At 74.4% G+C, this 56747-nt stretch carries 53 protein-coding genes; 38 read left to right on the top strand and 15 right to left on the bottom strand.

The features are described 5' to 3' along the window. Window positions 1-458: 458 nt before the first annotated feature. The 9 genes from ACFVSN_RS40230 to ACFVSN_RS40190 all read left to right on the top strand — a co-directional run bounded on the left by ACFVSN_RS40230 (window position 459) and on the right by ACFVSN_RS40190 (window position 9952). Window positions 459-1607: a PP2C family protein-serine/threonine phosphatase gene (locus ACFVSN_RS40230; protein ID WP_387958370.1), complete on the top strand. Its 1149-nt coding sequence runs from the start codon at window positions 459-461 to the stop codon at window positions 1605-1607. A 360-nt stretch (window positions 1608-1967) separates the two neighbouring features. Next, the gene (locus tag ACFVSN_RS40225; RefSeq protein WP_387958368.1) at window positions 1968-4178 is read left to right on the top strand and encodes a SpoIIE family protein phosphatase; all 2211 of its coding nucleotides are present in this window, start codon (window positions 1968-1970) and stop codon (window positions 4176-4178) included. Window positions 4179-4423: 245 nt separating this feature from the next. After that, entirely contained in the window at window positions 4424-5758 is a 1335-nt protein-coding gene (locus ACFVSN_RS40220; protein WP_380436923.1) for a sensor histidine kinase, read from the top strand. Continuing rightward, entirely contained in the window at window positions 5742-6155 is a 414-nt protein-coding gene (locus ACFVSN_RS40215) for a roadblock/LC7 domain-containing protein (RefSeq protein ID WP_363648005.1), read from the top strand. The genes ACFVSN_RS40220 and ACFVSN_RS40215 overlap by 17 nt, the downstream gene beginning before the upstream one ends. Then, the gene (locus ACFVSN_RS40210) at window positions 6152-6499 is read left to right on the top strand and encodes a DUF742 domain-containing protein (protein ID WP_380436874.1); all 348 of its coding nucleotides are present in this window, start codon (window positions 6152-6154) and stop codon (window positions 6497-6499) included. Before ACFVSN_RS40215 ends, ACFVSN_RS40210 begins: the two co-directional genes overlap by 4 nt. Before the next feature lie 4 nt (window positions 6500-6503). After that, window positions 6504-7121 carry an ATP/GTP-binding protein gene (locus ACFVSN_RS40205; protein WP_380436872.1) on the top strand — a complete coding sequence of 206 codons (618 nt, stop codon included), beginning with the start codon at window positions 6504-6506 and terminating at the stop codon, window positions 7119-7121. Further along, entirely contained in the window at window positions 7118-8572 is a 1455-nt protein-coding gene (locus ACFVSN_RS40200; protein WP_387958366.1) for a cytochrome P450, read from the top strand. The genes ACFVSN_RS40205 and ACFVSN_RS40200 overlap by 4 nt, the downstream gene beginning before the upstream one ends. After that, a complete protein-coding gene (locus ACFVSN_RS40195; protein WP_380436868.1) occupies window positions 8536-9651 on the top strand; it encodes a cytochrome P450 in 1116 nt (371 codons plus the stop codon). Before ACFVSN_RS40200 ends, ACFVSN_RS40195 begins: the two co-directional genes overlap by 37 nt. A 43-nt stretch (window positions 9652-9694) precedes the next feature. Beyond that, entirely contained in the window at window positions 9695-9952 is a 258-nt protein-coding gene (locus ACFVSN_RS40190) for a hypothetical protein (protein WP_387958364.1), read from the top strand. A 46-nt stretch (window positions 9953-9998) separates the two neighbouring features. Here ACFVSN_RS40190 and ACFVSN_RS40185 read toward each other — a convergent pair whose 3' ends face one another. Then, complete coding sequence (locus ACFVSN_RS40185) at window positions 9999-10808, bottom strand: isocitrate lyase/phosphoenolpyruvate mutase family protein (protein ID WP_387958362.1); 810 nt, start codon at window positions 10806-10808, stop codon at window positions 9999-10001. Window positions 10809-10819: 11 nt separating this feature from the next. Continuing rightward, entirely contained in the window at window positions 10820-11326 is a 507-nt protein-coding gene (locus ACFVSN_RS40180; RefSeq protein ID WP_380436862.1) for a carboxymuconolactone decarboxylase family protein, read from the bottom strand. 148 nt (window positions 11327-11474) lie between these two features. Here ACFVSN_RS40180 and ACFVSN_RS40175 point away from each other — a divergent pair, with 148 nt between their 5' ends. From ACFVSN_RS40175 to ACFVSN_RS40165, 3 genes are all read left to right on the top strand, one after another. Then, complete coding sequence (locus tag ACFVSN_RS40175; RefSeq protein WP_387958360.1) at window positions 11475-12257, top strand: NRDE family protein; 783 nt, start codon at window positions 11475-11477, stop codon at window positions 12255-12257. Window positions 12258-12373: 116 nt separating this feature from the next. Further along, a complete protein-coding gene (locus ACFVSN_RS40170) occupies window positions 12374-12565 on the top strand; it encodes a hypothetical protein (protein ID WP_380436858.1) in 192 nt (63 codons plus the stop codon). A gap of 163 nt (window positions 12566-12728) precedes the next feature. Next, entirely contained in the window at window positions 12729-13649 is a 921-nt protein-coding gene (locus tag ACFVSN_RS40165) for an undecaprenyl-diphosphate phosphatase (protein ID WP_380436856.1), read from the top strand. 4 nt (window positions 13650-13653) lie between these two features. Here ACFVSN_RS40165 and ACFVSN_RS40160 read toward each other — a convergent pair whose 3' ends face one another. Continuing rightward, window positions 13654-14343, bottom strand: coding sequence for an alpha/beta fold hydrolase (locus tag ACFVSN_RS40160; RefSeq protein WP_380505579.1), 690 nt, complete (start codon window positions 14341-14343; stop codon window positions 13654-13656). Between the two features lie 110 nt (window positions 14344-14453). On the opposite strand from ACFVSN_RS40160, the gene ACFVSN_RS40155 reads away from it, so the two are divergent. Beyond that, entirely contained in the window at window positions 14454-14978 is a 525-nt protein-coding gene (locus ACFVSN_RS40155) for an STM3941 family protein (RefSeq protein ID WP_380494018.1), read from the top strand. Window positions 14979-14986: 8 nt separating this feature from the next. Continuing rightward, entirely contained in the window at window positions 14987-16411 is a 1425-nt protein-coding gene (locus ACFVSN_RS40150) for a PLP-dependent aminotransferase family protein (RefSeq protein WP_387589932.1), read from the top strand. Window positions 16412-16570: 159 nt separating this feature from the next. Here ACFVSN_RS40150 and ACFVSN_RS40145 read toward each other — a convergent pair whose 3' ends face one another. From ACFVSN_RS40145 to ACFVSN_RS40095, 11 genes are all read right to left on the bottom strand, one after another. After that, on the bottom strand, window positions 16571-16744 hold the full coding sequence (locus ACFVSN_RS40145; RefSeq protein WP_329927495.1) for a DUF6126 family protein: 174 nt from the start codon (window positions 16742-16744) through the stop codon (window positions 16571-16573). 10 nt (window positions 16745-16754) lie between these two features. Further along, entirely contained in the window at window positions 16755-17390 is a 636-nt protein-coding gene (locus tag ACFVSN_RS40140; protein WP_380436848.1) for a helix-turn-helix domain-containing protein, read from the bottom strand. A 70-nt stretch (window positions 17391-17460) separates the two neighbouring features. Further along, window positions 17461-19173 (bottom strand): pyruvate dehydrogenase, encoded by a 1713-nt coding sequence (locus ACFVSN_RS40135; protein WP_380505626.1) that lies wholly within the window; start codon window positions 19171-19173, stop codon window positions 17461-17463. A 144-nt stretch (window positions 19174-19317) separates the two neighbouring features. After that, window positions 19318-21729, bottom strand: coding sequence for a glycoside hydrolase family 65 protein (locus ACFVSN_RS40130; RefSeq protein ID WP_380436846.1), 2412 nt, complete (start codon window positions 21727-21729; stop codon window positions 19318-19320). Beyond that, window positions 21726-22472, bottom strand: a complete 747-nt coding sequence (locus ACFVSN_RS40125; RefSeq protein WP_380436844.1) for an HAD family hydrolase — start codon at window positions 22470-22472, stop codon at window positions 21726-21728. The genes ACFVSN_RS40130 and ACFVSN_RS40125 overlap by 4 nt, the downstream gene beginning before the upstream one ends. A gap of 202 nt (window positions 22473-22674) precedes the next feature. Continuing rightward, window positions 22675-23124 (bottom strand): SRPBCC domain-containing protein, encoded by a 450-nt coding sequence (locus tag ACFVSN_RS40120; protein WP_380436842.1) that lies wholly within the window; start codon window positions 23122-23124, stop codon window positions 22675-22677. Between the two features lie 99 nt (window positions 23125-23223). After that, complete coding sequence (locus ACFVSN_RS40115) at window positions 23224-24945, bottom strand: LCP family protein (RefSeq protein ID WP_380436840.1); 1722 nt, start codon at window positions 24943-24945, stop codon at window positions 23224-23226. 246 nt (window positions 24946-25191) lie between these two features. Continuing rightward, window positions 25192-25650: a nuclear transport factor 2 family protein gene (locus ACFVSN_RS40110; RefSeq protein WP_387589923.1), complete on the bottom strand. Its 459-nt coding sequence runs from the start codon at window positions 25648-25650 to the stop codon at window positions 25192-25194. A gap of 5 nt (window positions 25651-25655) precedes the next feature. Continuing rightward, a complete protein-coding gene (locus ACFVSN_RS40105; RefSeq protein WP_380436836.1) occupies window positions 25656-26615 on the bottom strand; it encodes an NAD-dependent epimerase/dehydratase family protein in 960 nt (319 codons plus the stop codon). 20 nt (window positions 26616-26635) lie between these two features. Next, window positions 26636-29422, bottom strand: coding sequence for an AMP-binding protein (locus tag ACFVSN_RS40100; RefSeq protein ID WP_387958357.1), 2787 nt, complete (start codon window positions 29420-29422; stop codon window positions 26636-26638). 318 nt (window positions 29423-29740) lie between these two features. Further along, entirely contained in the window at window positions 29741-29923 is a 183-nt protein-coding gene (locus ACFVSN_RS40095; RefSeq protein ID WP_387589918.1) for a hypothetical protein, read from the bottom strand. 191 nt (window positions 29924-30114) lie between these two features. On the opposite strand from ACFVSN_RS40095, the gene ACFVSN_RS40090 reads away from it, so the two are divergent. The 23 genes from ACFVSN_RS40090 (at window position 30115) to ACFVSN_RS39980 (ending at window position 49059) form a co-directional block, all read left to right on the top strand. Beyond that, window positions 30115-30894, top strand: coding sequence for a DNA-binding response regulator (locus tag ACFVSN_RS40090; protein ID WP_380436830.1), 780 nt, complete (start codon window positions 30115-30117; stop codon window positions 30892-30894). 132 nt (window positions 30895-31026) lie between these two features. Further along, window positions 31027-31818: a LuxR family transcriptional regulator gene (locus tag ACFVSN_RS40085; RefSeq protein ID WP_387589915.1), complete on the top strand. Its 792-nt coding sequence runs from the start codon at window positions 31027-31029 to the stop codon at window positions 31816-31818. A gap of 252 nt (window positions 31819-32070) precedes the next feature. Next, the gene (locus tag ACFVSN_RS40080; RefSeq protein WP_380436826.1) at window positions 32071-32994 is read left to right on the top strand and encodes an ACP S-malonyltransferase; all 924 of its coding nucleotides are present in this window, start codon (window positions 32071-32073) and stop codon (window positions 32992-32994) included. A gap of 63 nt (window positions 32995-33057) precedes the next feature. Then, a complete protein-coding gene (locus ACFVSN_RS40075) occupies window positions 33058-33816 on the top strand; it encodes a thioesterase II family protein (RefSeq protein WP_387589911.1) in 759 nt (252 codons plus the stop codon). A 178-nt stretch (window positions 33817-33994) separates the two neighbouring features. Then, a complete protein-coding gene (locus ACFVSN_RS40070) occupies window positions 33995-34249 on the top strand; it encodes an acyl carrier protein (RefSeq protein ID WP_380436822.1) in 255 nt (84 codons plus the stop codon). 35 nt (window positions 34250-34284) lie between these two features. After that, window positions 34285-35550, top strand: a complete 1266-nt coding sequence (locus ACFVSN_RS40065; RefSeq protein WP_387589907.1) for a beta-ketoacyl-[acyl-carrier-protein] synthase family protein — start codon at window positions 34285-34287, stop codon at window positions 35548-35550. Continuing rightward, window positions 35547-36698, top strand: coding sequence for a beta-ketoacyl-[acyl-carrier-protein] synthase family protein (locus ACFVSN_RS40060; RefSeq protein ID WP_387589904.1), 1152 nt, complete (start codon window positions 35547-35549; stop codon window positions 36696-36698). The genes ACFVSN_RS40065 and ACFVSN_RS40060 overlap by 4 nt, the downstream gene beginning before the upstream one ends. Continuing rightward, window positions 36695-37558 (top strand): beta-ketoacyl synthase N-terminal-like domain-containing protein, encoded by an 864-nt coding sequence (locus tag ACFVSN_RS40055; protein ID WP_387958355.1) that lies wholly within the window; start codon window positions 36695-36697, stop codon window positions 37556-37558. The genes ACFVSN_RS40060 and ACFVSN_RS40055 overlap by 4 nt, the downstream gene beginning before the upstream one ends. Then, window positions 37555-38418: an alpha/beta fold hydrolase gene (locus ACFVSN_RS40050; RefSeq protein ID WP_380505602.1), complete on the top strand. Its 864-nt coding sequence runs from the start codon at window positions 37555-37557 to the stop codon at window positions 38416-38418. The genes ACFVSN_RS40055 and ACFVSN_RS40050 overlap by 4 nt, the downstream gene beginning before the upstream one ends. Continuing rightward, on the top strand, window positions 38415-39383 hold the full coding sequence (locus ACFVSN_RS40045; protein ID WP_380436812.1) for a hypothetical protein: 969 nt from the start codon (window positions 38415-38417) through the stop codon (window positions 39381-39383). Before ACFVSN_RS40050 ends, ACFVSN_RS40045 begins: the two co-directional genes overlap by 4 nt. Continuing rightward, a complete protein-coding gene (locus ACFVSN_RS40040) occupies window positions 39380-39754 on the top strand; it encodes a hypothetical protein (protein ID WP_387589897.1) in 375 nt (124 codons plus the stop codon). The genes ACFVSN_RS40045 and ACFVSN_RS40040 overlap by 4 nt, the downstream gene beginning before the upstream one ends. Before the next feature lies 1 nt (window position 39755). Next, a complete protein-coding gene (locus tag ACFVSN_RS40035; RefSeq protein ID WP_380436808.1) occupies window positions 39756-40163 on the top strand; it encodes a hypothetical protein in 408 nt (135 codons plus the stop codon). Further along, window positions 40163-40570: a hypothetical protein gene (locus ACFVSN_RS40030; protein WP_380436806.1), complete on the top strand. Its 408-nt coding sequence runs from the start codon at window positions 40163-40165 to the stop codon at window positions 40568-40570. Before ACFVSN_RS40035 ends, ACFVSN_RS40030 begins: the two co-directional genes overlap by 1 nt. 47 nt (window positions 40571-40617) lie before the next feature. Further along, window positions 40618-41727 (top strand): beta-ketoacyl synthase N-terminal-like domain-containing protein, encoded by a 1110-nt coding sequence (locus ACFVSN_RS40025; protein WP_380436804.1) that lies wholly within the window; start codon window positions 40618-40620, stop codon window positions 41725-41727. A gap of 61 nt (window positions 41728-41788) precedes the next feature. Next, window positions 41789-42037, top strand: coding sequence for an acyl carrier protein (locus tag ACFVSN_RS40020; RefSeq protein ID WP_359971072.1), 249 nt, complete (start codon window positions 41789-41791; stop codon window positions 42035-42037). After that, window positions 42037-42429, top strand: coding sequence for a 3-hydroxyacyl-ACP dehydratase FabZ family protein (locus ACFVSN_RS40015; protein ID WP_380436801.1), 393 nt, complete (start codon window positions 42037-42039; stop codon window positions 42427-42429). Before ACFVSN_RS40020 ends, ACFVSN_RS40015 begins: the two co-directional genes overlap by 1 nt. Window positions 42430-42497: 68 nt before the next feature. After that, a complete protein-coding gene (locus ACFVSN_RS40010) occupies window positions 42498-42929 on the top strand; it encodes a 3-hydroxyacyl-ACP dehydratase FabZ family protein (RefSeq protein ID WP_380494066.1) in 432 nt (143 codons plus the stop codon). Window positions 42930-42944: 15 nt separating this feature from the next. After that, window positions 42945-43691, top strand: a complete 747-nt coding sequence (gene fabG, locus ACFVSN_RS40005) for a 3-oxoacyl-[acyl-carrier-protein] reductase (protein ID WP_387958353.1) — start codon at window positions 42945-42947, stop codon at window positions 43689-43691. A 52-nt stretch (window positions 43692-43743) separates the two neighbouring features. Continuing rightward, window positions 43744-44367: a 2-hydroxychromene-2-carboxylate isomerase gene (locus tag ACFVSN_RS40000; RefSeq protein WP_387958351.1), complete on the top strand. Its 624-nt coding sequence runs from the start codon at window positions 43744-43746 to the stop codon at window positions 44365-44367. A 28-nt stretch (window positions 44368-44395) separates the two neighbouring features. Continuing rightward, window positions 44396-44611 (top strand): MbtH family protein, encoded by a 216-nt coding sequence (locus ACFVSN_RS39995; RefSeq protein WP_380436795.1) that lies wholly within the window; start codon window positions 44396-44398, stop codon window positions 44609-44611. 165 nt (window positions 44612-44776) lie between these two features. Beyond that, the gene (locus ACFVSN_RS39990; protein ID WP_387958349.1) at window positions 44777-45487 is read left to right on the top strand and encodes a thioesterase II family protein; all 711 of its coding nucleotides are present in this window, start codon (window positions 44777-44779) and stop codon (window positions 45485-45487) included. Next, entirely contained in the window at window positions 45484-46326 is an 843-nt protein-coding gene (locus tag ACFVSN_RS39985; protein ID WP_380436791.1) for a mycofactocin-coupled SDR family oxidoreductase, read from the top strand. The genes ACFVSN_RS39990 and ACFVSN_RS39985 overlap by 4 nt, the downstream gene beginning before the upstream one ends. 54 nt (window positions 46327-46380) lie before the next feature. Then, window positions 46381-49059 (top strand): amino acid adenylation domain-containing protein, encoded by a 2679-nt coding sequence (locus ACFVSN_RS39980; RefSeq protein ID WP_387958348.1) that lies wholly within the window; start codon window positions 46381-46383, stop codon window positions 49057-49059. 60 nt (window positions 49060-49119) lie between these two features. Here ACFVSN_RS39980 and ACFVSN_RS39975 read toward each other — a convergent pair whose 3' ends face one another. Continuing rightward, window positions 49120-49677 (bottom strand): hypothetical protein, encoded by a 558-nt coding sequence (locus ACFVSN_RS39975; protein ID WP_380436787.1) that lies wholly within the window; start codon window positions 49675-49677, stop codon window positions 49120-49122. Window positions 49678-49812: 135 nt separating this feature from the next. Between ACFVSN_RS39975 and ACFVSN_RS39970 the strand changes: the two genes are divergently transcribed. After that, window positions 49813-56747: amino acid adenylation domain-containing protein (locus tag ACFVSN_RS39970; RefSeq protein WP_387958347.1), on the top strand; the 6935-nt coding region annotated here is incomplete at its 3' end.

Here is a 56747-nt window from a genome sequence, read left to right as displayed (position 1 = left end):
GCTCCGGGGCGGTGCGGCGGCGGGATGAGGGCAACGCGGGAAGTCGGCGGGGGCGACTTCCCGTGCGGGGGAGGGAGATTGGCGAGGGCGCGAGAGGACCTGGGAGCGGGCTATGGCGGTCCGGAAGGCGCGGGAAGTCGGCGGGGGCGACTTCCCGTGCGGGGGAGGGACGTTGGCGAGGGCGCGGGACGGCCTGGGGGCGGGCTGCGGCGGTCCGGAAGGCGCGGGAAGTCGGCCGGGGGCGACTTCCCATGCGGGGGAGGAAGGTTGGCGAGGGCGCGGGAGGGCCTGGGGGCGGGCTGCGGCGGTCCGGAAGGCGCGGGAAGTCGGCAGGATCGACTTCCCGTGCGGGGGGCTCGGGGGTGGGGCGGAGGGAACGTTTCTGCTGGGGGCTAGTGTGGCGGGGCTGACTGGGGGGTCATGACCGGGGACCGCCCACCCGTTTGGTGGAGGTCCTGTTGCCCGCGCTGGTCGGGAGGGTGCGGCGGTGGTACGGGCGGCTGTTGGACGGGGACGCTCGGGCCGGGCGGGACGCGCTCGTCGTGCTGCTGGTGCTCACGGTGGTGCTCGGGCTGCTGCCGCTCGCGTTGCCGTACAGCTGGCCCCCGTCGGCGCTCGTGCTGCCGCTCGTGGTCGGCGGGCTCGTGCTGCCGCGCGGGCGGTTGCTGGTGCTCGTGTGCGCGGCCCTCGCGGGCAGTGCGCTCGGGGCCGCCCTGCAGGACCCGCACTGCGTACGGCTCGGGGTGACCCTCGTCCTCGCCGCCACCGGGGCGACGGTGCTGGTCGCGAACCGCTTCCGGCACCGGCTCGGGCTGCGCGGCACCCAGGGCGACTCCATCCTCCTGGAACTCGCCGAGCACACCAGGACCCTCGCCCGGCTCCCCGACCGCCTCCTCGACTGGCACTTCGACAGCGCCCTCGCCCCCGCCGGCGGCACCTCCTTCTCCGGGGACTTCCTCCTCTGCACCCACCGCCCCGAGGACGACCTGCTGGAGCTCCTGCTCGTGGACGTGTCCGGGAAGGGCAGCCGGGCCGCCGCGCGGTCCACGCACCTGTCGGGCGCCTTCGGGATGCTGCTGGGGCGGGTGCCGCCGGAGGCGTTCCTGCCGGCGGCCAACGACCACCTCGTCCGGATGGGTTGGGACGACCACTTCGCGACGGCGGTCCACCTCGCGCTGCGTCCGGCCACCGGCGACTACCGCCTCTTCAACGCCGGCCACCCGCCGGCCGCGTGCTTCCGCCGGGCGGACGGCGGCGGCTGGGACCTCGCCGCGCACGGCGGCCCGGCGCTGGGCCTGATCCCCGGCGCCCCCTACCCGGCGTCGACCGGGAGGCTGGCGCACGGGGACTCGCTGCTGCTGTTCAGCGACGGCCTGGTGGAGGTGCCGGGCCGGGACCTGGACGAGGGTGTGCTCCGGCTGCTGGCCGCTGCGGAGCCGGAGCTGCGGACCCACCGCACGCAGCAGGAGCTCACGCGCGGCGCGGCGGAACAGCTCGTACGGACCGTGGCACGGGATGTCGCGGACGACCGGACCCTGGTGCTGGTGCGTCGGCTGGGGCCCGCTGGTGTACCCGCCCCCGACCTCCCCGGACGCGGAAAACGCTGAAGGGAGGGGAGGGAGGGGGAACGGAGCGGAGGGGAAGCAGGGAAGGACGCGGAGGCACGAAGGCCGAAGCGGCGCACGGCGTGGGAAGTGTGGGCTGCCGGCTGCTCGGGGCGTGAGCGATCGAACAAGGCTCGCCGGGGTGCCCGTGCGCCGCTGAGCGGACGCGGGGGAGGGAGAAGCACCGCCCCTCGCGGGCAGGCGTCGTGCCGGGGGAAGGCGCGCGGGGGCGGGGGCTGCGCCGGCTCGGAGTGCGCGCGGGTCGGGTGGGGGTGGGAACCGGCGGTGGGGGTGAGGGCGTGGCAGGCAGGGTGGGGGGTCGCCGGGGGCTCGTGGGGTGGGGAAATGGGGTATGAAGAATCAATGGCTCCCGTCGAGGATGAGAACCGCGCGGTGCGCAGTGCGATGCGCTGCGTGCGGTTATTGCTGGGCTGCACGACGGCGGCCGAGATGCTGGCCACCGTCCTCGCCGACGGGCCCAGTTGGATCACCGGGGAGGGTTCCGCGCTGTACCTGCTGGACTCCGCCGGGATGCTGCGGCTGACGGCCTCGCACGGGCTGCCCGGGTGGGCGCACGAACGGTACGGGACCATCGATCCGGGCAGCGACCTGCCGGCCGCGGCGGCGCTGCGGCTGCGGCGGCCGTACCTGTTGTCGCCCGAGCACACGAGTGCCGACTACCCGAACGAGGACGCCGGACTCGGCACCGGGATGGTCGCGGTGATCACCCTGCCGATGATCGTGGACGAGCGGCCGATCGGGGTGCTGGCGCTGGCGCTGGCCCACCGGGGCACGGTGCCGCTGCGCGACCTGGACGTGCTGGAGACGATCGGCGACGCGTGCGCGCACCGGCTGGCGCACCTGCTCGATCACGCGGACGGCCGACTGCCGCAGAGCGCCCAGGCTCCGGCGGGGCCGGCCGGGGCACCGGGCCGCCCGATGCTGTCGCTCGCCGCGCGGGCCGCGCGGCACGGGGCGTTCGAGCGGGACCTGGTGACCGGCGAGACCGCGTGGGACGCCGAGGCGTTCCGGGTGACGGGCCAGCCGGTGGCGCCGGACGGCTCGGCGCCGGAGCTGGAGCGGATCGTCCACCCGGAGGACCTCCCGGACGTGCGGGCGGCGATGGCGGAGGCGCTGGCCGTCGGGGGGCCGTACCGGATCGAGTACCGGGTGCTGCGCCGGGGCGGCGGGGTGGTGCGGGTCGAGGAGTCCGGCGAGGTGATGCTGGACGTCCACGACCGGCCGGTGCGCGTCGCGGGGCTGCTCGCGGAGCACGGCGACGCGCTCGGCGGGGAACGCCCGGGGCAGCAGGAGCCGCAGGACGGACCGGCGCGGCAGGACAAGGCCGGGGCGGCGCGGACGGCGCTGCTGCTGACGCTGACCCGGGCGCTGTCGCGGGCGGTGACCGTGCGGGACGTCACCGCCGCCGTGACGGACGTGGCCCGGCCGTCGTTCGGGGCCGCGAGCATCGTGCTGGACCTGGTGGACGAGGGCCGGCTGCTGCCGGTCACGCACACGGTCTACGGGGGCGCGCGCCGCTCGGAACCGACCCGGCTGGCGGACCTGTCCGAGGACGTGATGCAGTCCTCGCTCACCCGCTCCGCCCCGCTGTTCAGCGAACCCGGGCGAGGCGCGCCCGGAGGCATGAGCGGCGGCCCGGCCGGGAGCCCGGCGGCCTGGGCGGTGCTGCCGCTGGTCGCGTCCGGACGGCAGGTGGGCTCGTGCCTGATCACCTTCGCCACCGAGCGGAACTTCGGCCGCGAGGACCGCACCCTGTACTCGGCGTTCGCCGGCATCCTGGCGCAGTCGCTGGAGCGGGCCCGGCTGTACGACACCCACCACCACCGCGCCGGCGAGCTGCAGCGCGCGATGCTGCCGCGCACGCTGCCCCGCCTGCCGGGCATCGCGAGCGCCGCCCGCTACCTGCCGAGCACCGAGGGGATGCAGATCGGCGGCGACTGGTACGACCTGTTGAAGCTGCCGGACGGCCGGATCGGTCTGGTGATCGGCGACGTGCAGGGGCACAACGCCGAGGCGACCGCGGTGATGGGCCAACTGCGCAGCGGCCTGCGGGCGTACGCGACGGACGGGCACGATCCGGCGGCCACCCTGGCGCGGACCAGCCGGCTGCTGGCCGAGCTGGACACCGAGCTGTTCGCGACCTGCCTCTACCTGACCCTGGACCCGGCGGACGGCCGGCTGACCGCGGCCCGGGCCGGCCATCCGGCGCCGGTGCGGATCGCCGGCGCGAGGGCGGTCGAGCTGGATCTGCCGGGCGGCCCGCCGCTGGGGGTGGACCCGGGGCAGCCCTACGACCTGACGACCGGCCGGCTCGCGGAGGGCGAGACGCTGCTGGTGTACACGGACGGGCTGGTGGAGGACCGCGAGGAGGACTACGACGAGTCGGTGCAGCGGATGCTGGACGGGCTGGAGCTGTGGGCCCGGCAGACCGGTCCGGGCCGGATCGGTCCGGCGTCCGCGCTGGAGCGGCTGGCGGACCTGCTGACCCTGAACGTGACGGAGCGCCGCTCCCGGCCGGACGACGTGGCCCTGCTGCTCCTGCACCGGATGTGATCCCGTCCGCAACACCGTGCACACGTTCCCCACACATCCCGGGGCGCGACTCGGCCATCCCGCACGTGTCCGAAGTGTCCGAGTAGGGAGGAACCGCGGGGGAAGTGTGGTCGCCCGACGGCCCGGTCGGGGGCGAACGAGGTTGGATTGGCGCCGAATTGACTGGATATTGACGAGATCCGGTCACTTGGCGAGATCCGTTCACACCTTCGTAGGATCATCGCCCTAGAATTCGCCGCGTGACGATGACTCAGTGGTGCGCAACGGCAGCCGGCGTGCTCGCGGCGCTCGCCCTCGTGACCGCCGCCCGCTACCACGCGGTCTCCGTCACCCACCGGCGCCGGGCCGAGCGGCTGCGCCGCGACGTCGCCCGGCTCCAGGAGCAGCTGGCCGCCGAACTCTCCCGCCGGGGCGAGGAACTGGCCGTCGTCCAGCAGGAGCAGGAGCACACCGCCTCCACCCAGCGGGCCTTCCTCAGCGTGGCCCGCCGGATCCTCGTCATGGCCCACGACCAGCAGGCCCTGCTCGACGAGATGGAGCGCACCCACGACGACCCGGCGCTGCTGGAGGGCCTGCTCAAGGCCGACCACGCGGCGGCCCAACAGGCCCGGCTGGCCCAGACCCTGGCCGTGCTCTGCGGGGCGCGGGCCGGACGGCACTGGCCCGAACCCGTCTCGCTGGAGGACGTCGTCCGCGGCGCCCAGTCGCGCATCCTGCCGTTCCAGCGGGTCGTGGTGCGCAGCCGGATCGAGACCGCCGTGGTCGGCGCCGCCGCCGAGGCGCTGATCCACGCCGTCGCGGAGCTGCTGGACAACGCGACCCGCTACTCCCCGCCCAGCACCCAGGTGTTCGTCACGCTGATGCCGGTGCACAACGGCGCCGTCATCGAGATCGACGACGGTGGCGTCGGCATGCCGGAACAGGCCGTCGCCAAGGCGGGCGCCGCGCTGGCCGGCGGCAGCACGCTGGAGGTGTCCCGGCTGGGCGAGGTGCCGCAGCTGGGCCTGGCGGCGGTGGGCCGGCTCGCCGAGCAGTACGGCTTCCGGGTCACGCTCAGCTCGGCGCCCTCCCCGTACGGGGGCGTGCGCGTGGTCGTGCTGCTGCCGAACGCGCTGCTCACCGAACCGCTTCCGCCGACCGTCCCCGGCCTCGGGCCGGACGACCGGGTGTTCGGCGCCGGCCCCTACCACTCCCCCGTGGTGGGCGGGCACCCCCTGCTGGACACCCCACCGCTCGCACCCCCCTTGGCCGCCGGGCCTCCCCCCTCCGCCGGTCTCCCCGCCGGCGGTCCCCCCTTCGCCGGTCTCCCCGCCGGCGACCCGGCCCCGCCGCCGCTGCCCCGCCGGAGCCACCGGCGCGACCGTGCCGGCACGACCGCGCAGCACGCCGCTCCCCCGCCTCCGCCGCCCGCGCCGCCGTACCGCTCGGCCCGGGACGCGCAGGCGTTCATGGCGATGTTCCAGGCCGGCACCGCCAGCGGCCGCTCGGCCGCCCGGGCCCAGGCCCACGACGACCCGTTCCGTCCCGCGTCCCCCCGACTTCCCCAGCGCTCCGGAGAGTTCCATGACCACCACCCCTGATCTCGGCTGGCTCCTCGCCGACATCGTCGCCGTGCCCGAGGTCCAGCACGCCGTCGTCGTCTCCAACGACGGCCTGGAGATCGGCCGCACCCCGGGCATCGTGCGCGAGGACGCCGAGCGGCTCGCCGCCGCCTGCTCCGGCCTGCAGTCGCTGGCGCGCGGGGTCGCGGTGGGCTTCGGCGGGCCCGCCAGCGCCACCCGGCAGATCATCATCGAGTACGGGGGCGGGTACCTGTTCATCGTCGCCGCCGGGGCCGGCGCGCACCTGGCCGTGGTAACCGGCGAGGCGGTCGACGCCGGGCTGGTCGCCTACCAGATGCAGGTCCTGGTCGAGCGGATCGGCACCCACCTCACCAGCCCGCCGCGGGTCGACCACGCGGCGGGGGGCCCGCGGTGAACGGGCCGGTCCGCCCGTACGTCATCACCGGCGGCCGCAGCCGCTCCACCCGGCCCGAGCTGGCGGTCGAGAGTCTGGTCAGCGCCTTACCGGACCTGCCCGAACTCCCCGACCACGCTCCGCTGAACCGGGAGCACCGGCGCATCCTCGGCCTCTGCCGCAGCCTGCTGTCCATCGCCGAGGTGGCGGCCCACCTGGTGCTGCCGCTCGGCGTCGTCAAGGTGCTGGTCGGCGACCTGTGGGACCTCGGCGCCGTGCAGGTGCTCCCGCCCGTCCCGCAGGCCGAACGCCTGCCCACAACACTCCTGGAAGAGGTGCTCGTTGGCCTCCGCCAACTCCGCTGAAGCCGTGCCCGCCGAAGCCGTGCCCGCCGAGGTGCCCGCCGACCCGCAGTACCTGCCGTCCTCCGTCCAAGGGGCGGTGAAGATCCTGGTCACCGGCCCGTTCGGGGTCGGCAAGACGACGCTGGTCGGCTCGCTCAGCGAGATCACCCCGCTGCGCACCGAGGAGACGATGACGGCCGCGAGCAGCGGCGTCGACGACCTCGCGGGGCGCGGCGACAAGACGACGACCACGGTCGCGCTGGACTTCGGCCGGATCACGCTCAACCCGCGGCTCGCGCTGTACCTGTTCGGCACGCCCGGGCAGCAGCGGTTCTGGCCGCTGTGGGAGGACCTGTCGCGCGGCGCGCTCGGCGCCATCGCGATGGTCGACCTGCGCCGGCCGGACGAGAGCTTCGAGGTGCTCGGCCGGCTGGAGGAGCAGCGGATCCCGTTCGCGGTGGCCGTCAACGTCTTCCCGGACACGCCGACCTACCCGGAGGAGGAGCTGCGCTCGGCGCTCGACGTGCTGCCCGAGGTGCCGATCCTCTACTGCGACGCGCGCGACCGGCGGCAGTCCTACGACCTGCTGATCGACTTCGTGGACCACCTGCACCGGACGTCCGTGCTGGAGCTCCAAGGATGAACGCGCCCGAACCGCCGACCACGTCCGGGTGCCCCGTCGGCCACGGCGGCGGCCCGCCCGCCGGCGGCCCGCTGACGCCGCTGTACGGCGCCGCCGTCGCCGAGGACCCGCACGGCCTGTACGCCCGGCTGCGCGCCCGCTACGGACCGGTCGCGCCGATCGAGCTGGAGCCGGGGGTCGAGGCCTGGCTCGTCCTCGGCTACCCCGAGCTGCTCGAACTCACCCGCAACGAGACGCTGTTCTCCAAGGACTCGCGCCGCTGGCGGGTGCCCGCCGAGGGCCGGCTGGCGGCCGACTCCCGGCTGCTGCCGATGACCGCGTGGCGCCCCACCCTGCTCAACCTGGACGGCGCCGAGCACCAGCGGCTGCGCGCCGCCGTCGCGGACACGCTCGCCCAGATCGACCACCACCAGCTGCGCGGCACCACCGAGGCCGCCGCCAACGGACTCATCGACAGCTGGGGCCCGGACGGCACCGCCGACCTGGTCGCGCAGTACGCCCGCGCGCTGCCCCTGCTGGTCTTCACCCAGCTGGTCGGCCTGCCCGCCGCGGCCGGCCCCCGGCTGATCGAGCTGATCAGCCACTTCGTCGACAGCGGCGCCGAATCGGTGCGCGCCAACGCCGAGTTCCAGGCCATCCTGGTCGACCTGGTGCGCCGCCGCCGGGCCGCCCCGAGCGCCGACCTCACCTCCTGGCTGCTCGCCCACCCGGCCGGCCTGACCGACGAGGAGGCGGTGCACCACCTGGTGGTGCTGCTGGTCGCGGGCAACGAGACCAGCATCAACTGGACCGGCAACACGCTGCGGCTGCTGCTCACCGACCGCCGCTTCCGGGCCACCCTCACCGGCGGCCGGCTCACCGTCTCCGACGCGCTGGAGGAGGTGCTCTGGCGCGACCCGCCGACGCAGAACTTCCCCGGCCGCTGGGCCACCACCGACACCGTGCTCGGCGGCCAGTACATCAGCGCCGGCGACATGCTCGTGCTCGGCCTGGCCGCCGCCAACGCCGACCCGGCCGCCCAGGGCGTCGCCGCCGCCGCGCACGGCTCGCTCGGCGGCAACCGCGCCCACCTGGCCTGGGGCGCCGGCCAGCACGTCTGCCCGGCGCAGCACCCGGCCAGGATCATCGTCGAGACCGCCGTCGAGACCCTGCTGCACCGGCTGCCGGACCTCCAGCTCGCCGTCCCGCCGGTCGAACTGGCCTGGCGTCCCTCCCCGTGGTCGCGGGCACTGCTCAGCCTGCCGGTGCTCTACAGCGCCTTCACCCCGCCCCGACCGCCCGCCCCCGAGAGGCCCGCATGGACACCGCCGACGCTCCCCGAGGAACCGGCCCCCGGCCCGTCCGACTCGACCCCTTCGGACGGGACCAGCACAGCGAGAACGCCCGGCTCAGGGACGCCGGCCCGGCGGTCCTGGTGGAGCTCCCTGGCGGGGTGGTGGTCTGGGCGATAACCCACCACGACACGCTCCAGGCGCTGCTCGCCGATCCGCGCGTCGGCAAGAACGCCCGGCTGTGGACGGACTTCCGGGAGGGCCGGCTGCCCGAGGGCTGGCCGCTGCTCAACTTCGTCACCGTGCCCGGGATGGTCACCGCCGACGGCGACGACCACCGGCGGCTGCGCGGGCTCGTCAGCCAGGCCTTCACGCCGCGCCGGATCGCCGACCTGGCGCCCGCGATCGAGGCGCGGGCCGTCGCCCTGCTCGACGCCGTCGCCGAGCTGGAGGGCCCGTTCGACCTGCGCGCGCACTTCGCGTACCCGCTGCCCATGCAGGTGATCGGCGAACTGCTCGGCCTCGCCGTCGAGCAGCAGGACGACCTGCACGAGCTGTCCGACACGCTCGTCTCCAGCTCGGCCACCCCGGCCGCCGCCGTCGCCGCGCAACGGGACCTCAACGCGCTGCTCGCGTCCGTCGTCGCGGCCAAGCGGGCCGAGCCCGGCGACGACCTGACCACCGACCTGATCGCCGCGCGCGAGGCCGGCGACGGGCTGAGCGAGGCCGAACTCGTCGGCACGCTGCTGCTGATGCTGGTCGCCGGGCACGAGACCACGCTCAACCTGATCACCAACGCCGTCCGCGCCCTGCTGGCCCACCCCGAGCAGCTGCGGCTGGTGCTGGACGGCGAGCAGCCGTGGTCGGCGGTGGTCGAGGAGACGCTGCGGTACGACTCCCCGGTCGGGCAGTTCCCGCTGCGGTACGCGATCGAGGACATCGAGGTCGGGGACGTGGTGATCCGGCGCGGGGAGGCGATGCTCGCCTCGTACGCGGCGGCCGGGCGCGACTCCGGGCACCACGAGGACGCCGACGCCTTCGACCTCACCCGCCGGCCCAACCGGCACCTGTCGCTCGGGCACGGGCCGCACTTCTGCCTCGGCTCCGGGCTGGCCCGGCTGGAGGCGGAGACGGCGCTGCGCCACCTGTTCGAGCGCTTCCCCGGCCTCGCCCTCGCGGAGGACGCGGAGGGCGCGGAGCCGGAGCCGATCGCCTCGTTCGTCAGCAACAGCGTGCGGACCCTGAGGGTGACGGTCTGAGCCGTCCGGTTACCCGAGGGCGGCCCGGGTCGTTCGGCAGGGCATGAAGAAACTCGCCACCCTGGCCGCCCTCACCATGGCGGGCCTCGCGCTCGCCGCGCCCGCCGCCTCCGCCACCAGCCAGACCGCCGCCTCCCCGGACGCCACCGGCGGTCTCACCGACGGCCTCACCGTCTCCCCCGCCGACCTCGCCATCCACACCGCCGGCCAGCTGCCGGTGGTCGGTCACACCGCCCAGGAGGTGGAGAAGATCAGGACCAACCAGATGACCCACCCCGGGCTCAGCGGGCAGATCGGCTGACCGACCCCCGTGCGGTCAGCCCGTCCGCCGTCGCCGGCAACGGCGTTCAGCCCTGGAAGAGCCCGTTGAGCTCCGGGTAGGTCAGCCCGCCGTCGAGGGCGGTGTACGTGCCGCTCGCGTACACCTCCTCGGCGGCCCGGCGGACCGCCGCGAACGCCACCTTGGCGAGGCCGGGACCGAGGCTCACCCGCGCGACGCCGAGCTTCGCCAGCTCCGGGACGGACGGCGAGCCGGGCGCGGCCAGGACGTTGAGGGGGGCGGGGACCGCCCGGACCAGCGCGGCGATCGTCTGCGGGTCCGCCACGCCGGGGGCGAAGACGCCGTCCGCACCTGCCTCGACGTAGGCCCGCAACCGGCGCACCGCCTCGTCCAGCCGGCCCTCCGGCTCACCGAGCCGGTGCAGGAAGACGTCGGTCCGCGCGTTCACGAAGAGCGGCACGCCGGCCGCGTCCGCCGCCGCCCGGGCCGCCGCGATCCGCTCGGCCGCCTCGTCGAGCGGACGGCCCTCGTCCTCCAGGTTCACGCCGACGGCGCCGGTGCCGAGCAGCGCGGTCACCGTCTCGCCGACCCCGGCGGCGGTCCGCGCGTAGCCGCTCTCCAGGTCGGCGGTGACCGGCTGCTCCACCGCGCGGACGACCAGCGCGGTCTGCGCCAGCACCAGGTCGCGGTCGGCGCCGCCGCCGTCCGGGCTGCCGAGCGTCCAGGAGACGCTCGCGCTGGCCGTCGCGACGGCCCGGGCGCCGGCGTCGGCGACCAGGCGGGCGCTCACCGCGTCCCAGGCGTTGGCGAGCACCAGCGGCTCGCCGGCGCGGTGCAACTCGTGCAGGAGCCGGGCCTTGTCCTGCTGGCTCGTCACGGCGGTTCCCCTCACTTCGCGGCCGGGCTGAGGCGCGAGGTCACGCCGATCCGGTTCCAGGCGTTGATGGTCGCGATCAGGGCGATCAGCTGGGCGAGTTCGGCCTCCTCGAAGTGGGCGGCGGCCTCGTCGTAGACGGCGTCCGGCACGTGCCCCCGGGTCAGCAGGGTGACGGACTCGGTGAGCGCCAGGGCGGCGCGCTCCTTCGCGGTGAACCACGGGGTCTCGCGCCAGGCCGGGAGCGAGATCAGGCGGTGGTCCTGCTCGCCGCCCTGCACGGCGTCGGTGGCGTGCATGTCGATGCAGAAGGCGCAGCCGTTGATCATCGAGGCGTGGACCTTGACCAGCTCGGCGAGCCGGGGGTCGAGGCCGGTCCGGGAGGCGCGGTCCACGGCGATCATCGCGGAGTAGTACTCAGGGGCGAGCCGGTGCATCGCGAGGCGCTGAGCGGGCGCGGGGACCGGCGCGTCCGCGCCCTCTGCGGTCCCGTGCGCCGCGGTCTCGTTCGTCGTCGTCATGATCACCAGCCTAGGGACGGAGTGGCCCTACCGCCTGGTGCATTCACGTGCGGCGTTCCTGGGCCACTTTCCGGGCCCCCACCACTGTTCCGATAGGCGAACTGGCGTGCGAGGATCGCTGAACAGAGCGAAACCGGGGGACAGGATCGTGTGTACGGCGTTCGTCAGCATCGAGCCGGGGTCGGCGGTGCCCGTCCTGCTCCTCTCCGTCCGGGACGAGTACCTCGGGCGCCGCTGGCTCCCGCCGGCCCACCACTGGCCGGAGCACCCGGAGCTGGTCGGCGGGCTCGACCTCGCCGCCGGCGGCACCTGGCTCGCCGCCGACCCCGGGCGGCGCACTGCCGCCTGCCTGCTCAACGGCTTCGGGCCGCTCGCCCCCGCCGAGACGCGGCTCTCCCGCGGCCGGCTGCCGCTCACCGCCGTGCGCGAGGGCGGCGTCGGCCACCTCGACCTCACCCCGTACGACCCGTTCCACCTCGTGCTGGCCGGTCCCGACGGCGCCCGGGTGGCCAGTTGGGGCGACGGGCGGCTGGTCGAGCACCACCTGCCCACCGGCCTGAGCGTCGTGCTCAACGACGGCCTGGAGGGCCGCGCCCACAGCCGGACCACCTCCGAGCGGATCCGCGCCGTGATGGCCGCCCGCGCCGCGCACTTCCGGGCCCGCTTCGAGGCCGAGCCCCGGCCCGAGCCGGACGGCGCCGGGACCGTCGAGGACGCGTGGGGCGCCTGGCTGCCGGTCGTCTCCGGGGACGGGCTCGCGCCGGACGACGACGCGGCGCTCGTCCAGCGGCGCGACTTCGGCGACGGGCGGATCTGGGGCTCGTCCTCGATCTCGCTGCTCGCCCTCGGACCGGACCGGCTGCGCTACGACTTCGGGCCGGCGCCGGTGGCCGCCGGGGAGGCGGCGTGGCGGCGGGTGGCGCTCGGCTGACCCGGGCCGGTTCGGGGGCGTCGGCGGATTCGGGGCCCGTCGGCGAACGAACGCTTGAACCTGCCGCAGCGGGAGGTTGCATCGTGGTGCCTCGTCGACCACGAGGGAGGACCACGATGAACCGCCCCCGCCCCGCGGACGTGCTGCCCGCCGCCCTGCTGGTGGCCGGCACCGCGCTCGTCGCCGCGGGCGCCGCGCTGGCGCTCAGCCACGCGGCCGAGCGCGCCGTGTCGTCCGGGGTGCTGCTCGCCGTGTGGGTGCACGTGCTGCTCACCCACGCGCCGGCCGCGCACCCGGCCGCCGCCTGAGCGGGCGCCCGAACGCCGGGTGCCCGAACGCCGGTCGCCCGGCCCGGGTTTCGGCGAGACGTCCACTCGGTGAATTTCCGGCCTCAGACCTGCCGGGCGTCTACATCCCCGTAGTAGCTTCGCCGGGGCTCCCCCTGATCAGACCTCCGAGCGAAGGTGCGCGATGTCCACCCTGACCTACCCGGAAGCGATAGGCGTCGGCCTGCTGCAGGGTGTGACGGAACTCTTCCCGGTCTCCAGCCTGGGCCACAGCATCCTGCTGCCGGCGATCATCGGCGGGAAGATCCAGCACGACCTGGACATGACCGCCGAGGGCTCCCCGTACCTCTCCGTGCTGGTCGGCCTCCACCTGGCCACCGCGCTCGCGCTGGTGGTCTTCTTCTACAAGGACTGGCTCCGGATCATCAGCGGCCTGATCAGCTCGATCCGTCACCGCCGCGTGGAGACCCGCAACGAGAAGCTGGCCTGGCTGCTCATCGTCTCCACCATCCCGGTCGGCATCGCCGGCCTCGCCTTCGAGAAGGCCCTGCGCAACGCCCTCGGCAAGCCGATCCCGGCCGCCGTCTTCCTCGCCCTCAACGGGCTCGTGCTGCTCGGCGCCGAACGCCTCAAGCGCGGCGGCACCGGCCGTCGGCGGGCCGGCCACGCCGCCCCGGTGGCCGACGAACCCGGGCTGGACCCGGCGATCGCCTCCGACCACCGGCTCGCCCGGCTCGGCTACAAGCAGGGCGTCTGGATCGGCGCCGCCCAGATCCTCGCGCTCTTCCCCGGCATCAGCCGCTCCGGCGTCACCATGAGCGCCGGCATCCTGCGCGGGCTGCACCACGAGGACGCCGCCCGGTTCTCCTTCCTGCTCGCCACGCCGGTGATCATCGCCGCCTCGGCGCTCAAGGTGCCCGAGCTGTTCAAGCCGGAGAACTCCGCCGTCCTCGGCCCGGTCGTGGCGGGCAGCATCGCCGCCTTCGTCGCCGGGTACGTGTCGGTGCGCTTCCTCACCAAGTACTTCGAGACCCGCAGCCTGACGCCGTTCGCGATCTACTGCTTCGTGGCCGGCGTCGGCAGCGCGGTCTACCTCTCGCTCTAGCGGCTCACAACTCCTGGAGGACGGCCGCGAGTTCGTGCGGCTGGGAGAACATCGGCCAGTGGCCGGTGTCCAGTTCGACCAGCCGCCACCGCTCGCCCGCCAGCAGCTCGGCGGCCCGGCCGAACGGCTCGGGCCAGTCCAGCAGGCACTTGACGTACGTCACCGGCAGCTCGGGCAACGCGTCGCCCAGCACGGCCGGTTCGGTCAGCGAGGCGCCCGGGTGCGGCGTCGAACCGGCGACGATCCGGGCGACCTGCTCGTCGGTGAGGCCCTGGCCGGCGAAGTCCCCGGCCGCGAGCGGCGGCCACCAGCCGCCGTTCCGCGCGATCGCCACCGCCACCTCCTGGCCGTTCCCGGCCACCGAGACGAACGACTCGCCGTCCCGCGGCACGTCGGCGTCCACGAACACCACCCGGGCCAGCCGCTCGCCGATCCGCTCGGCGGCCTGGCCCACCGGGATGCCCGAGTAGCTGTGCCCGACCAGGACGACGTCGCGCAGGTCGAGCCGCTCCACCTCGGCCACGATGTCCCGCACGTGGACCTCCTGCCCCGCCGGAGCCACCCCGTGCCTCTCCGCGAGCCCGGACAGCGTCAGCGGGTACGCGCCGTGCCCCGCCGCGCGCAGCTCCGCCGCCACCTCGTCCCACGCCCACGCGCCGAGCCACGCGCCTGCCACGAGTACATAGTTCGCCATGGGCGGCACGGTAGCGCGGGGATGTGACACCACGCAGGCGGAGCCCGCCGACGGACGACAGGCCCACCCGGGTCCGACCGGTCTCCGGCCGGGCGCTACCGTGACCGGCCGTGATCAACGAAAACCCGCCTCCGACCGTCTACGCGCTGTCGAGACGCAAGGCGCTCCTCCTCCTGCTCGCCTCGCTCGGCTTCACCGTCGGCGGCGCGCTGCTGCTCTGGCACCACGCCACCGTCAAGGGCCTCGTCGGCGGTGCCCTGGCCGTGCCGTTCTTCGGGTTCTGCTCCTTCGCGCTCGCCCGCCGGCTCGTCCGCAACCGGCCCGAACTGGTGCTGGACGCCGACGGCCTGGAGCACGTCCAGCTCGGCCGCATCGCCTGGAGCGAGATCGCCGCCGTGGGGATCCGCAGCATGACCGTCCGCGGCAGCACCCAGCGGATGATCGCGGTCGTGCTGCACGACCCGGCGGCCTACCTGGCCCGCGCGCCCCGGCTCGTCCGGGCGAGCGCCGGCCTCAACCGCTCCCTCGGGTACGGACCCGCGAACATCGCCGCCAACACCATCCCCGTCCCGCTCGAAGAGGTCCTCGCGGCGATGCACCGCCACCACCCGCGGCTCGGCGCCGACGCGGGATAATCCCGTCGATGAGCACTTCGTGGAGCGCGTTCGGCGGCGACCTGCACCTCGACCTCACCGGGCGGCGCGCCGCCGGGACCGGGCTGCGGGCCGCCCTGGAGGACGCGCTGCGCGAGGCCGTCCAGGACGGGCGGCTCGCCCCCGGCACCCGGCTGCCGTCCTCACGCGCGCTCGGGGAGGACCTCGGGATCGCCCGCAACACCGTCGTGGAGGCGTACGGGCAGCTCACCGGCGAGGGCTGGCTCACCTCCCGGCAGGGCTCCGGCACCACCGTCGCGGAGCGCGCGGCACCCCGGCCGCCGGCGCCCAGGGCCACCCCGCCGGTGCGGGAACGCCCGGCCGCGCGCCACGACCTGATGTCCGGCCGGCCCGACCTGTCGCTCTTCCCGCGCACCGCCTGGCTCGCCGCCGCCCGCCGGGCGCTGGCCACCGCCCCGCACGAGGTCCTCGGGTACGGCTCGCCGCTCGGGCGCCCCGAGCTGCGGGAGGCGCTGACCCACTACCTGGCGCGCGTGCGCGGGGTCCGCACCGACCCGGACCGCCTGCTGGTGTGCAGCGGCGTGACGCAGGGCCTGGGGCTGCTCTGCGCGGCCCTGCGGGACCGCGGGGCCGGCGCCCTCGCCGTCGAGGAGTACGGCCTGCCGCCGCAGCTCGCCGTCGCCCGGGCGGCCGGCCTCGCGACCGTACCGCTCCCGCTCGACGACGCGGGCGCCCGGGTGGAGCTGCTCGACGACCGGGTCGGGGGCGTCCTGCTCACCCCCGCCCACCAGTTCCCCACCGGCGCGCCGCTGGCCGCCGACCGGCGGGCGGCGGCGGTGCGGTGGGCGCGCGAGCACGACGGCTACGTCGTCGAGGACGACTACGACGGCGAGTTCCGCTACGACCGGCAGCCGCTCGGCGCGATGCAGGCGCTCGACCCCGAGCGCGTGGTGTACGCCGGGACGGCCGCCAAGAGCCTCGCCCCGGGCCTGCGGCTCGCGTGGCTCGCCCTGCCGGACGCGCTCGTCGAACCGGTGGCCCGGCTGAAGCAGCTCGCCGACATCATGTCGCCGGTGCTCGACCAGCTGACGCTCGCCGAACTGATCGCCTCCGGGACGTACGACCGGCACGTGCGGCGCTGCCGGCTGCACTACCGGCGGCGCCGCGACCGGCTCGTGGCCGCCCTCGCCGAGCACGCCCCGCACGTCCGCGTCACCGGCATCGCGGCGGGACTGCACGCGGTGCTGCGACTGCCGGCGGACGGACCGTCGGAGGCCGAGCTCCTGGCGCGGGCGGCGGCCGCCGGGGTGTCGCTCAACGGGCTCTCGTGGCACCGGGCGGACGGGGGCGTCGCGAGCGGGCCGCCGTCGCTGGTGATCGGGTACGGGACTCCTGCGGAGCACGCGTTTCCGGCTGCGCTGTCGGCGCTGTGCACGTTGCTGCGCGGCAGGTGAGTGCAGGGTGCTGCGCGGCGGCTGGGTGCGGCTCCGTGCCTTCCGTTTCGCGCAGTTCCCCGCGCCCCTTTCGGGGCCCAGGGAACGAGAGAGAGGGGATTGAGGAGGATGGCTAGGGGACAGGGACGCGGGGATCGGAGCGGCTGTCCCACGTCTCAACTACTTGTTGCGGCCGCCCAGTTCGAACAGCAGCATGATGAAGCCGGCGAAGGCGTGGATGCCCGCGGTGTAGATGACCAGGCGGACGGCGACGCGGCGGTTGGCCCACTTGCCGGCGTCGATGGTCTTGGGGGCCTCGGGGGTCGAGGTGTGGGTGGTCGGGTCAGCGGCCATGGTTGCCTCCTCAGTGCGGTGCGGCAGGGCCGCCGCCGAGGCAGAGTTCGCCGCCGGGGCTCTGCAGCAGGGTGTGGACGAAGAGCAGCTCGACCCCGTGCGCCGACTCGGCGGCGATGCAGTGCGGGGTGAGCGAGTCGAAGTGGGCGGAGTCGCCGACGGCCAGGTGGTGGACGCGGTCGCCGAGCGTCAGCCGCAGGGCGCCCTGGAGGACGTACAGCCACTCCTCGCCCGGGTGGACCCGGACGACGGCGTCCTGCACGCCCGGCGGCACGTGGACCCGCAGGGCCTGCATGGCCCGGCCGGGGGCGCCGGCCCGCCGGTAGCCCCAGCCGCCGGCCCGGCCGGGCTCGATGACGCCGCCGCGGACCACCGGGTCGGGTTCGGTCATCGCCTCGCCCAGCAGCCCGGAGACGGACGTGCCGTAGGCGCGGGCGAGGCCGAGCAGGACGGGCAGCGACGGCTGGCGCCGGCCGGTCTCCAGCCGGGACAGATAGGCTGGGGACAGTCCGACCCGGGCGGCCGCCACCTCCAGCGTGAGGCGGCTGCTGTGCCGGTGCTCGCGGAGCCTGGCGGCGAGGCCGGCGACCTCCTGGTCGTCGAGCTGCTCGCCTGCGGCGGGGGCGCCGGTGGGGCTGGTGGTCATGTGACCAGTGGACACCTCGCGTGCCGCACGGGCAAGAAATTTGCCCCTCAGGCAAATCCGCGCGGAGGGCTCAGGGCCGCGGGATGTTGCGCAGGTTGCTCCGGGCCAGGTCGATCATGCGTCCCACCCCGCCGGAGAGCACCGTGCGGCCCGCCGCCAGGGCGAAGCCCTTCAGCTGGGCGGCCGTGATGTGCGGCGGGATGGACAGCGCGTTCGGGTCGGTGACCACGTCGACCAGCGCGGGCCCGGGCCGGTCCAGTGCCTCGGCCAGCACCTCCCGCACCCGGGCCGGCTCGGTCACCCGTTTCGCCGGGATGCCCATCGCCCGCGCGATCCCGGCGTAGTCCACGTCGCCGTTGTCGATCTGCCACTCGGGGTAGCCGGAGACGAGCATCTCCAGCTTGATCATGCCGAGCGCGCCGTTGTTGAAGACCACGGTCTTCACCGGCAGCCGGTGCTTGGCCACCGTGAGCAGCTCGCCGAGCAGCATGCCGATCCCGCCGTCGCCCGCCATCGCGATCACCTGCCGCCCGGGGCAGGCGAGTTGGGCGCCGATCGCGTGCGGCAGGGCGTTGGCCATCGAGCCGTGCAGGAAGGAGCCGATCACCCGGCGGCGGCCGTTCGGCTGGAGGTAGCGGGCGGCCCAGACGTTGTTCATGCCGGTGTCCACGGTGAACACCGCGTCGTGGGCGGCCACGTCGTCGAGCACCGAGGCGACGTACTCGGGGTGGATCGGCAGGTGCGACTCGATGTCCCGGGTGTAGGCGCCGACGACGTCCTCCAGCGCCTTGCAGTGCTTGCGCAGCATCTCGTCCAGGAACGACCGGTCCGGCTTCGGCTCCAGCAGCGGCAGGACGGCCCGCAGGGTCGCGGCGACGTCCCCGTGGACGGCCAGCTCCAGGACCGTCCGGCGGCCCAGCCGGGTGGCGTCGTGGTCGACCTGGACGGTGCGGGCCTGCGGGAGGAACGAGTCGTACGGGAAGTCGGTGCCGAGCAGCACCACCAGGTCCGCGCCGTGCAGGGCCTCGTGGCAGGCGCCGTAGCCGAGCAGGCCGCTCATCCCGACGTCGTACGGGTTGTCGTGCTGGATCCACTCCTTGCCGCGCAGCGAGTGGCCCACCGGCGCGTTCAGGGCCTCCGCCACGGCCAGCACCTCGGCGTGCGCGTCCCGGACGCCGGCGCCGCAGAACAGGGCCACCCGGCGGGCCGGGTTGAGCAGTTCGGCGAGCGCCCGCACCTGCGCCCAGGGCGGGGCGGCGACGGCCTGCTCGGTCAGGAAGTGGCCGCTGCCGGTCGGGCCGGCGGCGGGCAGCGCGGCGACGTCCCCGGGGAAGGCGAGGACGGAGACGCCGCGGGCGCCGAGCGCGTGCTGGATCGCGATCCGCAGCAGGCGGGGCAGCTGGGCGGGGGTCGAGAGCATCTCGCACCAGCTGCTGCAGTCGGTGAACACCCGCTCGGGGTGGGTCTCCTGGAAGAACCCGGTGCCGATCTGCCCGGACGGGATGTGGGAGGCCAGCGCGAGGACGGGCAGGCCGCTGCGCTGGGCGTCGTACAGGCCCTGCACGAGGTGGGTGTTGCCGGGGCCGCAGGAGCCGGCGCAGACCGCGAGCCGGCCGCTGAGCTCGGCCTCGGCGGCCGCGGCGAACGCACCGGCCTCCTCGTTGCGGACGTGCACCCAGCCGATGCCCTCCGCGCGGCGGATGGCGTCGACGACCGGGTTGAGGCTGTCGCCGACGACGCCGTAGACCCGCTCCACGCCGGCCTGCCGGAGCACCTCCACCATCTGTTCGGCCACGCTCGCCACGGGGTCTCCTCGATCGGCTGCCGGATGACGCGGGACACCTGCACCCTCCGGGGAGGGGGGTGCAGGTGCACGGCGGGGAGGCCGAACGGGTGAACGGGCGGAGGCCCGGAAGTCGGGCCGCCGCTACTCCGCCGCCAGGTGGTCGGGGTTCTGGCCGCCGACCTTGCCCGCCGCGAGACCGGCCTGGGGCTGGCGGCGGGCGGGTTCGCGGCCGGGGGGCTGGGCGCAGCGCTCCTGGGCGGGCGGGGCGGTGGTCGGGAGGGTGACCGGCTCCCCGGCCTTCAGCTGGACCGTGTCGCCGTCGTGCCGCAGGTGGATCACCTCGCCCCGGCGCAGCGTGTAGGTCGTCCCGTCGTGGGTGATCTCGACGCCGAGCAGCATGCCGCGGACCATCAGCGAGAAGCCGAGCTTGGTGAGCCCGGCGGGCAGCCGGGGCCGGAAGGAGAGCGTCTCGCCGTGGTCGCGCAGGCCGCCGAGGCCGGCCACGAGGGCGATGCAGGCCCCCGCGAGGGAGGCCATGTGGAGGCCGTCGCGGGTGTTGCCGCCGAGGTCGTGGAGGTCCATGAGGGCGGCTTCGGCGGTGTAGTCGTACGCGAGGTCGAGCTGGCCGACCTCGGCGGCGATGACCGCCTGGGTGCAGGCGGAGAGGGAGGAGTCGCGGACGGTGAGGCGCTCGTAGTAGGCGAAGTTGCGGGCCTTCTGCTCGTCGGTGAAGGCGTCGCCGCGGACCTGCATGGCGAGCACGAGGTCGGCCTGTTTGACGACCTGCTTCCGGTAGAGGTCGAAGTACGGGTAGTGCAGCAGCAGCGGGTACTTCTCGGGCGGGGTGCGCTCGAAGTCCCAGACCTGGTGGTGGGTGAAGCCGTCGGCCTGGGGGTGGACGCCGAGGCTCTCGTCGTAGGGGACGTACATCGCGGCGGCGGCGTCGCGCCAGGCGGCGGTCTCCTCGGTGTCGACGCCGAGGTCGGCGGCCTCGCGGGGGTGGCGGCCGGCGGCCTCGGCGGCGGCGCGCAGGTTCGTCTGCGCCATGAGGTTGGTGTAGACGTTGTTGTCGGCGACGGCGCTGTACTCGTCGGGGCCGGTGACGCCCTCGATGCGGAACTTGCCGGCGGCGTCGTGGTGGCCGAGCGAGCGCCACATCCGGGCGGTCTCGACGAGGAGTGCGAGCCCGTACTCGCGCTCGAACTCGACGTCGGCGGTGGCCCGGACGTAGCGGGCGACGGCGGCGGCGATGTCGGCGCCGATGTGGAAGGCGGCGGTGCCGGCCGGCCAGTAGCCGGAGCACTCCTCGCCGCGGATCGTCCGCCAGGGGAACACCGCTCCGGCCAGGCCGAGTTGGGCCGCTCGCTCGCGGGCGAGCGGGAGGGTGGTGTGCCGCCAGCGCAGGGCCTGGTTGACGGCGGCGGGCAGGCAGTAGGTGAGGACCGGCAGGACGAAGGTCTCGGTGTCCCAGAAGCTGTGGCCGTCGTAGCCGGGGCCGGTCAGCCCCTTGGCGGGGATGGCGCGCTCCTCGCTGCGGGCGCCGGCCTGGAGGACGTGGAAGACGGCGAACCGGACGGCCTGCTGGAGTTCGACGTCGCCCTCGATCTCGATGTCGCTGGTCTTCCAGAACTCCCGCAGGTAGTCGGCCTGTTCGGCGACGAGGCCGTCCCAGCCGGTGTACCGGGCGGCGGTCAGCGCGGCCTCGACCTGGTCGCGGACGGCGGGCAGCGAGCGGGTCGCGGACCAGCCGTAGGACATGAACTTGACCAGCCGCAGGCGCTGTCCGGGGGCGAGGACGGTGGTGACGCTGATCCGGCACTGGTCGGCGCCGGCCTCGGCCACGGTGTCGAGCCGCTCCGGGCCCTCGATGACGTGGTCCATGCCGGCCGCGACCCGGATGCCGCTGTAGCGGGTGCGGTGCACCAGGACGGCCTTCGTCCCGTCGGCGTGGTGGGCCTCGGGCTGGAGGGGCGCCTCCAGGACGGCGGCGGCGCGCGGGTCGCCCTCGGGGCCGCCGGGGAGCTGCTCGTTGGCGACGAGCTCGGACTGGAGCACGATCCGCACCGGGCCGTCGACCGCCTCGACGGAGTACTCGACGGCGGCGATGGCGCGCTGGGTGAGCGAGACGAGCCTGGTCGAGCGGACCCGGATCGTGCGGCCGGCCGGGGAGGTCCACTCGGCCTCGCGGTGCAGCAGGCCGTCGCGGAAGTCCAGCCAGCGCCGGTGGCCGAGGAGTTCGCCGTAGCGCAGGTCGAAGGGCTCGTCGTCGACGAGCAGCCGGATGATCTTGCCGTTGGTCACGTTGATGACGCTCTGGCTGGACTCCGGGTAGCCGTAGCCGCCCTCGCCGTAGGGCAGCGGGCGGAGTTCGAAGACGCCGTTGAGGTAGGTGCCGGGCAGGCCGTGCGGCTCGCCCTCGTCGAGGTTGGCGCGCAGGCCGATGTGGCCGTTGGAGAGCGCGAACACGGACTCGGCACGGGCCAGCGCGGCCGGGTCGAGGCCGTGTTCGGAAACCTGCCACGGGTCGACGACGAAGGTGTCGGACGCGGTCATGCCCGCTCCCCCAGCAGTTCGGAGAGGTCGTCGACGACCACGGTGGCGCCGTCCCGGCGCAGTTCGGCGGCCTGGCCGGTGCGGTTGACGCCGACCACCGCGCCGAAGCCGCCGGCCCGGCCGGAGGCGACGCCGGCGAGGGCGTCCTCGAAGACGGCCGCGTGCGCGGGTTCGACGCCGAGGACCTTGGCCGCGTGCAGGTAGGTGTCGGGGGCCGGCTTTCCGGGCAGGCCCTCGCGCTTGGCGACGATCCCGTCCACGACCACGTCGAACAGGTCCTCGATGCCCGCGGCCCTGAGCACGTCCCGGCAGTTCGCGCTGGAGGAGACCACGGCGCTGGGCAGCCCGAGCGCGCGCAGCCGTCGCACGTAGGCCACCGAGCCGTCGTACGGCTGGACGCCCTGCTCGCGGATCATGCGCAGGACGGTGTCGTTCTTGGCGAGGCTGATCCCGTGCACGGTGGGGGCGTTCGGCGGATCGTCGTCGGTGCCCTCGGGCAGGTCGAAGCCCCGGCTTCGCAGGAAGGCGCGGGTGCCGTCGAGGCGTGGGCGGCCGTCGACGTAGGTGTCGTAGTCGGTGACGGCGTCGAAGGGGACGAACTGCCCGCCGGTGCGGGCTGCTTCGGCGCGCAGGAAGGTGTCGAAGGTGTCCTTCCAGGCCGCGGCGTGCACCACGGCGGTCTGGGTGAGCACCCCGTCGAGGTCGAAGAGGAAGGCGCGGATGTCGTCCGGTAGGCCCAGCATGGGTGCAGTCTTACCCGGGATGGCCCGTGATGCCGGGGAAGCCGCCGATTTCCCGGCGGCGCGTCGCGGGACGGGTGGCGGCATCGGGGGCCTCCCGTGGGCTCGGGGGGCGGGGCGGGGGCGGGTTCGGGGTACAGGACAACGATCGGCCCGCGGCGGCGATCCCGCCACCGGGCGGGGGCTCGGCGGGCTCGGGCGGGGCTCAGGCGGGGTCGTGGCGCCGGGCGGTGACGAAGTAGGGCTGGACCTTGCCGCTCTGCGCGTAGTCCTTGAGCCGGACGACCAGTTCCGCCCAGGTGCCGGCCACCATCGGGACGCCGTCCTCGCTGCCGGGCTGCCAGCCGCCGTGGCGGAACAGCAGCCGGGTGCGGTCGGGGGCGTCGGGCTGTTCGGCGAGGTCCCAGGTGATCCAGGTGCCGGCCCAGTGCGGCGGGAAGGCGCCGGTGTTCGCCCACACGACGCGGTCGAGGTCGGCGCGCTCGCGGCGCAGCCGGAAGGGCTCGGGGACGTCGGGGAAGTCGAAGAGCAGGATGTCGTCGTCGCGGTCGACGGCGGTGGTCCACCAGCTGGTGAGGCCGTCGTGGGTGTTGAGGGCGGCGAGGACGACGTCCCGGGGGGCGGCGATGTCGATCTGCAGGGCGATCTCGGGCATGGGATCCGCCTTTCGTGGCCCGCGGTCCCCCTCAGCCACCATGGCACGACCCCGGGACGGACGCGCCCCGGAGTCGTGCGATGCGGTGTACGGGTGCGGTCAGCCGCCGCTGCCGTAGGTGGTGTTCGCGCAGATGTCGTCGTCCGCGGAGCGGGCGTCGTTGGTGACGGTGGTGGGCAGCGGGGCCGGGGTGCCCGGGGTGCCGGCCGCGGGCGTGCCGCCGGGGGCGGCGGCGCCGTTGGCGGCGGCGAAGTCCTGGCCGACGATCACCGAGATGCCCCGCGAGCTGCTGGGCTCCAGGCTGGCGCCGGGGAACAGCGCGGCGACCTTCTCGGCGTTCGCCTTCTGGCTGGCGCTGTACTCGATCGTGGTGGTCTTGTACTTCGTGCTGGCCGCCTGGCCCGCCGTGGTGGCGGAGAACTTGGCGGCCTTGAGCTGCTCGGTCGCCTTGCCGGCCAGGCCGTTGGCGATCGTGCCGTTGTAGACGGCCACCTTCACGGACTCGTTGGAGGCGTCGCCGGCCGGGGCGGTCGAGGTCGGTGCGGCGGGCTGCGGCGAGCTCGGGGCGGCGGGGGCGCCGTCCTGCTGGCCGGTGGCGTTCTGGCCGTCGATGGTGTGGTCGGCCTTGAGGGTGTCCCAGAGCTTCTGGACGTCCGGCTGAACCAGGTCGATGTTGGCGTCCTGGGTGCGGTAGCGCCAGGGGGCCGTCACGAACTTGAGGTTGTGCATGTCGATGTTCTTCAGCGACAGGCCGAAGGACAGCAGCTTGTCGGCGGAGCTCAGCCCGGGGTCGACGGTCAGCGACTTGGTGGCGGCGTCGGCCAGCGGCAGCAGGTTGGTGGGGCTCAGCCCCTCCGACTTGATCTTGTTGGCGAGCGAGCTCATGAAGGCCTGCTGGCGCTTCATCCGGCCGATGTCGGAGCCGTCGCCGATGCCGTGCCGCAGCCGGACGTAGTCGAGCGCCTTCTGCCCGTCGACGGTCTGCTTGCCCTGCGGGAGGACGAGCTCGCCCTTCTTGTGCAGGTTGGGGTTGATGTCGCCCTCGTAGATGGCCTTGGGCAGGCACACGTCGACGCCGCCGACGGCCTTGGTCATCGAGGAGAAGCCGTTGAAGTCGACGACCATGGTGTGGTCGACCCGGATGCCGGTGAGCTTCTCGATCGTGTTCTGGGTACAGGCGGGGTTGCCGGCGTCGCTGCCGCCGACCGAGAACGCCGCGTTGAACAGGTCGTTCCCGGCCTTGGTCCACTTGCCGTTGGGCAGCTTGCAGGACGGGATCTGGACGATCGCGTTGCGCGGGATCGAGATGCCGACGGCGTGCTTGTGGTCGGCGTAGACGTGCAGCAGGATCGTCGTGTCCGAGCGGGCGCCGCCGTCCTCGCCGCCGCCGAGGTCGGAGTTGGAGCCGCCGCGGCTGTCGGAGCCGATGAGCAGCACGTTGACCGGCTTGTTGCCGTCCGCGTCGGCCTGGGCCTCCGGCGGGCGGTCGGTGGCTATCGCGTCCGCGTCGAAGGACTTGATGTTGGCGTTCAGCTTGAAGTAGATCGCGCCGCCGGTGCCGGCGAGCAGTACCAGGACGCCCGCCGCCGACCAGGCGACGATCTTCTTCACGTTCTTCTTCGGCTTCCGGCTGTTGCGGGCCGCCGCGCGGCCGCCGCCGCCCGCGGACGGGGCGCCCTTGCCGCCCTTGCCCTGTGCGGCCCGGCGGGCCTCGGCCCGTCCGCCGGCGCGCGGCTGCGGGACGGCGCTGTCGCCGTCCGTGGTGGCCGCGTCGGGCGCGTCCTCGCCACGAGCCGGGCTCTCGCCCCGTTTGCCTGCCATCCGCGTACCTTTCACCGCCGGAAGCGCTGCCCGTGATGATCGGGCACACCGTACTCTGGGAGACGGTCGGGACCGCACCCGGGTTGCACAATACGAAGGCCATATAAGAACTACGGCCATCACCGGAGAATACAAGCCGGTCGATCGCGCACCGTGTGACCAAGGTCTCCGGCACAGGCGGCGCAGCGCGGGCGGGAGCCCGGCCCGCCGTGCGCGAACCGGGATCCCGGGAGGTGGGGCGGTGTCTCAGCTCTCGATCACGCGGCGGAACAGCACGGTGTCGAATACGTCCTCCATGCGCACCGCGCGGCCCCCGCGCAGGGTCCAGGAGTGGATGAACGGCAGCGTCACGGTCGTGCCGCGCTTCGACGTGACCTCGCGCACACCGAAGACCACGACGCGGTCCCCGGCGGCCACGAACTCCTGTGGTCGCAGGCGCATTCCGCCGAGCACCGAGGGGACCTTCGCGAGGAACTCGCGCACGCCCGCGTGGCCGTGCTTGGTGCCGCCGAGGCCGTACTCGGCCATGCCGTCGGGGTGCACCCACTCGACGCGCGGGTCGAGGGTGTCCAGCAGCGCGGCGACGTCGCGGTCGTGGAAGGCCCGGTAGGCGCGCTCGATCAGGGCGCGGCTGCCGGTGGCGGCGGCATCGGCGGTGAGAGCGATGTCGGTCGGAACGGTGTCGGTGAGAACGGTGTCGGTCATGTCGGTCAGCGTCCCTTCGTCATGCTCTCGCCGCCCACGCGGCGGCCGTCCAGGTACTGCGGGTACATCACGCGCAGGGTGCGTTCGATGCCGTCGCGCCAGTCGACGGTGCACGGGCCGGTCAGCTTCCGGCGCAGCGTGGGATCGAACCGGTACGTCTCGCGGGTCACCTCGCTCGGGACGAGGTCCGCCGTCACACCGGTGAGCCGCTCGATGTGGCGGATGCAGTCGGTGACGCCGACGGACTGGTCGCCGCCCCAGTTGACGACGGTGGCCGGGGTGGCGGCGGCCGCCCAGAGGCGGGGCACCTGCGCCACCAGGTCGTCGGTGTGCAGGAGGGAGCACCAGTTCTGGCCCTCCAGCGGCACCTGGATCGGCTGTCCGGCCAGCATCGCCTTGAAGTACAGCATCGGCACGCCGCCGTAACTGCCGGGCCCGTAGGCGATGTTGAGCCGGGCGATGGTGGTGGGCAGGTCGAGCACCCGGGCGAAGGCGCGCACCGCGCCCTCGGTGGCGAGCTTGCCCATCGGGTAGGCGGGCAGCCAGTCGGCGGAGCCGTCCACCGGGTCGTCCTCGGTGTAGGCGTGGTCGAGGGTCCGGCGCTTGTAGAGCGCGCCGGTGGAGACGAACAGGAACGCCTCGGCGGTGCGGCAGTGCTCCATCAGGCGGCCGGTGGCGACGGCGTTGATCTCGGCGGTGGCGTTGAAGTCGCCGTCCTCGCCGCGGTGGACGGCGGAGTGCAGGACGTGGGTGAAGTCCCGCGGCAGTCCGGCGAGCGCCCGCTCGGAGCCGTCGGCCATGTCCCAGTGCCGGGTGCGGATGCCCCGGTCGGCCAGTGCCCGTTCGACGCCCGGCGTGCCGAACCGGCCGATGCACCAGACCTCGGCGTGTTCGGCGAGCGCCTCGGCGACCGGACGGGCGACCTGCCCGGTGCCGCCGGTGATCAGGATCTTCTTCCCCCGCATGGTGCTGCTGTGCTCCTTCGTCATCGGTGCGCGGCCCGCCGGCGGGCCAGTTCGTCGGCCCCGGCGAGCGCGTGGTCCAGTTCGCGGCGCAGGACCGCCTGGAAGGCGGCCACGTGGCGCGGGCCCATCAGGGTGTAGTGCTCGCCCGGCACCTCCACGTACCGGTTCTCCTCGCGGGCGTGCTCGTCCCAGCGCCGCAGCTCGTTGTCGAGCCACTCCTGGCGGGTGCCGCGCAGCGGGAGCGCGTGGAACACCGTCATCGAGCGGACGGCGCCGCTCGGCCGGTACTCCCGGCCCAGGCCGGTGAGGGTGTCGGCGATCTCCGCCCAGGCCGCGAACCGGTCGGCGTCCAGGTCGAGTTCGGCCAGCCGGTGCGGCGGGGCGAGGGCGACCAGCCGGGCGGCCTGCTCCTCGCACGGCAGGTGCCGCAGCGCGTCGGGGAGGTCGACGGACTGCTTCTTGTCGATCAGTTCCAGGAAGAGCGCCAGGTGGGCGGCCGTCTCGGCGTACCCCAGCTCCTCCATGCGGTACTTGATGTGCGGCGGCAGGTTGAAGCTGCCGACGAAGTCGACCCGCTCGCCCCGCGCCTCCAGGACCTTGGCGATCTCGAAGGCGACGGCGGCGCCGTAGGAGTACCCGGCCACCGCGTACGGGCCCTCGGGCTGCTCGGCGCGGATCGCGTCCACGTAGGCGTCGACCATCTCCTCGAAGGAGACGAAGGGCTTCTCGCCGTCGTTGAAGCCGCGGGCGCGCAGCGCGTGGAACGGGCGGTCGCCGACGAAGTACCGGGCGAGGTTGACGAAGACCAGCACCTCGCCGACGCCGGGGTGGACGCAGAACAGCGGGGTCTTGTCGCCGCCGGTCTGCATCGGCACCAGCGGGTCGTACGGCCGGGCGGCGCCCGGGGCGGCGGCGGGCTCGGCGAGGCGGGCGGCCAGGGCGCGGACGGTCGGCGCGGTGAGCACCGTGATGACCTCCAGGCCGGTGACGCCGAGCCGCTCGGCCACGCTGGCGCGCAGCCGCAGGATGTCGAGCGAGGTGCCGCCGAGGTCGAAGAAGCCCGCGGTGGCGCTGATCGCGGCCGGGTCGCAGTCGAACAGCTCGGCGTAGATCGCGGCGAGGGCGAGCTCGACCGGGCCCTCGGGCGCGGTGTACCCGCCGAGCATGCGCGTCGTCAGGTCAAAGACGGCGGACTGCTGCCCGGCGTACGCCCCCTCCTCCAGGCGGCGGCGCATCAGGGCGCGCTGGATCTTGCCGAGGCTGGTCTTGGGGAACGCCTCGGCGGGAAGGGGCAGGACCAGGGCCGGCCGGAAGCCCCAGTGCGTGACGACGGTCGCGCGGACGGCGGTGAGCACCCGGTGCAGGGCGGTCTCGTCGCCCTCCGGCAGGTCGGGGTGGAAGGCGATCACCAGCTGCTCGGTGTCGCTGCCCGCCGGGCGGGTCGGGAAGGCGGCGACGTAGGAGCGGGCGACGCCGTCGAGCTGTTCGAGGGCGGCCTCGACGTCGTGGCTGAAGTACGTGACGCCGTTGACGATGACGCTGTCCTTGCTGCGTCCGACGAGGGTGAGCCGGCCGCCGTCGATCCGGCCGAGGTCGCCGCTGCGGAACCAGCCGTCGGCGGTGAAGGCCCCGGCGGTGGCCGCCGGGTCGCGGAAGTAGCCGCCGGTGATCATCGGGCCGGTCAGCTGGAGCTCGCCGACCGCGCCCTCGGGCAGCGGGCGGTCGTCCGGGCCGGCGATGCGGACGGACAGGCCGGGGACGGGGGTGCCCAGGTTGGCGAACTCGGCGCCGCGGTCGGTGGCCGGGAAGCCGTGGCGGGAGTAGACGCTGCCGGCGCAGGTCTCGGTCATGCCGAAGGCGGGCCACAGGGCGTCCCCGGCCAGGCCGTACGGCGCGAGCCTCTCCAGAAACGTTTCTCCGGTGCTGACCAGGACGGCCTCGCCGCCGCTGATGATCTGCCGGACCCGGCTCAGGTCGAGCCGCTCGTCCCCGGCGTCCAGCCGGTCGGCGGCGGCGGAGACCAGGCCGAGGAGGAAGTTCGGCGCGAAGGTCATCGTCACGCCGTGCCGGGACAGCAGCCGCGGGAACTCCAGCGGGTCGGCGAGCACCGCGGCGGGGGCGACGTGCAGCTGGCGGGCGCCGACGGACAGCGGCAGCAGGTGGCACTCCAGCAGCGCGGCGACGTGGTCGAAGGAGACCCAGTTCAGCGTGACGTCGGCGGCGTCCAGCCGGTGCGCGGCGTTCTTGGCCGCCATCGAGGCCAGCAGGTTGGCGTGGCTGAGCATGACGGCCTTGGAGTTGCTGGTGGACCCGGAGGTCAGCATCAGCACGGCGGTGTCCCCGGGGGCGGCGCGGTGCAACTCCGCGGCGGGCTCGCCGGACAACTCCTCCAGGACGGCGAGCGGGCGGTCCCGGTCGGGCGGGAGGGCGGCGGCCAGGCCGGCGGTGGTGACCGTCAGCGGACCGTCCAGCAGGGCGTCGACGTGGCCGAGCCGGGCGGCCCACCGCTCCGGGTCGGCGGCGGCCGGCGCGGCCAGCGGGCACGGGACGAAGCCGCCGAGCACGGCGCCCCAGAACGCGGGCAGGAAGTCCTCGGCGCGCTCCAGGATCAGCACCACCCGGTCGCCGGGGCGCAGACCGCGGGCCCGCAGGCCGGTCAGGACGCGCCGGGCGGCGTCGAGCAGGGCCGGGTAGCTCTGATCGGTCGGATCGGCGCCGGCGGCGCCGGGGCCGTGGCCGAGGCCCGTCGCCGGATGCCGCTCGGCGACGTCCAGCAGCAGGTCGGTGAGGTTGGTGGGACGTGTCACGGGCCGTCTGTCTCCTGGCTTCGGGGCGCGCCGGGGCAGCCCGCCTGGCACGCCGAACAGGGGTGAGGACCACAGGGGTGCGGATGTCCGCAGCGTGGCGCGACCGGACGGTTCAGCGCGGGGACGCCGGCGACGGCACCGCCCGCCACCGCGCCGTCGCGCCGGTGGCCGGCCGGGCCGGCAAAGTTATGGGCCGAAAAGTCCCCGTCTGACGTATGGTCACGCCGCTTACCGTAAGGTCGGACCAGTCCAGGCCGGCCGGGCGAGTTCAGGGTTGGCCGGAAGGGGACAGGGCCGCGACCGGCGGTGAGGGGCGGGCTACTTCTCGTGAGGAAAACGGAATGCCGACCGCTCCTTTCCGGTGCCCGAGTGCAGGTTGATGCCAGGGCGGCTGGAGATTCGCCAGGTCGGTGGTGGGAAAATCCCGGCCTGATATATGCCCGTCGCGATGTCGTTCGCGATGTCGTTCGCGATGCCGTTCGCGATGTCCTTCGAGCCCACCCCGCGACGCACCCGCCGAGTGCGGGCTCAAAGGCCCTTGACCTGCGGTTTTGAGCAAAGGTTGACTGGCTTCGAACAGCCGAACTACTGTCAGTCGCAGGTGGTCTGATCAGGTGTCATCTGACATGTTCTTGATTAAACAGTTGAACGTCGAATGAACGGAAAGACCACCACCGTAAGGGGGGACGCAAGTGACCAGTGCAGCCGGTTCGCCGAACGGCCCTGGCCAGGAGGAATCGACGCCGGGCGATCACGCCGCGCACGTCGAAAAGACCCTGCTCCAGGCGCGGGCACTGATCGAATCCACCGTCTCGCTCTACCGGCAGCGCCCCGACCAGGGCCCCCCCGCCCCGCACACCGATGTCACCGCCCTCGGCGAGGCCGTCGAACAGCTCGTGCACGGCGCCCGGCACTCGGTCTGCGTCGCCGTCACCGGCACCGGGCCCTTCGAGCAGATCGCCCGCGACGCCCTGACCACCATGCGCCCCGGCACCGTCGTCCGGGTCCTCTGCGCCCCCGGCGTCGCCGACTGCGCCCTGGCCAAGCTCGCCCACGCGCCCGGCGCCCGCTTCGAGATCCGCGTCTCCGAGGCCGACCTGCGCGACATCGTCATCTCCGACGGCGCCGCCGCCCTCGTCCGCGCCTCCGCCGGCAACGCCAAGGGCCAGGCCACGCTGGTCAACGACCGGGCCGCGGTCCGCGCCCTGGAGCTGCTCTTCGCCGGCGCCTGGTCGCTCGGCCGCAAGCTCGACGACCACCTCGCGCTCAGCCCCCGCCTGCTCGGCGACCTCACCCGCAGCATCCTGGAGCGGCTGCGCAGCGGCTACACCGACGAGGCGGCCGCCCGCGACCTCAGCATGTCCCTGCGCACCTACCGGCGCCACGTCGCCGAGATCATGCGCGAACTCGGTGCCAGCTCCCGCTTCCAGGCCGGCGTGCGCGCGGTCGAGCTGGGCCTGCTCCACGAGTGACAGCCTGTCTTCGGCGCCCCTGCGGGCCCTGCGGGACAGGGCCGGGCGCCGTCCCCGACCACACGGGGAGGACCGCGGCCCACCAGCCGCGGCGCAGTGAGTAACACCAACGGGGAAACTGGTGAGTACGACGTGCCCATCGAGGCAGAGGACGAACTGGAAAGAGCACTCCTGGAAGTGCGGTCGCTGATCGAGTCGACGGTGGCCATCCACCGCGACCGCAGCCACCGGGCCCAGCAGATCGCCACGGTGGAGGGCGGCTACCGGGCGGTGCTCGACACCGCCGCCGCCCTCATCCGCAGCGCCGTGCGCAGCATCGACATCGTGCACGCGCGAATGCCCGGCGCCGAGGAACAGGAGCCCGGGCTCAGCGAGTTCGCCGAGCGAAGACTGATCTACGGCGCCGCCGAGACCATCTCCGTGCGGCTGCTGACGAACCCTTCGATGATCGACGAGGACTTCGTCCGCGAGCAGCTCGCCAAGGAGCGGCCGGTGGCGATCCGGGTGGCCCGGGTGCCCCCGCTCCAGGCGCTGCTGGTGGACGGCACGACCGCGCTGGTCGTCGCCGAGTCGGCCACCGGCGTCCGGGCCTCCGTCATCCGCGAGCCCAAGGTGGTCTTCACGCTGGGCTCGCTGTACGAGAGCGTGTGGCGCAACGCCGTCCCGGCCGGCGAGCGGATCGTCTTCGGCGACCGGGACCGGGCCGCGCTCGCCCAGCAGATCCTCGGCGCGCTGCGGGCCGGCGTCACCGACGAGGTCGCCGCCCGCGAACTCACCGTCTCGGTGCGCACCTACCGCCGGCACGTCGCCGAGATCATGGCGATGCTCGGCGCGCAGTCCCGCTTCCAGGCCGGCGTGCGCGCCGCCGAACTCGGCCTGCTGCGGCCCGCCCGGCCGGGGCCCGGCGGCGGCCCGGGCGCCTGAGGCCGCAACGTTCCACCGGGCGCCGGGCGAGTGGCAGCTTCCTGAAGGGTCTGTTGCCGCTCCCCCGGCGCCCTCGGTTGTATGGGCCGCGGAAAGGGGTCCGGGTACCGCACGCACCCGGAAATCCCCTTCCCGATGGCCTGCCGTACTCCCCCGAAACTGCCGGCCGTCGGCACGGGGACCCGCCCTCCGGAAAACCTCCGGCGGCGGGCCCCCGTACCCACCGGTGAATTCGGCGCGGAAGGCGGGTCAATGGACCAGAACCCGATCGGTCTGGTGTTCCCCGGCCAGGGGACGCAGAAAGCGGGAATGGGCGAGCCCTGGCGGGAAACCCCGTCCTGGGAAATCGTCACGGCAATCTCCGGGGTCACCGGGGAGGATCTCGCGGAACTGCTCCTGGACACTCCGGACGAACACCTGCGGCGCACCGACCTGGCGCAGCTCACCGTGTTCACGGTGGCCATGGTCGCGTACGCCGAGGCGGTGCGCCGCGGCGCGCTCGACGGGCCGGTGGCCGCCGTGGCCGGCCACAGCCTGGGCGAGTACGCCGCGCTCACCGCCGCCGGGGCGCTCACCCTGCCCGACGCCGCCGCGCTGGTGGCGGCCCGCGGCCGGGCCATGCGGGACGCCGCCGACGAGCGCCCCGGCACCATGGGCGTCCTGGTCGCCGCCCCGCTGGAGCAGGTCGCCGAACTCACCGACCGGATCCGGGCGCGGGGCGCCGAGGTGTGGGTCGCCAACGTCAACGCGCCCGGCCAGACCGTGGTCTCCGGCTCCGCCGAGGGCATCGAGCTGATCGGCGCCGAGGCGCCCTCGATCGGCGCCAAGATGATCCGGCTGTCCGTCGGCGGCGCCTTCCACAGCCCGTACATGGCGCCCGCCGCCGAACGGCTGCGGACCGCACTGAAGAACACCGCCTTCGCCCCGGCCCACCTGCCGGTCGTCGCCAACGCGGACGCCCGCGCGTACGCCGGCGACTGCGACTGGCCCGCCCTGGCCACCCGCCAGCTCACCTCGCCGGTGCTCTGGGAGCCCTCCGTGCGCACCCTCACCGGCGAGCTCGGCTGCCGCCGGCTGGTCGAGATCGGCCCCGGCAAGACCCTGGCCGGCCTGATCCGCCGGATCGCGCCGGAGACCGGGGTGGTGTCGCTGAACAGCCCGGCCGCGCTGGGCTGACCGGGGCCGGGAGGGGTCCGAGGACCGGCCCCAGCACCGAACCGGACAAGGAGAACCACCCCGATGACACAGGCCACCGAGAGCATCTGGCTGCGCCGGTACCCCACCGCGGCACCCCCGCGGCTGCGGCTGCTCTGCCTGCCGCACGCCGGCGGCTCGGCCGGCTTCTTCCACGGCTGGGGGCGCGCCTTCGGCGAGGACGTCGAAGTCCTCGCCGTGCGCTACCCCGGCCGCCAGGAGCGGATCGCCGAGGACCCGTGGACCCGCCTGGAGGACCTCGCCGACGCGATCACCGCCGAGCTCGCCCCCTGCCTCGACACCCCGCTCGCCCTGTTCGGCCACAGCATGGGCGCCACCGTCGGCTACGAGATCGCGCTGCGCCTCGCGCAGCGGCACGGCATCGCCCCGGCGCTGCTGGCCGTCTCCTGCCGCAAGGCCCCGCACCTGCTGACGCCGCGCACCGCCGCCTTCGGCAGCGACGACGACCTGCTCGCCGAGGTCGGCCGGATGGGCGGCACGGACGCCGCGCTGCTGGCCGACGAGGACCTGCGCGAGCTCGTCCTGCCCGCCATCCGCGCCGACTTCCGGGCCGTCGCCGGGTACGCGCCGCGGCCCGGCGTGCCGCTGCCCTGCCCGGTGGCCGGCTACGTCGGCGACGGCGACCCCGACGTCGCCCCCGACGAGGTCGCGGCCTGGGCCGGGATCGCCCCGGCCGGCTTCGACCTGACCGTCCTGCCGGGCGGCCACTTCTACCTGGTCGAGCAGCGCGAGGCGCTCGTCGCGGACCTCCGCGCACGGCTTTCCGCGACCGTCCGCCGCTGAATTCCCGGACGCCGGTGGCAGGTTGTTGCAGCCGCCGTTGTGGGCCCGGAAACCGGGCTCGCAGAATTCCATCCGCACGGTTATTCGATCCGGCGCGGCACCCCGCGCCGCATCCCGCACCACATCCGGCAATGCATTCCGCGCGGCCCGGGAACCGGGCCGGACAAAGGAGAAGACCATGACCACCGCCACCCGCGACGAGCGCCTCGAAACCATCAAGGAAATCGTCTGCGACATTCTGGAGATCGAGGAGGACGAGGTCACCGAGACCAGCCTCTTCAAGGAGGACCACGACGCCGACTCGCTCCGCGCGATCGAGATCCTCGCCGCCCTGGAGAAGGAGTTCGGCGTCGTGATCAACCAGAGCGAGCTGCCCCGCATGGTCAACCTCACGGGCGTCTACGAGGTCGTCTCGGAGCCGGCCGGCTGGTAGTCCCGACAACGCTGCGACGGATGGGGAGGGTCGCCATGACGGCGGCAGGAAACGGCACCGGGCACACCGGGCCGCAGCGGCACCGGGTGGTGCTCACCGGGCTCGGGGTGGTGTCCAGCATCGGCCTCGGCGTCCGGGAGTTCCTCACGGGGCTCCGCGAGGGCCGCAGCGGGGCCCGGCCCATCTCGGTGTTCGACACCGAGGGCTTCGCCCACGCCAACGGGTGCGAGATCACCGACTTCGACCCGCGGGACTGGATCCGCACGCTGGAGGTCGAACAGCTCGGCCGGGCCGCGCAGTTCTCGACCGCGGCGGCCCGGATGGCCCTGGAGGACTCCGGCCTCGACCTGGCACTGCTGCGCGGCCGGCGCGGACTGATCTCCATCGGCACCACCGACGGCGAGAGCTACGACCTCGACCAGCTGGTCGAGCGCGAACTCGCCGACGGCACCGGCACCTTCGACCCGACGGCCGCCCGGCGAGTGCCGGCCGGGCGGCTGTCGGCGGCCATCGCCCAGGAACTGGGCCTGACCGACGTCGAAGCGCTGACCATCCCGACCGCGTGCTCCGCGGGCAACTACGCCATCGGCTACGGCTTCGACGCCGTCAGCTCCGGCGAGGCGGAGTTCGCCTTCTGCGGCGGCGCGGACGCGATGTGCCGCAAGACCTTCACCGGCTTCTACCGGCTCGGCACCATCGCCCCCGACCGCTGCCAGCCCTTCGACGTCGACCGCAAGGGCATCCTCACCGGCGAGGGCGCCGGCGTGCTCGTCCTGGAGCGGCTGGACTCGGCGCTGGAGCGCGGCGCCACCATCTACGCCGAGGTGCTCGGCTACGGGCTGAACTGCGACGCCCACCACCAGGTGGCCCCGGACCGGGACAGCGTCGCCGAGCTGATGCGGCTCGCCCTGGACAACGCCGGCGTCAAGCCGCAGGAGGTGGACCTCATCTCCGCGCACGGCACCGGCACCAAGGCCAACGACATCACCGAGGCCGGCGCCATCCGGCAGGTGTTCGGCGACACCCCGCCGCGCACCGTCTCGATGAAGTCGATGCTCGGCCACAGCATGGGCGCCGCCAGCGCGCTCGGCGCGATCGGCTGCGCGCTCGCGATCCGCAACCGGTTCATCCCGCCCACCATCAACCACGTCACCACCGACCCCGACTGCGACGTCGACTGCGTGCCCAACCAGGCGGTCGAGGCCGACCTGCGGATCGTCCAGAACAACGGTCTCGCGTTCGGGGGCAACAACGCGGCGGTCCTGCTCGGGCGGTACGACGCGACCAAGGAGGCGTCATGACGATCCGCCCCATCATCGGGATGGGCGCGGTCGCCGCCACCGGCACCGGTGTCGGCGAGCTCTTCGAGAACCTGTGCGCGGGCGTCTCCGGCCGCGCCGAACTGCGCGGCTTCGACCGCACCAGGTTCCGCGCCCAGCACGCGTACGAGGTCGACGACCGCCCCGCCCCGGGCGAGGACGTCCCGGGCCGGGCCGGCCGGCTGCTGCACGAGGCGATCGCCCAGGCCGCCGCCGACGCGGGCCTCGGCGAGGACCTGTCCGGCATCCCGATCCTGGTCGGCACCGGCCTGCGCGAACTGCGCTCGCTGGAGCTGTGGTGGGCCGACGGCTCGCCGTTCGCCGACTCCGGGCTGCACTTCGGCACCGGGCTGAAGGAACGCTTCAACGCCGACGTCACCCACACCTTCTCCAACGCCTGCTCGGCCTCGCTGTACGCGCTCGCGCTGGCCGGCGACCTGCTCGACCAGGAGGGCCCGGACGCGCCCGACACCGTCATCGTGGCGGGGGTCGACGTCCTCACCGAGTCCATGTACGGCCTGCTGGAGCGCGTCCACGCGACACCCCCGGACCGGGTGCGGCCCTTCGACCGCAACCGCACCGGCGTGCTGATGGGCGACGGCGCCGCCGCGATCGTGCTGCGCCGCACCGAGGAGGGCGCCCCGCAGGTGCACGCCCGGCTGCGCGGCGTGGCCGTCAACTGCGACGCCTTCCACGTCACCGCGCCCTCCCCGGAGGGCATCGCCGAGGCCATGCACGCCGCCCACCGGCTGGCCGGCGTCAAGCCCGCCGACCTCGACCTGGTGATGGTGCACGGCACCGGCACCCTGCTCAACGACGAGGCCGAGGCCACCGCCCTGGCCGCCGTGCTCGGCGACGACGCCTCCGGCCCGCTGATGACCGCGGTGAAGTCGATGACCGGCCACACCTCGGGCGCCTCCGGCCTGATCAACCTGATCGTCGGCGTCCGGGCCCTGAACGAGGGCCGGGTGCCGCCGACCGTCGGCCTGGAGGACCCGGTGGACGAGGCCGCGAAGTTCAGCTTCGTCACCGGCGAGGCCGCCACCGACCGGACGCTGCGGCTCGCGCAGCTGAACGCCTTCGGCTTCGGCGGCATCAACGCCGTGGCCATCGTGGAGGGGACCCGATGAACGTAGTGGTCACCGGCGCCGCCGTCCTGCTGCCCGGCACCGAGACGGTCCGCGCCCTCGCCGACGGGCCCACCCCCGGCGGGGCCCCGGTGGAGCCGGCCGCGCACGTCGGCAAGAAGGGCCTGCGCTACAAGGACCGGGCCACCCAGCTCGGTTACGCGCTCACCGCCGCCGCGCTGCGCGACGCCGGACTGCTCGGCGCGGACGAGAAGGCGGGCATCACCGTGCCGGCCGTCAGCGTCGGCGTGGTCGCCAGCTCCAACTTCGGCAACCTGGACACCGTCACCCGCGCCCTGGACACCCTGCGCGAGGGCACCGTCACGGCCACCTCGCCGATGGACCTGCCGAACGCCTCCAGCAACGTCATCGCCTCCTCGGCGGCGATCCGCTACGGGCTGCGCGGCCCCAACCTGATGGTCTGCAACGGCGAGACCTCCGGCCTGGACGCGCTGCACTGGGCCGCCACCCTGATCAACGCCGGCCGGGCCGAGCGCGTCCTCGTGCTCGGCGTCGAGCCGGACAACGAGGTGGTGCGCCGGCTGCTCGGCGGCGAGCGCGCCGTCGACGGCGGGGCGGCCCTGGTGGTCGAGTCCCGCGCGGCCGCCGCCGCCCGCTCGGCGACCGTCCGCGCCGTGCTCGGCGGCTACCGCCGCGGCGCCGCCGCACCCGACGAGCGGGGCCTGCGCTGGGAGCTGCCCGCGCACCTCGGCAAGGCCTCCGGCGCCGCCGGGCTGCTCCAGGTGGCGGCCGCGGTCGGGCTCTTCGACGCCGGCGAGCCGGGCCCGGTCCAGGCCGTCACCGGCGGCGCCGGCGACGACGCCCGCGCCGACCTGCTGGTGCTCGCCCCCGAAGCGGCATGAGCGGCGACGCCGTGGCGGGCGGGCCCGACCTGCGCCCGGTCTCCGTCGAGCGGCGCACCGACGGCACCGGCCCCCGCGTGCTGCTGCTGCACGGCCTGGCCGCCAACGACAGCGTGTGGGAGCCCGCGCTCCCCGAACTGCCGGACGGCCTGCAGATGTGGACCGCCCGGCTGCCCTGGCGCACCGAGACCATCACCGGCCTCGGCACCGAGACCGACCTGGCCGGCCGGCTCGCCCAGGCGCTGGAGTCGGTGCCCGGCGGCGCCGAGGTCGTCGTCGCGCACTCGATGGCGGCCAACGTGCTGCTCGACCTGCTGGACCGCGAACTGCGGGCCGGCGTGGACGCACCGCGCAAGTACGGCCTCCGCGCGCTCGTCCTGGTCTCGCCGTTCTACCGCTCGCGCGCCGAGCAGTTCGACTGGGAGACCATCAGCTACTACCTGAACGACTTCCACCTGATCATGGAGGAGGGGATCCGGGCCCACTCCGGCGGCCGGGTCCCGGCCGACCTGCGGCGGGCCATGGGCGAGCGGGTGCGCGAACGCGTCGGCCCGTACGGCTGGTTCCGCTTCTTCGACCTGTACCTGCGCACGCCCGCGCTGGCGGCCGGCCGACTCGCCCTGCCCACCCTGGTGCTGGCCGGCGAGAGCGACTTCGCCGCCCCGCCCGGGGAGGGCGTGGCGCTCGCCGGGGCCCTGCCCGACGCCCGCTCCCTCGTCCTGCCCGGCTGCGGGCACTTCCCGATGCTCGACGCGCCCGGACGGTTCGCCGCCGCCGTCGCCGAGTTCGTCCACACCGTCCCGGGCCTGTCGCCGTCCGACGGCCACGCCCGACCAACCGCCCTGGAGCTCCAGCGATGACCCTCGTCACGGACACCGCCGTCAAGGCGCTGCTGACCACCTCCACCGCCACCCAGGTCCGCCCCCGCTACGAGGGCTCCAACATCTGCACCTGGATCGGCTTCAAGCACGTCAACTACCTCGTCGAGGAGGCCGTCCTCGACCACTTCCGGCAGGCCGGGCTCCCGGCCCGCGCGCTCTACGAGGAGCACGGCCTCGGCCTCGACCTGGTCTCGATCGACACCCGCATCCTGCACGCCTTCCACATGGACGACGTGGCCGAGGCCGAGGTCGTGCCGTGGACCAAGGACGAGGACGGCACGATCGGCCTCAAGGTCGTCATCCGGGTCGAGCGCGACGGCGAGGTCCTCAAGGCCGTCACCTCCAAGGTCCGCGTCTCGCTGCGGATCGACACCTACCTGGAGGCGGCCGGCGAGGTGCCCGCGCTGCTCGCCCGCTTCGCCGTCGCCAAGCTCGGCGACGACCTGGAGCGCGCGGCCGGCACCGCCGCCCCCGCCGAGGAGGAGGTCCTCGCCTCGCTGACGGCCGGGCAGAACGCGTACGCGTGGAAGTGGAACATCCCGTACCCGTACTGCCACTTCACCGAGCGCATCCAGATGTCGGGCTACCTGCGGCTGATGGAGGAGGGCAAGGACCGCTTCGTCGCGGACCGCGGCATCTCCATCAAGACCCTGCTGGACGACCGCAAGTGGATCCCGGTCGTGCCGCGCTCCGACATCCGCATCCTCGACGAGGCGCTGATGGAGGAGGACCTCTACACGGTGTACACCGTCGAGGAGGTCTTCAAGGACTTCACCTACACCTCCCGCATGGACTTCTACGTCCTGCGCGACGGCGAGCTGGTCAAGACCGCGACCGGCCGCATCGTGCACGGCTACGCGGTGATCGGCAACCGCCGCGACTGGAGCCTGGTGAGCTTCGACCAGCGCGTGCTCGACGCCGTCAACGGAGTGCAGCAGGCGTGAGCGAGCTCAGCGAGATTTCCGCGAGCGGGGTCGAGGTGTGGGAGGGCTCCACGCCGCGCCTGCTGCTCATCGAGAGCCAGGGCCGCGTCGCCCAGGACGCCGGCTTCCGGCGCGACGCGGTCGCCCAGGTGCTCACCGGGCAGTCGGCGCTCCTCTTCCTCGTCCAGGACGGCGTCGTGCTCGCCGTCCCGGGCAGCGACTCCGACCTCGACCGCTTCCAGGAGGAGGGCGGGGTCCTCGCCGCGGACAGCTTCTCGCTGGCCCAGCACGGCCTGGACGGCGCGGCCCTGCGCCCCGAGCTCCGGGTGGTCGGGATGGACGTCGTGGCGGGCTGGATCCTCGATCCGGCCGTCCGGGTGGTGTGGCACTGAGGTGGCCAGACGGATCCCGCACACGGACGTGCTCATCACCCTCATGGGTGCCCCCCACGCATCGGACCAGGTCACCACCGCCCTGCGGCTGACCCAGGCCCTGTTGGAGCGCGGTGCCACCGTGCAGGTGTGGACCTGCGGCTACGCCACCCTGCTCACCCAGAAGCCGCTCGGCCCGGACAAGCCGCGCAACCTCGCCGACTGGAACCGGGAGTACCCCTCCCTCGCCACGCTCGCCGGGGAACTGCTCACCGCCCACCCGGACCGGCTCCACTGGTACGGCTGCCGGTTCTGCAGCGACGACCGCGGCGCCGTGGACCACCTCCCCCAGGTCGTGCTCCGCCCGCCGGCCGGCTACGCCGCCAACGTCGCCGCCGCGGACAAGACCCTGCTGATGGGGGTGATCTGATGGCCGGCGACCCGACGGACCCGACGGACGGCCGGGTGCTGGCCATCGTCGAACGCGGCTACCGCGGCGCGCTCGACAAGCAGTTCTTCGACGAGCTGTACCTCGCCACCGAACTGCACCGCCAGCTCGGCGGACTGGACGTCCTGCTGCGCGGCTCGGCCGCCGGCTACGCCCTGGACGCCGCGCCGCCGCCCCCGCTGCGGATCGGCAACCGCACCGTCGACACGCTCACCGACCCCCGCCAGGGCCTGCGCACGCTGCTCGGCGCGGGCGTGCGGGTGCTCGTCGAGGAGCCCGACATCGCGGCGCTGCGCTCCCCGCTGCCGCTCGTCGACGGCGTCGAGCTCGCCCCTGCGGGCGCGACCGCCGCGCGCTGGGGCGAGTACCGGATGGTCGTCTTCCTCTGAACGCCCCGCCCCACTGACCCCTTGACCGAAAGGAACCGGTGACGGTCATGACCACCCTCACCACGGGCGCCGGACGCCCGGTGATCACCGCCTGGTCGGCCGTGTCGCCCTACGGCATCGGCCGCACCGCCTTCACCGAGGGCCTGCGCGAGCGCCGCGGCACCGTCACCGCGCTCGGCGCCGAACACGGCACCACCCCCGACGGGACCGGCCACGTCGTGCCCGGCTTCGCGATCCGCGAGGTGCTCGGCAAGAAGGGCACCCGCTCGATGGACCGGGTCACCGGCCTCGCCGTCACCGCCGTCGGCGCGCTGCTCGACGACGGGCCGCGCAACCGGGCCGTCGGCACCGGCGAGGGCGCCGCGTTCGCCCTCGGCACCACCACCGGCAGCGCCCAGTCGATGATGGACTTCACCCGCGACTCGCTCACCGGCGAGCAGCCCTTCTTCGTCGACCCCGCGCGCTTCCCCAACACGGTGATGAACTGCGCGGCCGGCCAGAGCGCCATCTGGTACCAGCTGAAGGGCCCCAACGCGACCATCGCCGGCGGCCGCACCGCCGGCCTGCACGCGCTCAACTACTCGCGCCGGCTGCTCGGCACCGGCCGCGCCCGGACCGTCCTGTGCGGCGCGGCCGAGGAGTTCAGCCAGGCCCGGTCCTGGCTGGAGCACCACAGCGGCGACGCGGCCGAGGCCGGCGCGCCCGCCCTCGGCGAGGGCTGCGCGATGCTCCTCGTCGAGCCGTACGCCCCCGGGGACCCGGACCAGCCGGTGCTGGCCGAACTCCTCGGCGTCGAACTGCGCGTCGTCCTCGACGGCGACCCCGCCCCCGTGCTGGCCGCCGCCCTGCGCGCGGCGCTGGAGCGGGCCGGCGTCGAACCGGGGCAGGTCGCCGCGGTGGCCCGCTCCGGCGCGCCCGGCCGCGAGGGCCGCGGCGAGGCCGAGGCCGTCCGCGAGGTGCTCGGCACCGACGGGTACGCCGACCTGACGCTGACCGGGCTGATCGGCGACACCGGGGCGGCCGCGGCCGCCTTCCAGGCCACCGCCCTGCTCTCGTACGCGGCCGACCACCCCGCCGGGGCGGCCGGACGGATCGGCGTGATCACCTCCGTGGACCGCAGCGGCACCGTCGGCTGCGCCCTGCTCGGCCTGCGCTGAGCCCCGGCTCCTCCGCACTCCCCCTGAACTCCTCCGAACTCCTCCGAAAGGAACGGCAATCGTGCTGGACAAGGAAGAACTCCGCGCCGTGGTCGCCCAGGTGCTGGACGTCGACGCCGAGGAGGTCACCGACGACGCCCGCTTCGTCGACGACCTGGAGGTCGACTCGCTGATGGCCCTGGAGATCGTCGTCGTGCTGGAGAAGAAGTACGGCGTGAAGCTGCCCGAGTCGGACCTCAAGCAGATCACGACCCTGCGGAACGCCTACGACGTCCTGCTCGGCCGGCTCGACGCGGCGAAGGCCGCCTGATGCCCGCCGCCGGCCCGCTCGGCGGCGCGGTCGAGGTGCTGCCCGCCACCGACGGGCTGCGCACCGCGGCCCGCTTCCGGGTGGAGGACACCGAGACCGTGCTGCCCGGCCACTACCCGGGCTTCCCGATCTTCCCCGGCGTCTGCCTGGTCGAGTGCACCCACCAGGGCGCGCTCGCCACCCTGCCCGCGGAGGCGAAGGGCGCCGCGCTGGCCGCCGTGGAGTCCACCCGGTTCACCGGGCCGGTCTTCCCCGGCGACGAGCTGGAGATCGCCATGGAGTGGAAGCGGACCGCGGCCGGCGACTGGCAGTGCCGGGCCAAGCTGGCCACCGGGCGCGGCCCGGCGGCGAGCGTCCGGCTGCGCTACGCCCTCGCGGAGGTGGCGGCGTGACCGGCTTCTCCGTGCCGGGTGTGATCGGCCAGCGCGACATCCGCGCCCGGCTGCCGCACCGCTTCCCGATGCTCCTGGTGGACCGGGTCGTCGACCTCGTCCCCGGCGAGCGGCTGACCGCCCTCAAGGCCGTCACCTGCAACGAGCCCTGGTACGAGAAGCTCGGCGCGGACACCCCCGCCGAGGACTTCGCCTACCCGTCCTCGCTGCTGGTCGAGTCCTGGTGCCAGTCCGCCGGGGTGCTGGCCACCTGGGACGACCCCAACCCGGACGTGCTGAGCGGGCAGGTGATGCTCTTCGGCGGCATGACCGGCGTCGAGTTCCACCGCCCCGTGCTTCCCGGCGAGGTCCTGGAGCACGTCGTCCGGCTGGACCGCCGGGTCGACGACACCGTGCTGTTCGAGGGCGAGACCCGCTCGGCCGGCGAACCCGTGATGACCGTCGGCCGGATCGTGATGGCCTTCCGCCCCGCCGAGGCGCTGCGCCCGGCCACCGTCTGAGGAGAGAGCACCACCATGTCGGACACCACCAGCCGGGTCGCCCTGGTCACCGGCGGCTCGCGCGGCATCGGCCGGGCCACCGTCACGGCGCTCGCCCGGGACGGCTTCGACGTCGCCTTCTGCTACCGCTCGGACGACGAGGCGGCGCGCAGCCTGGAGAAGACCGGCGACGAGCACGGCGTACGGATCACCGGCACCCGGGTGGACGTCGCCGACGGCGCCGCCGTCCGGGCCTGGATCGAGGCCACCGAGGACGGGCTCGGCCCTGTCACCGCGGCCGTCACCGCGGCCGGCATCACCCGCGACAACCCGCTCGTCCTGATGGAGGACGAGCAGTGGCGCCAGGTCATCGACACCAACCTGGACGGCGTCTACCACGTCTGCCGCGCCGTGGTGTTCGGCATGATGAAGCGCCGCGGCGGCGCGATCGTCAACATCTCCTCGGTCGCCGGGGTCTACGGCCACGGCACCCAGACCAACTACTCGGCGTCCAAGGCCGGGATCATCGGCTTCACCCGCGCCCTGGCCAAGGAGAGCGGCCGCGCCGGCATCCGGGTCAACGCCGTCGCCCCGGGCTTCATCGAGACCGACATGGTCGCCGCGATGAACGACAAGGCCCGCAAGGAGGCACTGACCTCGATCCCGCTGCGCCGCATGGGCACCGCGGAGGAGGTCGCCGACCTGGTCGCCTACCTGGTCTCGGACAAGGCCGCGTACATCACCGGCGCGGTCCTCCAGATCGACGGCGGCATCACCATCTAGCCCGGACGGCCGGGCAGTTCGAACCACCCGTTCAGAAAGGCTGGAGGCGGCGATGGCACGACGTGCACCGCGCTGGTACTTCTCCTTCCGCAGCCCCTACTCCTGGATGGCCTACCGCGACCTGGTCGACCACCACCCGCAGGAGGCCGAGCGGATCGAGTGGCTGCCGTTCTGGGAGCCGGACCCGTCCGCCCAGGACGAGCTGGAGCAGAGCAACATCCGGCTCCCGTACGTCCCGATGTCCAAGGAGAAGCACCTCTACATCCTGCAGGACGTCCGGCGCCTGGCCCGGGCCCGCGACCTGGAGATGGTCTGGCCGGTCGACCCGGCCCCGCGCTGGGAGGTCTCGCACCTCGCCTACCTGGCCGCCGAACGGCTGGGCGTCGGGCGGGAGTTCATCGCCGAGACGTACCGCACCCGGTGGGAGCGCGGCGAGGACATCTCGCGGCCCGACACCATGCGCAAGATCGCCGAGACCATCGGCGCCGACCCGGAGGCGCTGGCCCGGGCCCACGAGGACCCGGAGGTCCGCGAGCTCGGGATGGCCGCGCTGGGCTCCCTGCACCGCGACGGCGTGTTCGGCGTGCCGTTCTTCATCTGCGGCTTCGACAAGTACTGGGGCGTGGACCGGCTGCCGGACTTCCTCCGGCGCCTGCAGTCGCTCAAGGTCTCCTGACCCACCACCACCGAAGGAAGGGCCCACCATGGCCAGCAACCCGTTCGAGAACGACGACGCCCGCTACCTGGTCCTCGTCAACGAGGAGAACCAGCACTCGCTCTGGCCCTCCTTCGCCGAGGTCCCGGCCGGCTGGACCTCCGTGTTCGGCGAGGACGGCCGCCAGGCCTGCCTCGACTACATCAACGAGCACTGGACCGACATGCGGCCGAAGTCCCTGGCCGACGCCATGAACGCCGCCTGAACCACCCCGTCCGGCCGGCGGGCGGCGGGCGTTGGCAGCAATCTGCAACGCCCGTTGCCCGCGCTCGGGGCCCGGTGACAGCGTGGACGTCCGGCCGCCCCCGGGCGGCCACGCCCCCGGTCGCCGTGCAGCCACCACGCAGCTTCCCAGAAAGCGATGCCGCTCATGACCCACTCCCTGGTGTGCCTGCCCTTCGCGGGGGGCGGCGCCGGCTTCTACCGCGGGTGGAAGAACCTCCCCGCACACGCCCCGCGCATCGTCCCGCTCCAACTGCCCGGCCGCGAGGAGCTGTTCCTCGACGAGCCGTTCACCGACGCGGCGACCGCCGCCGCCGCGCTCGCCCCGCGGGTCGCGGAGCTGGCCGACGGTCCGGTCGCGCTGTTCGGGCACAGCCTCGGCGCGGTGCTCGCCTTCGAGCTCGCCCGCGCACTGGAGCAGCAGCCCGCGGTCGACCTCGTCCACCTCTTCGTCAGCGGCTCGCCCGGCCCGTGGACCCCGCGCACCCGCCGCGCCACCGGCCTGGACGACGACGCCTTCCTCGCCCGGGTCCAGGAGTTCGCCGGCTACCAGCACGACGCGCTGGCCGACCCGGACATGCGCGAACTGCTGCTGCCGATCCTGCGCGCGGACGTCGGGATGCACGAGGACTACCGGCCCGCGACGGACGAGCCGCTGCGCACCCCGATCACCTCGCTGCGCGCCACCGGGGACACCCTGGTGACCCGAGAGCAGGCCGGGGAGTGGCGCGCGGCCACCACCGTCGCGTTCCGGCTGGTGGAGCCGGAGGGCGGCCACATGTACCTCACCGAGTCGCCGCTGCCGGTGGTCGATGCCGTCGCCGCCGCGCTCGCCGCTCCCTCGGGCGCCGCCTCGTGAACGAGCCCGCCACCGGCCGGCTGAGCGGCAGGACGGCCCTCGTGACCGGCGCCGCCCGCGGCCTGGGCCGCTCGTGCGCCGTCCGGTTCGCCGCCGAGGGCGCCGACCTGGTGCTGGTCGACGTCGCCGGCGACCTCGACGGCGTGCCCTACCCGCTCGGCTCGCAGGGCCAGCTGGCGCACACCGCCGAGCTCTGCCGGGCGCACGGCGCGGCCGTCCACACCGTCGCCGCCGACGTCCGCGACCCGGCCGACGTCACCCGCGCCGCCGAGCAGGCGCTGGACCGCTTCGGCACCGTCGACGTGCTGCTCAACAACGCCGGCATCGCCGCGCCCTCGGGCAAGGCCGTCCACGAGATCGCCGAGGACGAGTGGGACCTCATGGTCGGCATCGACCTCACCGGCGCCTGGCGGATGATGAAGGCGGTCGTGCCCGCCATGGTCGAGCAGCGCTCCGGCAGCGTGATCAACGTGGCCTCCACCGCCGGGCTGGTCGGCTACCGGCACTTCGCCGGGTACGTCGCCGCCAAGCACGGCCTGATCGGCCTCACCAAGGCCGCCGCGCTCGACTACGCGCCCTTCCGGGTCCGGGTCAACGCCCTGTGCCCCGGCTCGGTGCGCGACGACCCGCTGCACGAGGGCCGGATGCTCGCCGAGATCGCCCGCTCGCTGGACGTCGCCGTCGACGAGCACGAGGAGATCTTCGTCCAGGCGCAGCCGATGAACGCCCTCATCGAGCCGCAGGACATCGCCGGCGCCGCGCTCTGGCTGGCCGGCGACGACTCCCGGCAGGTCACCGGGACCACGCTCACCGTCGACGGCGGCTTCAGCGCCCGCTGACCGCCCGCCCACGTCCCGCACGCCCGTTCGCCCCACCGTCAGGAGTGTCCGTCCATGTCGAGAAGTCAGGCCGCGTCCTGCCACAGCCTGGTGGTCCGGCTGCCGGGCGCCGTCGAGGCCGGGGAGCTGGCGCGGCGGCTGCGCACCGCCGCCGGCCGGGCCCGCGCCGAGCTGGCGGGCCTGCCGCTGTGGGAGGAGCGGGTGGACCTGCCCGCCGGCCACCCGCGGGCAGCCGCCCGGGCCCGGCGCGAGGCCGAACGCCCGCTGCGGGCCGCCGGGCCGCCGCTGCGCGCGGTGCTGCTGCGCTACGCCGACGACGCGGCGGACCTGGTGCTCGTCGCGCGGCACGAACTGGCCGTCGACGGTGCCGCGTTGACCTTCGCCGAGGCCGAGCCCGGGGCCTCCGTCACGCCCGTCGCGCCCGCCACGCCCGTCGCGCTGGAGTGGGGCCTGGGCGAGCCGGCCGCGGCCGGGGCCGTCGCGGAGCTCCCGCTGCCGGACGGCCTGCCGGGTGACGCCACGCTGCTCGTCGGCGCCGCCGCCCTGGTGCTCGCCCGGTACGGCACGGGCGCTCCGGTGGACGAGGCGCAGGACGTGTCGGCCTACCTGGCCGGACGGCCCGCGTACGAGGGCGGCGTGCTCGACCTCGGCGGCATCGGCGTGCTGGTCGAGGAGGCCCGCGCGGGCCAGTGGCGGGTGGCGCAGCTGGCGCCGGCACTGCCCGGCCTGCTGCACCTCACCGTCGGTGCGGACGGCACGGCGGCCGGGGTGCTGCGCCACCGGCCGAGCGAGCTGGCGCCGGTCGTCGCCTCGCGATTCGCCGACCACGTCGCCCACGTGGCACGGCAGTTGGCGGCGGACCCGGGCCGGGCGCTGGAGACCGTCGAGCTGCTCACCCCGGCCGAGGCGGAGCACGTCCTGGCCCTCGGTGTCACCCCGCCGGCCGGGAGCCCCGCGTCCGCCGTCCGCACGATCGACGGGCTCTTCGCCGACGTGGTCCGCGAGCGGCCGGACGCCGTCGCGCTCACCGCCGGCGAGACGAGCCTGCGCTACGCCGAGCTGGACGCCCTCGCCGAGCGCACCGCCGCCGGGCTGCGCGCCCTCGGCGTGGCCCCCGGCTCGATGGTCGGCGTCGCCCTGGAGCGCGACGCGGACCTGGTGATCAGCCTGCTCGGCGTGCTCAAGGCCGGCTGCGCGTACGTGCCGATGGACCTGCGCTACCCCGAGGACCGGCTGCGCTACACCGTCGGCAACGCCGGGGCGGGCGTCGTCATCGGCACCGGCGAGGGCCTCCCGGCGGACCTGGACGGCGTGCGCGTCGTCACCCCGGCGGAACTGCGCGCGCTCGGCGACGCGGCCCCGGCCGCGCCCCGCGCCGAGGACGGCGCCGCGCCCGCCTACGTCATCTACACCTCCGGCTCCACCGGCCGCCCCAAGGGCGTCGTCATCCCGCACCGCAACGTCGCCGCGCTGGTCGAGGCCACCCGCGGGGACCTGCGGCTCGGCCCGGACGACGTGTGGACGCTGTTCCACTCCAGCGCCTTCGACTTCTCGGTCTGGGAGATCTGGGGCTGCCTGCTCACCGGCGGCCGGCTCGTCGTCGTCGACCACTGGACCACCCGGGACCCCGAGCTGTTCCACGCCCAGCTGGTCCGCGAGCGGGTCACCGTCCTGAGCCAGACGCCGTCGGCCTTCGCCCAGCTGGTCGAGACCGACCGGCCGGCGCCCGCCGACGCGCTCGCCGTGCGCCTGGTGGTGTTCGGCGGCGAGCCGCTGGACGTGCGGATGCTCGCCCCCTGGTTCGCCCGGCACTCGCCCACCGCCTGCCGGCTGGTCAACATGTTCGGCATCACCGAGACCACGGTGCACGTCACCGCGCACACCGTGACCCCGGCCGACGTCCTCGCCACCGGCCGCAAGGTCGGCCCGGCGCTGCCCGGCTGGTCGCTGTCGGTGCGCGACCCGCGCGGGCGGCTGCTGCCGGTCGGCGTGCCCGGCGAGATCTGGGTGGGCGGCGCCGGCGTCGCCGACCGCTACCTCGGGCAGCCGGAGCTGACCGCCCGGCGGTTCGTCGAGGACCCGTACGGCGGCGGCCGGATCTACCGCAGCGGCGACCGCGGCCGGCTGCGCCCGGACGGCGCCCTGGACCACCTGGGCCGGCTGGACAGCCAGGTCAAGGTGCGCGGCCACCGGATCGAGCTGGACGAGATCCGCAACGTGCTGCTGGGCCACCCCGACGTGACCGGCGCGGCCACCGTGCTCAACCACGAGACCCCCGGCGACGCGGCCACCGCCCGGATCGACGCCTACGTGGCGCTGCGCGGCACGGCCGCCCCGGCCGACGTCCTCGCGCACGCCCGCGGGGTGCTGCCCGGGTACATGGTGCCCGCCTCGGTCACCGCCGTGCCGGCGATCCCGCTGACCATCAACGGCAAGGTGGACACCGCCGCGCTGCCCGCGCCCGGCGCCGCCGCGGCCCCGGCCGGGGCCGGCGCAGCCACGGACGGTGCGGACCCGCTGACCGACCAGGTCCTCAAGCTGTGGAGCCACGCGCTCGGCGCCGAGGTCGGGCTCCAGGACAATTTCTTCGAGCTCGGCGGGAATTCCCTGCTGGTGATCCGGGTGCTCCGGGAAATGCGCGACCAGGGACTCCCCAAGGTGACCACCCAGGACTTCTACCGGAACTCGACGGCGGGCCGGTTCGTGGAACTCGTCCGGGACGCCAGGGGCTGATACCGAGAAGAACGGAAAGGCCCGAAAGCAAAGGGCCCCGGGCTGACCGCCCGGGGCCCTTCAGGCCGTTCCGTCGACGCGTTTCTTGACCGCCGCCAGGAGCGCGATCCGAATCATTCCGCTGGGAATGCGGATGACCTTCCAGTACCGCCCGAAGCTGCGTTTCGCCGCGTCGTCGGTGGCCAGGATCCTGGTCTCGGTGGAGAGCACCCCGCCGGCGCAGCGCAGGGTGAAGACGACCTTGGTGCAGCCCGGCTCCGCGTAGTCCCTGAAGACCTCGGCCATCGGCTGCTCCGGGGTGACGGGACCGGCCGGCGAGCCGATCCCCCCGTACACCAACTCGTCGTCGGACAGGGCGAGTACGGTCTCTCCGCCCATCGCGAAGTCGTCCAGGACCCGGCCGTCCGGGCGCAGCTTGTTCTTGGTGAACGCGAGCAGGAAGCGGGCCACCGGGGCCTCCCGCCAGGTCATCTCGCGGGCCGCCGCCAGCACCTCCTCCGGGGGCGCGGTGACGGCCACCCAGTGGTGTTCGCGGAAATGCCATTCCGGCATGTAGCGGTCGACCAGCTCCCCCTTCGGAGGGGTCGGCCCGGACTCCTTCGTGCCGTTCTCCTTCATGCCGCGACGCTAGCACGCGGCCCGGCGGCCACCAAGGCGTGGCAGCTTTCTGCAAGCGGCGTTGTCCGGGCTTCGGGGCCGCTGTTAGACATGGTTTCCGGTTGGTTTTCGTCGAGGTATTGAGGGTGAGTGGCCGTGTCCGACCTCCAGGATGTCCTGCTGCCGCTGACCGCCGCCCAGTCGGGTGTCTGGTACGCGCAGCAGCTGAATCCGCAGAACACCATCTTCAACACCGGCGAATTCCTGGAAATCGGCGGTCCGGTGGACGCGGGGCTGTTCGAGGCGGCGCTGCGCCGGGTGGTCGCGGAGGCGCAGACGCTGCGGCTGCGCTTCACCGGGACGGAGACCGGGCCGGCGGCGCGGATCGTGCCGGCCGAGGAGCTGGAGTGGTCCCTGCACGTGGTCGACGTGAGCGCGGAGGCGGACCCGTGGGCCGCCGCCCGGGCCTGGATCGCCGCGGACTTCGCCCGGCCGCTGGACACCGAGCACGACCACCTGTTCCTGTTCGCGCTGTTCAAGGTGGCCGAGGACCGCCACCTGTGGCTGCACCGCTACCACCACCTGCTGGTCGACGGCTTCACCGTCAACATGGTCGCCCGGCGCACCGCCGCCGTGTACTCGGCGCTCGCGGCCGGCGAAGAGGTCCCGGAGAGCCCCTTCGCGCCGCTCGGGCAGATGCTCGCCGAGAAGGAGGAGTACCGCGACTCCGAGCGCCGCGCCGCCGACCGCGCGTACTGGACGGAACGGATGCGGGGCTGCCCCGAGCCGGTCAGCCTGTCCGGCGAGCAGCCGCGGCTGGCCCGCTCGCTGGCCCGGCACACCGCCCACCTCGACCCGGCCGGCACGGACCGGCTGCGCGAGCTCGCGAGCGAGGCCGGCGTCACCTGGCCGCCCGCGCTGGTCGCCGCCGTCGCCCTGTGGCTCGGCCGCCTGACCGGCTCGCCCGAGGTCGTGCTCGGCCTGCCGGTCTCCACCCGGCTCGGCCAGAGCGCCCGCAGCGTGCCCGGCATGGTCTCCAACGTGCTGCCGCTGCGCATCGCCGTCGAGCCCGGCGCGACCGTCGAGGAGCTGCTCGCCGGGGTCTCGCGCGAGATGCGCGCCGCGATGAAGCACCAGCGCTACCAGTTCGAGGACCTGCGCCGTGACCTCGGCATGCTCGCCGACGACCGCCGGCTGGTCGGCCCGCACGTCAACATCATGATGTTCGACTACGACCTGCGGTTCGGCGGGCACCCGGCCCGCCCGCACAACATCTCGATCGGCCCGGCCGACGACGTGTCGTTCATCGTCTACGACCGCGGCACCGGCGCGGGCCTGCAGATCGACTTCGACGCCAACCCGGACCTCTACGGCGACGACGAACTCACCGCCTACCAGCGGACGTTCCTGGACTTCCTGCACCGCCTCGGCACCGCCGCGCCCACCGACCGCGTGGACTCCGTCGCGCTGGACACCGCCGGACTGCCCTCGCGCACCCGTGCCACCGCCGGTGACGCGGACGGCCAGGCGGCCCCCGCCGTCGCCCGCGCCCCGCGCACGGACGCCGAGGATGCGCTGTGCCGGCTGTTCAGCGAGGTGCTCGACGAGCAGATCGGCTCGATCGACGACAACTTCTTCCTCCTCGGCGGCAGTTCGATCCAGGTGACCCGCCTGGTCGGCCGGATCCGCAAGGAGCTGAAGGCCGAACTCACGCTGCGCACGGTCTTCGAGCACGCCACCGTCGCCACCCTCGCCGAGGCCCTCGGCCTGGGCGCCGGCACCGCCTCCGAGCCCGCCCCCGCCGCCCGCGCCGCGCTCACCGCCCGGCCGCGCCCCGAGCGGATGCCGCTGTCCGCCGCGCAGAACCGGCTCTGGTTCCTCAACCAGATGGAGAGCGGCAGCGGCCGCGCCGCCTACAACGACGGCCTCACCGTCGAGCTCACCGGCCGCCCCGACGCCGACGCGCTGCGCACCGCCCTGGCCGACGTCGCCGCCCGGCACGAGAGCCTGCGCACCGTCTTCCCCGTCCTCGACGGCACCCCGCACCAGCACGTGCTCGACCCCGCCGACGCGCGGCCCGCGCTCCACGTCACCGAGGTCGCCGACGAGGACGACCTGGACGAGCTGCTCGCCGGCGCCGCCGCCCTCGGCTTCGACCTGGCGGCCGAAGTCCCGGTGCGCGCCCACCTGTTCACGCTCGCCCCCGAGCGGCACGTGCTGCTGCTGGTGGTCCACCACATCGCCGGCGACGGCTGGTCGGTCGCCCCCTTCACCCGCGACCTCAGCCTCGCCTACGCCGCCCGCCTGCGCGGCGAGGCCCCGCGCTTCGCGCCGCTGCCCGTCCAGTACGCCGACTACACGCTGTGGCAGCGGGAGCTGCTCGGCGACGAGCGGGACGGGCGGAGCCTGCTCGCCCGGCAGATCGAGCACTGGCGCGCCGCCCTCGCCGAGCTGCCCGAGGAACTCGCCCTGCCCGCCGACCGGCCGCGCCCGGCCGTGGCGAGCCACCGCGGCGGGCGGACCGCCTTCGAGCTCGACGGCGAGACCCACCGGCGGCTGCTCGCGCTCGCCCAGGGCTCCGGCGCGAGCCTCTTCATGGTCGCCCAGGCCGCGCTGGCCGCCCTGCTGCACCGCGTCGGCGCGGGCGACGACATCCCCGTCGGCACCGTCATCGCCGGACGCACCGACGAGGCACTGAACGAGCTGGTCGGCTTCTTCGTCAACACCCTGGTACTGCGCACCGACGTCTCCGGCGACCCGACCTTCCGCGAACTGGTCGACCGCGTCCGTGAGTTCGACCTCACCGCGTACGGCCACCAGGACGTGCCGTTCGAGCGCCTGGTCGAGGCGCTCAACCCGGTGCGCTCGCTGGCCCGCCACCCGCTCGCCCAGGTCACCCTGGCGCTGGCGGACAACGCGGCGCCGCTGCTGGAGCTGCCCGGCCTGGAGACGGCGATCCGCCACCTGGAGACCGACACCGCCAAGTTCGACCTGTCGCTGCGGCTCGCCGAGCGCTTCGACGCCGAGGGCCGCCCGGCCGGCCTGGCCGGCGGCTTCGAGTACGCCCGCGACCTGTTCGACGAGGCCACCGTCCGGGTGCTCGGCGAGCGCTTCCGCCGCCTGGTCGAGGCCGTCACCGCCGACCCGGCCGTCCGCGTCGGCGCCGTCGACCTGCTCGGCGACGCCGAGCGCGCCCGGATCCTCGGCGAGTGGAACGACACCGCCCTCGACGTCCCGGCCGCCACCACCCCCGCACTGTTCGCCGCCCAGGCCGCCCGCACCCCGGACGCCCCCGCCCTCCTCCACGAGGGCACCGGGCTGAGCTACCGCGAGCTCGACGAGCGCTCCGCCCGGCTGGCCGCGCTGCTCGCCGAGCGCGGCGCGGGCCGCGGCCGGACCGTCGCGGTCGCCCTCGGCCGCGGCGTGGACACCGTGGTCAGCCTGCTCGCCGCGATGCGCGCCGGCGCCGCCTACCTGCCCGTCGACCCGGCCTACCCGGCCGAGCGCATCGCCTACATCCTCGACGACGCGCGCCCGTGCCTGGTGGTCACCAGCACCGCGCTCCAGGCCGCGCTCCCCGCGGACGACGACACCCCGCGGCTGCTCCTGGACACCGTCGAGCTGCCCGCCCAGCCGCTGGCCGACGGGCCGTTGACCGTGCACGACGCCGCCTACGTCATCTACACCTCCGGCTCCACCGGCCGCCCCAAGGGCGTCGTGGTGAGCCACCGCGGCGTCGCCAGCATGGCCGCCGCCCACCGGCTCCGGTTCGGCGGCGGCGCCGGGCACCGCGTGCTCCAGTTCTCCTCGCCCAGCTTCGACGCCTCCATGTGGGAGATCCTGACCACCCTGGTCAACGGCTCGGCGCTGGTCCTCGCCCCGGCCGGACGGCTGGCCGCCGGCGAGCCGCTGGCGGCCCTGCTGGCCGAGCAGCGGGTCACCCACGCGACCCTCCCGCCGGTCGTGCTCGCCGCCATGGGCGACGCCGCGCTGCCCGCCGGGATGACGCTGGTCACCGCCGGCGAGGCCTGCTCGGCCGAGCTCGTGGCCCGCTGGGCCGACGGCCGCGCCATGGTCAACGCGTACGGCCCGACCGAGTCCACCGTCTGCGCCACCATGTCCGCGCCGCTCGTCCCCGGCGCCGGCGCGCCCACCATCGGGCGGCCGATCACCAACACCCGGGTGCTCGTCCTGGACGCCGGCCTGCGGCCCGTCCCGGCCGGCGTCGCGGGCGAGCTGTACCTCACCGGCGCCGGCCTCGCCCACGGCTACCTCGGCCGCCCCGGCCTGACCGCCGAGCGCTTCACCGCCAACCCGTACGGCCCGGCCGGCTCGCGCATGTACCGCACCGGCGACCTCGTGCGCTGGACGGCGCACGGCGAGCTCGACTACCTCGGCCGGGTCGACGACCAGGTCAAGATCCGCGGCTTCCGGATCGAGCTCGGCGAGGTCGAGGCCGCGCTGCTCGGCCACCCGGCCGTCGCCCAGAGCGCGGTGATCGTCCGCGAGGACCGGCCCGGGGACAAGAGGCTCGCCGGCTACGTCGTGCCGCCCGCCGGCGCCGTCGCCGACCCGGCCGAGCTGCGCGCCCACGTCGGCGCCGCGCTGCCCGACTACATGGTCCCGGCCGCCGTCCTCGTCCTGGACGCGCTCCCGGTCACCGCCAACGGCAAGCTCGACAAGCGCGCCCTGCCCGCCCCCGACTTCGGCGCGAGCACCGGGCGGGCGCCCGAGACCGCCCGGGAGCTGCTGCTCGCCGGGCTGTTCGCGGAGGTCCTCGGCCTGGAGTCGGTCTCCGCCGACGACAGCTTCTTCGACCTCGGCGGGCACTCCCTGCTCGCCACCCGCCTGGTCGGCCGGATCCGCACCGAGGCCGGCGCCGAACTCACCGTGGGCGCCCTCTTCGAGGCGCCGACCGTCGCCGCGCTCGCCGCCGCCCTGACCGGCGCCGCCGGCGCCAGGGCCGCCCTGCGGCCGCAGGCCCGACCAGCGCGCGTCCCGCTCTCCCACGCCCAGCGCCGGCTCTGGTTCCTCGGCCACTTCGACGGCCCGAGCGGCACCTACAACCTCGGCCTCTCGCTGCGCCTGCGCGGCCGGCTCTCGGCCGACGCCCTGGCCGACGCGCTCGCCGACGTCACCGCCCGCCACGAGGCCCTGCGCACGCTCTTCCCCGACACCGACGGGCACCCCGAGCAGCTGGTCCTCGACTCCGCCGACCCCGCCACCCGGCCGCGGCTGCACCGCGCCGAGGTCACCTCCGGGCAGCTCAACACCGCGCTCTCCGAGGCGGCGGCCGCCGGCTTCGACGTGACCGCCGAAATCCCGCTGCGCGCCCACCTGTTCACCCTCGCCGAGGACGACCACGCGCTGCTGGTGGTCGTGCACCACATCGCGGCGGACGGCTGGTCGATGGCACCGCTGGCCCGCGACCTGTCGGTGGCGTACGCGGCCCGACTGGGCGGCAGCGCGCCGGAGTTCACGCCGCTGCCGGTCCAGTACGCCGACTACACACTGTGGCAGGCCGAGGTCCTCGGCGACGAGCACGACCCGGCCGGCGAGCTCAACCGGCAGATCGACTACTGGCGCACAGCACTCGCGGGACTGCCCGAGGAACTCCCGCTGCCCACCGACCGGCCCCGCCCGGCCCGGATGACCTACCGCGGCGAGACGGTGCCGTTCGACGTGTCCAGTGAACTGCGCGGCCGGTTGGAGGAGTTGGCCCGCGAGAGCGGCACCAGCCTCTTCATGGTCGTCCAGGCCGCACTCGCCACGTTGCTGCACCGCCTCGGCGGCGGCGAGGACATCCCGCTCGGCTCGCCGATCGCGGGCCGCACGGACGAGTCGCTCGACGACCTCGTCGGCTTCTTCATCAACACGCTGGTGCTGCGCAACGACCTCTCGGGGCGGCCGAGCTTCCGCGAACTGCTGCGCCGCGTACGGGAGACGGACCTCGCGGCGTACGCCCACCAGGACGTGCCGTTCGAGCGCCTCGTCGAGGCCATCAACCCCGAGCGCTCGATGGCGCGCCACCCGTTGTTCCAGGTCTCCTTCCAGCTGCAGAACATCCCGTCGGACCGGCTGGTGCTGCCCGGCGTCGCGGTCGAGACGCAGCCGATCCGGCTGGACACGGCGAAGTTCGACCTCTCGTTCACGCTCGCGGAGTCGGAGGAGGGGCTGGCGGGGAGTGTCGAGTACGCCGTCGACCTGTTCGACCGGGCGACGGCGGAGGCGTTGGGCGCGCGGCTCGTCGCGGTGCTGGAGGCCGTCGCGGCGGACCCGTCGGTCCGGGTCGGTGACGTCGACGTCCTGACCGGGGACGAGCGCGGGCTCGTCCTCGGCGAATGGGCCGGCATCGCTCGGGAGTTGGCCCCGGCGACCTTCCACGGGCTCTTCGAGGCCGCCGTCGACGCCACGCCCTCGGCGCCCGCGATCGCGAGTGGCGAGCTCGTGCTCACTTATGCCGAGGTGGAGGAGCGGGCCAACCGGCTCGCGCACTGGCTGCACGGCCAGGGCGTCGGTGCGGAGAGCATCGTCGCGCTGCTGCTGCCGCGATCCGTCGACATCGTCATCGCCCAGCTCGGTGTGCTGAAGGCCGGGGCGGCGTACCTGCCGATCGACCCCGACTACCCGAGCGACCGCATCAGCTACATGCTCGATGACGCGAAGCCGGCACTCGTCCTGCGCGAACTCCCCTCCGTCTCGAAGGAATCGGCAGAGCGTCCCGGTGTCGCGGTCGACCAGGCCAACCCGGCGTACCTGATCTACACCTCCGGCTCCACCGGCCGCCCCAAGGGCGTCGTCGTCACCCACACCGGCATCGCCGCCTTCGCCACCGCCGAACTCCAGCGCTTCGACGTCACCCCCGACAGCCGCGTCCTCCAGTTCGCCTCCCCGAGCTTCGACGCCTCGGTGTTGGAACTCGTCATGACCTTCGCCGCCGGCGCCACCCTCGTCGTGCCCCCGCCCGGTCCCCTCGCCGGAGACGTCCTCGCCGATGTCCTGACGAGCGAGCGCGTCACGCACTCCCTCATCCCCCCGGCAGCCCTCGCCAGCGTCCCCGCTGGCGACTTCCCCCACTTCCGCAGCCTCAT

It is taken from the genome of Kitasatospora sp. NPDC057904 (genome assembly GCF_042887925.1).
In the GTDB taxonomy this organism is placed as follows: Bacteria; Actinomycetota; Actinomycetes; order Streptomycetales; family Streptomycetaceae; genus Kitasatospora.
Note: the sequence above shows the minus strand (reverse complement) of the source record. Positions and strands in the feature narration are given on the sequence as shown.

Bases quoted from the DNA above. Each gene is read 5' to 3' on its own strand.
- ACFVSN_RS40225 (WP_387958368.1), top strand. From the start codon at position 1,968: ATGGCTCCCGTCGAGGATGAGAACCGCGCGGTGCGCAGTGCGATGCGC.
- ACFVSN_RS40220 (WP_380436923.1), top strand. From the start codon at position 4,424: ATGACTCAGTGGTGCGCAACGGCAGCCGGCGTGCTCGCGGCGCTCGCC.
- ACFVSN_RS40215 (WP_363648005.1), top strand. From the start codon at position 5,742: ATGACCACCACCCCTGATCTCGGCTGGCTCCTCGCCGACATCGTCGCC.
- ACFVSN_RS40200 (WP_387958366.1), top strand. From the start codon at position 7,118: ATGAACGCGCCCGAACCGCCGACCACGTCCGGGTGCCCCGTCGGCCAC.
- ACFVSN_RS40190 (WP_387958364.1), top strand. From the start codon at position 9,695: ATGAAGAAACTCGCCACCCTGGCCGCCCTCACCATGGCGGGCCTCGCG.
- ACFVSN_RS40180 (WP_380436862.1), bottom strand. From the start codon at position 11,326: ATGACGACGACGAACGAGACCGCGGCGCACGGGACCGCAGAGGGCGCG.
- ACFVSN_RS40170 (WP_380436858.1), top strand. From the start codon at position 12,374: ATGAACCGCCCCCGCCCCGCGGACGTGCTGCCCGCCGCCCTGCTGGTG.
- ACFVSN_RS40165 (WP_380436856.1), top strand. From the start codon at position 12,729: ATGTCCACCCTGACCTACCCGGAAGCGATAGGCGTCGGCCTGCTGCAG.
- ACFVSN_RS40160 (WP_380505579.1), bottom strand. From the start codon at position 14,343: ATGGCGAACTATGTACTCGTGGCAGGCGCGTGGCTCGGCGCGTGGGCG.
- ACFVSN_RS40150 (WP_387589932.1), top strand. From the start codon at position 14,987: ATGAGCACTTCGTGGAGCGCGTTCGGCGGCGACCTGCACCTCGACCTC.
- ACFVSN_RS40145 (WP_329927495.1), bottom strand. From the start codon at position 16,744: ATGGCCGCTGACCCGACCACCCACACCTCGACCCCCGAGGCCCCCAAG.
- ACFVSN_RS40140 (WP_380436848.1), bottom strand. From the start codon at position 17,390: ATGACCACCAGCCCCACCGGCGCCCCCGCCGCAGGCGAGCAGCTCGAC.
- ACFVSN_RS40135 (WP_380505626.1), bottom strand. From the start codon at position 19,173: ATGGTGGAGGTGCTCCGGCAGGCCGGCGTGGAGCGGGTCTACGGCGTC.
- ACFVSN_RS40130 (WP_380436846.1), bottom strand. From the start codon at position 21,729: ATGACCGCGTCCGACACCTTCGTCGTCGACCCGTGGCAGGTTTCCGAA.
- ACFVSN_RS40125 (WP_380436844.1), bottom strand. From the start codon at position 22,472: ATGCTGGGCCTACCGGACGACATCCGCGCCTTCCTCTTCGACCTCGAC.
- ACFVSN_RS40120 (WP_380436842.1), bottom strand. From the start codon at position 23,124: ATGCCCGAGATCGCCCTGCAGATCGACATCGCCGCCCCCCGGGACGTC.
- ACFVSN_RS40115 (WP_380436840.1), bottom strand. From the start codon at position 24,945: ATGGCAGGCAAACGGGGCGAGAGCCCGGCTCGTGGCGAGGACGCGCCC.
- ACFVSN_RS40110 (WP_387589923.1), bottom strand. From the start codon at position 25,650: ATGACCGACACCGTTCTCACCGACACCGTTCCGACCGACATCGCTCTC.
- ACFVSN_RS40105 (WP_380436836.1), bottom strand. From the start codon at position 26,615: ATGCGGGGGAAGAAGATCCTGATCACCGGCGGCACCGGGCAGGTCGCC.
- ACFVSN_RS40080 (WP_380436826.1), top strand. From the start codon at position 32,071: ATGGACCAGAACCCGATCGGTCTGGTGTTCCCCGGCCAGGGGACGCAG.
- ACFVSN_RS40075 (WP_387589911.1), top strand. From the start codon at position 33,058: ATGACACAGGCCACCGAGAGCATCTGGCTGCGCCGGTACCCCACCGCG.
- ACFVSN_RS40070 (WP_380436822.1), top strand. From the start codon at position 33,995: ATGACCACCGCCACCCGCGACGAGCGCCTCGAAACCATCAAGGAAATC.
- ACFVSN_RS40065 (WP_387589907.1), top strand. From the start codon at position 34,285: ATGACGGCGGCAGGAAACGGCACCGGGCACACCGGGCCGCAGCGGCAC.
- ACFVSN_RS40060 (WP_387589904.1), top strand. From the start codon at position 35,547: ATGACGATCCGCCCCATCATCGGGATGGGCGCGGTCGCCGCCACCGGC.
- ACFVSN_RS40055 (WP_387958355.1), top strand. From the start codon at position 36,695: ATGAACGTAGTGGTCACCGGCGCCGCCGTCCTGCTGCCCGGCACCGAG.
- ACFVSN_RS40050 (WP_380505602.1), top strand. From the start codon at position 37,555: ATGAGCGGCGACGCCGTGGCGGGCGGGCCCGACCTGCGCCCGGTCTCC.
- ACFVSN_RS40045 (WP_380436812.1), top strand. From the start codon at position 38,415: ATGACCCTCGTCACGGACACCGCCGTCAAGGCGCTGCTGACCACCTCC.
- ACFVSN_RS40030 (WP_380436806.1), top strand. From the start codon at position 40,163: ATGGCCGGCGACCCGACGGACCCGACGGACGGCCGGGTGCTGGCCATC.
- ACFVSN_RS40025 (WP_380436804.1), top strand. From the start codon at position 40,618: ATGACCACCCTCACCACGGGCGCCGGACGCCCGGTGATCACCGCCTGG.
- ACFVSN_RS40015 (WP_380436801.1), top strand. From the start codon at position 42,037: ATGCCCGCCGCCGGCCCGCTCGGCGGCGCGGTCGAGGTGCTGCCCGCC.
- ACFVSN_RS40010 (WP_380494066.1), top strand. From the start codon at position 42,498: ATGCTCCTGGTGGACCGGGTCGTCGACCTCGTCCCCGGCGAGCGGCTG.
- fabG (WP_387958353.1), top strand. From the start codon at position 42,945: ATGTCGGACACCACCAGCCGGGTCGCCCTGGTCACCGGCGGCTCGCGC.
- ACFVSN_RS40000 (WP_387958351.1), top strand. From the start codon at position 43,744: ATGGCACGACGTGCACCGCGCTGGTACTTCTCCTTCCGCAGCCCCTAC.
- ACFVSN_RS39995 (WP_380436795.1), top strand. From the start codon at position 44,396: ATGGCCAGCAACCCGTTCGAGAACGACGACGCCCGCTACCTGGTCCTC.
- ACFVSN_RS39990 (WP_387958349.1), top strand. From the start codon at position 44,777: ATGACCCACTCCCTGGTGTGCCTGCCCTTCGCGGGGGGCGGCGCCGGC.
- ACFVSN_RS39980 (WP_387958348.1), top strand. From the start codon at position 46,381: ATGTCGAGAAGTCAGGCCGCGTCCTGCCACAGCCTGGTGGTCCGGCTG.
- ACFVSN_RS39975 (WP_380436787.1), bottom strand. From the start codon at position 49,677: ATGAAGGAGAACGGCACGAAGGAGTCCGGGCCGACCCCTCCGAAGGGG.